Origin of the sequence: Serratia sp. 201 (genome assembly GCF_037027545.1) — a bacterium.
Taxonomy (GTDB): domain Bacteria; phylum Pseudomonadota; class Gammaproteobacteria; order Enterobacterales; family Enterobacteriaceae; genus Serratia; species Serratia bockelmannii.
In genome coordinates this window covers 1-57671 of the sequence record NZ_JAXCHC010000003.1, presented here as the reverse complement: position 1 = coordinate 57671, position 57671 = coordinate 1, and the positions used below count along the sequence as shown (strand labels likewise).

The 57671-nt window shown below is 61.8% G+C and carries 41 protein-coding genes, 1 tRNA gene, 2 rRNA genes and 1 riboswitch (1 of these 45 running past the window's edge); of the genes, 19 read left to right on the top strand and 25 right to left on the bottom strand.

Going from position 1 to position 57671, the window contains the following annotated elements:
* The 3 genes from dinF to WA302_RS15915 all read right to left on the bottom strand — a co-directional run.
* Positions 1-646 carry the 5' end (the start) of an MATE family efflux transporter DinF gene (dinF, locus tag WA302_RS15925; RefSeq protein ID WP_025304452.1) on the bottom strand. Its footprint begins 692 nt before the window's first position, so only the first 646 of its 1338 coding nucleotides appear in the window; the start codon lies at positions 644-646; its stop codon lies beyond the left edge, outside the window.
* Between the two features lie 103 nt (positions 647-749).
* Positions 750-1358 carry a transcriptional repressor LexA gene (gene lexA, locus WA302_RS15920; protein ID WP_025160136.1) on the bottom strand — a complete coding sequence of 203 codons (609 nt, stop codon included), beginning with the start codon at positions 1356-1358 and terminating at the stop codon, positions 750-752.
* A gap of 102 nt (positions 1359-1460) precedes the next feature.
* Positions 1461-1829 carry a diacylglycerol kinase gene (locus WA302_RS15915; protein ID WP_015379225.1) on the bottom strand — a complete coding sequence of 123 codons (369 nt, stop codon included), beginning with the start codon at positions 1827-1829 and terminating at the stop codon, positions 1461-1463.
* A 148-nt stretch (positions 1830-1977) separates the two neighbouring features.
* On the opposite strand from WA302_RS15915, the gene plsB reads away from it, so the two are divergent.
* Entirely contained in the window at positions 1978-4443 is a 2466-nt protein-coding gene (gene plsB / locus WA302_RS15910; protein WP_049204320.1) for a glycerol-3-phosphate 1-O-acyltransferase PlsB, read from the top strand.
* Positions 4444-4509: 66 nt separating this feature from the next.
* Here plsB and ubiA read toward each other — a convergent pair whose 3' ends face one another.
* Both ubiA and ubiC read right to left on the bottom strand, forming a co-directional pair.
* Positions 4510-5382 (bottom strand): 4-hydroxybenzoate octaprenyltransferase, encoded by an 873-nt coding sequence (gene ubiA / locus WA302_RS15905; protein WP_025304455.1) that lies wholly within the window; start codon positions 5380-5382, stop codon positions 4510-4512.
* An 18-nt stretch (positions 5383-5400) separates the two neighbouring features.
* Positions 5401-5916 (bottom strand): chorismate lyase, encoded by a 516-nt coding sequence (gene ubiC / locus WA302_RS15900; RefSeq protein WP_033651214.1) that lies wholly within the window; start codon positions 5914-5916, stop codon positions 5401-5403.
* 392 nt (positions 5917-6308) lie between these two features.
* Here ubiC and WA302_RS15895 point away from each other — a divergent pair, with 392 nt between their 5' ends.
* The 3 genes from WA302_RS15895 to WA302_RS15885 are packed head-to-tail and all read left to right on the top strand — an operon-like array spanning position 6309 to position 9722.
* On the top strand, positions 6309-7691 hold the full coding sequence (locus WA302_RS15895; protein WP_033651213.1) for an MFS transporter: 1383 nt from the start codon (positions 6309-6311) through the stop codon (positions 7689-7691).
* 24 nt (positions 7692-7715) lie between these two features.
* Positions 7716-8717: a LacI family DNA-binding transcriptional regulator gene (locus WA302_RS15890; protein WP_049204318.1), complete on the top strand. Its 1002-nt coding sequence runs from the start codon at positions 7716-7718 to the stop codon at positions 8715-8717.
* Between the two features lie 21 nt (positions 8718-8738).
* Complete coding sequence (locus WA302_RS15885) at positions 8739-9722, top strand: nucleoside hydrolase (protein WP_043139664.1); 984 nt, start codon at positions 8739-8741, stop codon at positions 9720-9722.
* 55 nt (positions 9723-9777) lie between these two features.
* On the opposite strand, the gene malM is transcribed toward WA302_RS15885, so the two are convergent.
* The 4 genes from malM to WA302_RS15865 all read right to left on the bottom strand — a co-directional run bounded on the left by malM (position 9778) and on the right by WA302_RS15865 (position 14179).
* Positions 9778-10683, bottom strand: coding sequence for a maltose operon protein MalM (gene malM / locus WA302_RS15880; RefSeq protein WP_025304460.1), 906 nt, complete (start codon positions 10681-10683; stop codon positions 9778-9780).
* Positions 10684-10783: 100 nt separating this feature from the next.
* Positions 10784-12073: a maltoporin gene (locus WA302_RS15875; protein WP_025304461.1), complete on the bottom strand. Its 1290-nt coding sequence runs from the start codon at positions 12071-12073 to the stop codon at positions 10784-10786.
* 32 nt (positions 12074-12105) lie between these two features.
* Complete coding sequence (malK, locus tag WA302_RS15870; protein WP_025304462.1) at positions 12106-13215, bottom strand: maltose/maltodextrin ABC transporter ATP-binding protein MalK; 1110 nt, start codon at positions 13213-13215, stop codon at positions 12106-12108.
* A complete protein-coding gene (locus tag WA302_RS15865; protein WP_025304463.1) occupies positions 13208-14179 on the bottom strand; it encodes an alpha-amylase family glycosyl hydrolase in 972 nt (323 codons plus the stop codon). Before WA302_RS15865 ends, malK begins: the two co-directional genes overlap by 8 nt.
* A gap of 358 nt (positions 14180-14537) precedes the next feature.
* On the opposite strand from WA302_RS15865, the gene malE reads away from it, so the two are divergent.
* Genes malE through malG form a run of 3 tightly spaced genes read left to right on the top strand, consistent with a single transcriptional unit; the run spans position 14538 to position 18268 of the window.
* Positions 14538-15731: a maltose/maltodextrin ABC transporter substrate-binding protein MalE gene (gene malE / locus WA302_RS15860; protein WP_025304464.1), complete on the top strand. Its 1194-nt coding sequence runs from the start codon at positions 14538-14540 to the stop codon at positions 15729-15731.
* 57 nt (positions 15732-15788) lie between these two features.
* A complete protein-coding gene (gene malF / locus WA302_RS15855; RefSeq protein ID WP_043139655.1) occupies positions 15789-17366 on the top strand; it encodes a maltose ABC transporter permease MalF in 1578 nt (525 codons plus the stop codon).
* A gap of 11 nt (positions 17367-17377) precedes the next feature.
* Positions 17378-18268 carry a maltose ABC transporter permease MalG gene (gene malG / locus WA302_RS15850; RefSeq protein ID WP_025304466.1) on the top strand — a complete coding sequence of 297 codons (891 nt, stop codon included), beginning with the start codon at positions 17378-17380 and terminating at the stop codon, positions 18266-18268.
* A gap of 208 nt (positions 18269-18476) precedes the next feature.
* On the opposite strand, the gene psiE is transcribed toward malG, so the two are convergent.
* Positions 18477-18884: a phosphate-starvation-inducible protein PsiE gene (gene psiE, locus WA302_RS15845; RefSeq protein ID WP_060434719.1), complete on the bottom strand. Its 408-nt coding sequence runs from the start codon at positions 18882-18884 to the stop codon at positions 18477-18479.
* Positions 18885-19109: 225 nt separating this feature from the next.
* Between psiE and WA302_RS15840 the strand changes: the two genes are divergently transcribed.
* On the top strand, positions 19110-20546 hold the full coding sequence (locus tag WA302_RS15840; RefSeq protein WP_336064500.1) for a capsule assembly Wzi family protein: 1437 nt from the start codon (positions 19110-19112) through the stop codon (positions 20544-20546).
* A gap of 61 nt (positions 20547-20607) precedes the next feature.
* On the opposite strand, the gene pgi is transcribed toward WA302_RS15840, so the two are convergent.
* Positions 20608-22254: a glucose-6-phosphate isomerase gene (gene pgi, locus WA302_RS15835; protein ID WP_004936690.1), complete on the bottom strand. Its 1647-nt coding sequence runs from the start codon at positions 22252-22254 to the stop codon at positions 20608-20610.
* 229 nt (positions 22255-22483) lie between these two features.
* Here pgi and WA302_RS15830 point away from each other — a divergent pair, with 229 nt between their 5' ends.
* The 5 genes from WA302_RS15830 to WA302_RS15810 all read left to right on the top strand — a co-directional run bounded on the left by WA302_RS15830 (position 22484) and on the right by WA302_RS15810 (position 34011).
* A complete protein-coding gene (locus WA302_RS15830) occupies positions 22484-24292 on the top strand; it encodes a cation:proton antiporter (RefSeq protein WP_004936687.1) in 1809 nt (602 codons plus the stop codon).
* A 52-nt stretch (positions 24293-24344) separates the two neighbouring features.
* Positions 24345-24539, top strand: a riboswitch (Lysine riboswitch).
* Between the two features lie 108 nt (positions 24540-24647).
* A complete protein-coding gene (gene lysC, locus WA302_RS15825; protein WP_049296294.1) occupies positions 24648-26015 on the top strand; it encodes a lysine-sensitive aspartokinase 3 in 1368 nt (455 codons plus the stop codon).
* A 142-nt stretch (positions 26016-26157) separates the two neighbouring features.
* Positions 26158-27075 carry a ketopantoate/pantoate/pantothenate transporter PanS gene (gene panS, locus WA302_RS15820; protein ID WP_043139645.1) on the top strand — a complete coding sequence of 306 codons (918 nt, stop codon included), beginning with the start codon at positions 26158-26160 and terminating at the stop codon, positions 27073-27075.
* A gap of 384 nt (positions 27076-27459) precedes the next feature.
* Positions 27460-29139: a ShlB/FhaC/HecB family hemolysin secretion/activation protein gene (locus WA302_RS15815; protein ID WP_043139641.1), complete on the top strand. Its 1680-nt coding sequence runs from the start codon at positions 27460-27462 to the stop codon at positions 29137-29139.
* Between the two features lie 45 nt (positions 29140-29184).
* Positions 29185-34011 carry a hemagglutinin repeat-containing protein gene (locus WA302_RS15810; protein WP_336064497.1) on the top strand — a complete coding sequence of 1609 codons (4827 nt, stop codon included), beginning with the start codon at positions 29185-29187 and terminating at the stop codon, positions 34009-34011.
* Positions 34012-34058: 47 nt separating this feature from the next.
* Here WA302_RS15810 and WA302_RS15805 read toward each other — a convergent pair whose 3' ends face one another.
* The 6 genes from WA302_RS15805 to WA302_RS15780 form a co-directional block, all read right to left on the bottom strand.
* Entirely contained in the window at positions 34059-35708 is a 1650-nt protein-coding gene (locus tag WA302_RS15805) for a Na/Pi cotransporter family protein (protein WP_016930295.1), read from the bottom strand.
* 207 nt (positions 35709-35915) lie between these two features.
* Complete coding sequence (locus tag WA302_RS15800) at positions 35916-36908, bottom strand: ABC transporter ATP-binding protein (protein WP_025304474.1); 993 nt, start codon at positions 36906-36908, stop codon at positions 35916-35918.
* 4 nt (positions 36909-36912) lie between these two features.
* Positions 36913-37698, bottom strand: a complete 786-nt coding sequence (locus WA302_RS15795) for an ABC transporter permease (RefSeq protein ID WP_025304475.1) — start codon at positions 37696-37698, stop codon at positions 36913-36915.
* Between the two features lie 17 nt (positions 37699-37715).
* Positions 37716-38561 carry an ABC transporter permease gene (locus tag WA302_RS15790; protein ID WP_016930298.1) on the bottom strand — a complete coding sequence of 282 codons (846 nt, stop codon included), beginning with the start codon at positions 38559-38561 and terminating at the stop codon, positions 37716-37718.
* Positions 38558-39367, bottom strand: a complete 810-nt coding sequence (locus tag WA302_RS15785) for an alkaline phosphatase family protein (RefSeq protein WP_043139627.1) — start codon at positions 39365-39367, stop codon at positions 38558-38560. Before WA302_RS15785 ends, WA302_RS15790 begins: the two co-directional genes overlap by 4 nt.
* 11 nt (positions 39368-39378) lie before the next feature.
* Entirely contained in the window at positions 39379-40440 is a 1062-nt protein-coding gene (locus WA302_RS15780; RefSeq protein WP_004936660.1) for an ABC transporter substrate-binding protein, read from the bottom strand.
* A gap of 193 nt (positions 40441-40633) precedes the next feature.
* On the opposite strand from WA302_RS15780, the gene WA302_RS15775 reads away from it, so the two are divergent.
* Complete coding sequence (locus tag WA302_RS15775; RefSeq protein WP_089196315.1) at positions 40634-41344, top strand: UTRA domain-containing protein; 711 nt, start codon at positions 40634-40636, stop codon at positions 41342-41344.
* 38 nt (positions 41345-41382) lie between these two features.
* Here the strand turns inward: WA302_RS15775 and metH are convergent, their stop codons facing one another.
* Positions 41383-45078 (bottom strand): methionine synthase, encoded by a 3696-nt coding sequence (gene metH / locus WA302_RS15770; protein WP_336064495.1) that lies wholly within the window; start codon positions 45076-45078, stop codon positions 41383-41385.
* A 196-nt stretch (positions 45079-45274) separates the two neighbouring features.
* Here metH and iclR point away from each other — a divergent pair, with 196 nt between their 5' ends.
* From iclR to WA302_RS15745, 5 genes are all read left to right on the top strand, one after another.
* A complete protein-coding gene (gene iclR, locus WA302_RS15765) occupies positions 45275-46105 on the top strand; it encodes a glyoxylate bypass operon transcriptional repressor IclR (protein WP_004936648.1) in 831 nt (276 codons plus the stop codon).
* A gap of 252 nt (positions 46106-46357) precedes the next feature.
* Entirely contained in the window at positions 46358-46897 is a 540-nt protein-coding gene (gene gntK / locus WA302_RS15760) for a gluconokinase (protein WP_004936645.1), read from the top strand.
* Positions 46894-48231, top strand: coding sequence for a gluconate transporter (gene gntU, locus WA302_RS15755; protein ID WP_089196559.1), 1338 nt, complete (start codon positions 46894-46896; stop codon positions 48229-48231). Before gntK ends, gntU begins: the two co-directional genes overlap by 4 nt.
* A gap of 98 nt (positions 48232-48329) precedes the next feature.
* A complete protein-coding gene (edd, locus tag WA302_RS15750) occupies positions 48330-50144 on the top strand; it encodes a phosphogluconate dehydratase (RefSeq protein WP_049204304.1) in 1815 nt (604 codons plus the stop codon).
* 54 nt (positions 50145-50198) lie between these two features.
* Positions 50199-50840 (top strand): bifunctional 4-hydroxy-2-oxoglutarate aldolase/2-dehydro-3-deoxy-phosphogluconate aldolase, encoded by a 642-nt coding sequence (locus WA302_RS15745; protein ID WP_049296301.1) that lies wholly within the window; start codon positions 50199-50201, stop codon positions 50838-50840.
* Position 50841: 1 nt separating this feature from the next.
* Here the strand turns inward: WA302_RS15745 and aceK are convergent, their stop codons facing one another.
* From aceK to rrf (WA302_RS15710), 7 genes are all read right to left on the bottom strand, one after another.
* A complete protein-coding gene (aceK, locus tag WA302_RS15740) occupies positions 50842-52596 on the bottom strand; it encodes a bifunctional isocitrate dehydrogenase kinase/phosphatase (protein ID WP_049296302.1) in 1755 nt (584 codons plus the stop codon).
* A gap of 69 nt (positions 52597-52665) precedes the next feature.
* A complete protein-coding gene (aceA, locus tag WA302_RS15735) occupies positions 52666-53973 on the bottom strand; it encodes an isocitrate lyase (RefSeq protein WP_261456593.1) in 1308 nt (435 codons plus the stop codon).
* 41 nt (positions 53974-54014) lie between these two features.
* The gene (gene aceB / locus WA302_RS15730; RefSeq protein ID WP_049296303.1) at positions 54015-55613 is read right to left on the bottom strand and encodes a malate synthase A; all 1599 of its coding nucleotides are present in this window, start codon (positions 55611-55613) and stop codon (positions 54015-54017) included.
* Positions 55614-55987: 374 nt separating this feature from the next.
* Positions 55988-56917: a homoserine O-acetyltransferase MetA gene (metA, locus tag WA302_RS15725; protein ID WP_142591249.1), complete on the bottom strand. Its 930-nt coding sequence runs from the start codon at positions 56915-56917 to the stop codon at positions 55988-55990.
* 382 nt (positions 56918-57299) lie between these two features.
* Positions 57300-57415 (bottom strand): 5S ribosomal RNA (gene rrf, locus WA302_RS15720).
* A gap of 46 nt (positions 57416-57461) precedes the next feature.
* A tRNA-Thr gene (locus WA302_RS15715) sits at positions 57462-57537 on the bottom strand.
* 14 nt (positions 57538-57551) lie between these two features.
* Positions 57552-57667, bottom strand: a 5S ribosomal RNA gene (gene rrf, locus WA302_RS15710).
* Positions 57668-57671 lie beyond the last annotated feature (4 nt).

The following is a 57671-nucleotide window of genomic DNA, read 5'->3' as shown; positions in this document are numbered from 1 at the left end:
CTCGCCACGCCAGCCACAGGCCGAGCAATAGCGTGGCATATTCGGCGATGGCGGTGGCCGCCGCCGCCCCTCGTACGTTCCAGCCCAGGCCCATCACCAGCCAGATATCCAGCACGATGTTCAGCAGGTTGCCGACGATCAGCAGGATCACCGGCGCACGCACGTACTGCACGCCGAGCAGCCAGCCCAGCAGCACCAGGTTGGCCAGCGCCGCCGGTGCGCTCAACCAGCGGATCTCAAGAAAACGCCGCGCCTGCTCCAGCACCTCGCCATCGCCGCCGACGATCCGCAGCGCCAGTTCGATCAGCGGGTAGCGCAACAGGACGATCGCCCCCCCGGCCAACAGCGCCAGCAGCAGCGGTTGCATAAAGGCGCGCGCCAGCGCCTGCGGGTTTTTCGCTCCCAGCGCCTGCGCCGCGAGGCCGGTGGTGCTCATGCGCAGGAACAGCAGCAGCATGAACAGGAAGCTGGTCGCCACCGCGCCGATCGCCACGCCTCCCAAATAGATCGGGCTGTCGAGGTGGCCGATCACCGCGGTGTCCACCAGCCCGAGCAGCGGCACGGTGATATTGGAGAAAATCATCGGCAGGGCGAGGCGCCACAGGGCTTTATCGGTGTCGCTGGTGAAGGCGGAAATCAGGCGCATGATGGGATGTTCCTGTGACAGAGTGACGAAGGGCGAGGTCAGAAACAAAAACGCCCCAAAACAGGGGCGATTGATACAGGGAGCGGCGGTGATGGCGCGGCGATTAAATCCAGTCGCCGTTGCGGATCACGCCGACCGCCAGCCCTTCGATCGTGAAATTCTGCTGGCGCAGATCGACCACGATCGGTTGGAATTCATTGTTCTCCGGCAGCAGCTCAACCACGTTACCGTGCTTTTTCAAGCGCTTGACCGTCACTTCGTCTTCGATGCGCGCGACCACGACCTGGCCGTTGCGCACGTCTTGCGTTTTGTGCACCGCCAGCAGATCGCCGTCCAGAATGCCGATGTCGCGCATCGACATGCCGTTCACCCGCAACAGGAAATCGGCGCTCGGTTTAAACAGGGAAGGATCCACCTGGTAGTGCCCTTCGATGTGCTGCTGCGCCAGCAGCGGCTCGCCGGCGGCGACGCGGCCGATCAGCGGCAGCCCTTCTTCTTCTTCCATCAGCAGGCGGATACCGCGCGACGCACCGGAGACGATTTCGATCACGCCTTTGCGTGCCAGCGCCTTCAGGTGCTCTTCGGCGGCGTTAGGCGAACGGAACCCCAGACGCATCGCGATCTCGGCACGCGTTGGCGGCATGCCCGTTTGCGAAATATGATCGCGAATCAGATCGTAGACCTCTTGCTGTCTGGTAGTTAGTGCTTTCATTCCGCCCCCTGTTTGTTTATACAGTCTTGCTGTGAGTATATACAGGTAAGCGCGGATTGGGAACCGAAGAATAAATAAAAATCAGTCAGTAGGCGACTTTCGTCAGCCAAAATGCTGCCACAAGACCGTACCCCAAACGAACAGCGCCAGCACGATCGCCAGCGACACCGCCGCCGATCCCATGTCCTTGGCCCGCCCGGACAGCTCATGGTGTTCGCTGCCGATGCGATCCACCACCGCCTCGATCGCGCTGTTCAGGATCTCGACGATCATCACCAGCGCCACCGATCCGATCAATAAAATGCGCGCTATCGCACCCACGTCCAGCCAGACAGCCAGTATGATAGCCAGGAGGGTCACCACCAGTTCCTGGCGGAACGCCGCCTCGTGTTGCCAGGCGGCGGAAAGCCCTTTATAAGAATAGCCGGCGGCCTTGATGATGCGGGTCAATCCGGTTGCTTGGTTTGCCATGTTTTCGTGCCTTTCTCAGAGGTCGGTCATAATAAAAAGAGTCTAGAACAGTCCGCGCTGACGGCTCTCGGTTTTCGAACACCACAGATCTGCTACCCGGTTTCTGGTATGCTTGCGGCGCATTGCTAACAAGAGGCTTCACGTTGTTATGTCAGGTTGGCGTAAAATTTATTATAAAATATTGAATTTACCACTTAAATTGTTGGTAAGAAGTAAGGTCATCCCTTCAGATCCGGTTACCGAGCTAGGGTTGGATCCCTCACGGCCGATTTTGTATGTTTTACCTTACAATTCCAAGGCGGATTTGCTGACGCTGCGCACCCAGTGCCTGGCGCAGGATCTGCCCGATCCGCTCAACGCGCTGGAGATCGACGGCACCGTGCTGCCGAGCTACGTGTTCATTCACGACGGCCCGCGCGTGTTCCGCTACTACACCCCGAAAGAAGAGTCGGTAAAGCTGTTCCACGACTATCTGGATCTGCATCGCAGCAATCCGGATCTCGACATTCAGATGCTGCCGGTTTCGGTCATGTTCGGCCGTTCGCCGGGCCGCGAAGGTCACGGCACGCCACACCTGCGTCTGTTGAACGGCGTGCAGAAATTCTTCGCCGTACTGTGGCTCGGCCGCGACAGCTTCGTGCGTTTCTCCAACACCGTTTCGCTGCGCCGCATGGCCACCGAGCACGGCACGGATAAAACCATCGCGCAGAAACTGGCGCGCGTGGCGCGCATGCACTTCTCGCGTCAGCGCCTGGCCGCGGTAGGCCCGAGCCTGCCGGCCCGTCAGGACCTGTTCAACAAGCTGTTGGCGTCCAAAGCGATCGAAAAAGCGGTCGAGGACGAAGCGCGCAGCAAGAAGATCTCGCACGAGAAGGCCCAGCAGAACGCCATCGCGCTGATGGAAGAGATCGCCGCCGATTTCTCCTACGAAACCGTGCGTCTGTCCGACCGCGTGCTGAGCTGGACCTGGAACCGGCTGTATCAGGGCATCAACGTCACCAACGCCGAGCGCGTGCGCCAGCTGGCGCAGGACGGCCACGAGATCGTCTACGTGCCCTGCCACCGCAGCCACATGGACTATCTGCTGCTGTCCTACGTGCTGTATCACCAGGGCCTGGTGCCGCCGCACATCGCTGCGGGCATCAACCTCAACTTCTGGCCGGCCGGCCCGATCTTCCGTCGCCTGGGCGCGTTCTTCATCCGCCGCACCTTTAAAGGCAACAAGCTGTACTCGACGGTGTTCCGCGAATACCTCGGCGAGCTGTTCACTCGCGGTTACTCGGTGGAATATTTCGTGGAAGGCGGCCGTTCCCGCACCGGGCGTCTGCTGGAACCGAAAACCGGCACCCTGTCGATGACCATCCAGGCGATGCTGCGCGGCGGCGCCCGTCCGATCACGCTGGTGCCGATCTACATCGGCTACGAGCATGTGATGGAAGTGGGCACCTACGCCAAAGAGCTGCGCGGCGCCACCAAGGAAAAAGAGAGCCTGCTGCAGATGCTGCGCGGCCTGCGCAAGCTGCGCAATCTGGGCCAGGGTTACGTCAACTTCGGCGAACCGCTGCCGTTGACCGCTTACCTCAACCAGCACGTGCCGCAGTGGCGCGAGTCGATCGATCCGATCGAAGCTCAACGCCCAAGCTGGCTGACGCCGACGGTAAACGATCTGGCCGGCCAGATCATGGTACGCATCAACAACGCCGCCGCGGCCAACGCCATGAACCTGTGTTCCACCGCGCTGCTGGCCTCGCGCCAGCGTTCGCTGACCCGCGAACAGCTGCTCGAGCAGCTCGAGTGTTACCTGCAGCTGATGCGCAACGCGCCTTACGCCCATGATGTTACCGTACCGACGCAGACGCCGGACGAGCTGCTGGATCACGCGCTGAACATGAACAAGTTCGAGGTGGAAAAGGACAACATCGGCGACATCATCATCCTGCCGCGCGAGCAGGCGGTGCTGATGACCTATTACCGCAACAACATCCACCACCTGCTGGTGTTGCCGTCGCTGATCGCCAGCATCGTCATGCATCATCGTCGGGTATCGCGCGCCGAACTGCTGCGCCAGATCGGCATGATCTACCCGATGCTGAAAGCCGAGCTGTTCCTGCATAACGACAAGGAACAGCTGCCGGACGTGCTGCGGCCGATGATCGACGAGCTGATCCGCCAACAGCTTATCTGCGACAAAGGCGACGAGCTGGTGCTGAACCCGGCGCGCATTCGCCCGCTGCAGCTGCTGGCCGCCGGGGTGCGCGAAACCCTGCAACGCTACGCCATCACTATGTCGATCCTCAGCGCTAACCCGAGCATCAACCGCGGTGCGCTGGAGAAAGAAAGCCGCATCATGGCGCAGCGTCTGTCGGTGCTGCACGGCATCAACGCGCCGGAGTTCTTCGACAAGGCGGTATTCTCCACCCTGGTGGCAACGCTGCGCGAAGAAGGCTATATCAACGACAGCGGCGATGCGATCCGCGAGCACACCCTCGAGGTGTACAACATGCTGAGCGATCTGATCACGCCGGAAATCAAGCTGACCATCGAAAGCGTCAACATGCCGGAAGAGACCACCATCCTGCCGCAAACCGATGCGGGAGAAGAGCAAGACGAGTGATTTCGCCCGGCGCAGAAACACAAAAGGCACCCCGAGAGGTGCCTTTTTTCTTGCTGCAGGAAACCGTTACGCCGGCAGATAGCTCAGCGCGATGCCGATAAATACCACCAGCCCGACATAATTGTTCTGCAGGAAGGCCTTGAAGCAGGCTTCGCGCTCACGCCCGGCAATCTGCTTCTGCTGGTGAATGAACAGCGCGCCCGCCAGCAACAGCGACCAGTAAAACGCGCCGCCGAGCTGCGCCAGATAACCGACCCACACCAGCAGCAACAGCGTCGCGAACTGCAACAGCCCGACGATCAGCTTGTCATAACGCCCGAACAGGATAGCGGTGGACTTGATGCCTATTTTCAGATCATCGTCGCGATCGACCATCGCATACAGCGTGTCATAGGCCACCGTCCAGCAGATGTTCGCCAGCAGCAGCAGCCAGCAGCTGAGCGGCAGCGATTCGCTGACCGCCGCATAGCCCATCGGAATGCCCCAGCCGAACGCGGCGCCCAGCACGAACTGCGGCAGGTTGGTCACCCGCTTCATAAACGGATACACCCAGGCTAGCGCCAGCGCCGCCAGCGACAGCCAGATGGTCATAGCGTTCAGCGTCAATACCAGGCAGAAGGAGATCAGCACCAGCACCACGAACAGCACCTTGGCCTCTTTCGCGCTCACCCGACCGCTCGGCATCGGCCGCCCGGCGGTGCGCTTTACGTAGCCGTCCACCGCGCGATCGGCGTAGTCATTCACCACGCAGCCGGCGGCGCGCATCAGGAACACGCCGAGCACGAACACCACCAGAATCGAGAGCGGCGGCACGCCTTTCCCGGCCAGCCACAGCGCCCACAGCGTCGGCCACAACAGCAACAGCGTGCCGATCGGTTTATCAATGCGCATCAAATGGCTGTAAGCCCGCCATTTACTTTGAGTCACGCTTCCCTCCAACGTCTTGCTCTCCTCTCTTTATGCGGGGACCGCTGAATACAGCGGCGAAGCCGGTAAAAATAGTTCGGTCAGCAACAGCGGCTTGCCCGCCAGCCGCAGCCGTGAACGACGCGCCCACAGCGCGTCCTGCCGGCCGATATGGATATAGTCGCGGGTCAGATCGCCGCTGCTGAACAGATAGCGCCCGAGCGGCAGCGTGCCCAGATCCACCAACGCCTGATCGGGGCCGGTCAGCGTATGTTCCGGGATCACCGTGCGCCCAAGCAGCCAGGGCTGGTCGTCGCCCAGCAGCACCACTTCGCGCAGCCAGTAGCGCGGGCTGTCGGGCAGGTGGTTCGCCTCGTCGCCCAGCGCCTCGCGCGTGACGAAGCATTCGCGCTGCGGTTCGACGCGCACCTGGGCGCAATGGCGTTCAAATCGGCGGGTCATGGAGCCTAACTCCATCAGCCAGTCGCTGACGGCGGCGGGCGCCGGAGGATCCTGTTCGGACAACCACTCCAGCGGCGGCAGGATGGAATCCCTGATGCCAGACATTGCTTTACTCCTCGCCTGAACCGCGGCCGGTGTGGCGCGCCAGGCGATACAAACTGTTAACAGGCCCCCATTGTAGCGCAGAAATGCGAAAGCGGCAGGCTGATTCGTGGCGAAAACGGCAGGCCTATCGGCCGGAAAAACCGGGGTTCTGTCATCTTTTTGCCATCCGCCTTCTCTATCTTCATTTCCCGGCGCGCTGACGATTCTGTGATCGCCCGCAAAGTTTCAGCTTCCTCGCGTTGTGTTATCTACGCGCGTAGACACCCTGATACAGCAGCGTTGAATCGCCATGCGTCCGACATGATTTGTCGGCACACCTTTGTTGCCGGCACCAGGGAAACCATCTTTAACCGCGCCCCTCCAGGCGCAGAACAAAAGAGGATAGCACTGCCATGAGCGAAACAACGCTTGCCCCTTCACAGACCGCCGACGCCGCGCTGGCGGCCGATGAACGCCTGGCGACCAAAGAGGGGCGCAGCCAATTTTGGCGCGCCACCTTCTCTTGCTGGCTCGGTACCGCCATGGAATACGTCGACTTCGCGCTGTACGGCCTGGCGGCCGGCATGGTGTTCGGCGACGTGTTCTTCCCGGAAGCCACGCCGCTGGTGGCGCTGCTGGCCAGTTTCGCCACCTACTCCGTCGGCTTCGTCGCGCGGCCGATCGGCGCGCTGGTGTTCGGCTGGATCGGCGACCGCAAAGGCCGCCGCGTGGTGCTGATCACCACCGTGGCGCTGATGGGCCTCTCCACCACGCTGATCGGCCTGATCCCGTCCTATGCGCAAATCGGCGTCTGGGCGCCCGCCTGCCTGGTGATCCTGCGCTTCGCGCAGGGGTTCGGCGCCGGTGCGGAACTGTCCGGCGGCGCGGTGATGCTGGCGGAATACGCGCCGGCCAAGCGGCGCGGGCTGGTAGCGTCGATCATCGCCATCGGCTCCAACAGCGGCACCCTGCTGGCGTCGCTGGTATGGCTGCTGGTACTACAGCTGGACAAGGAAGACCTGATGAGCTGGGGCTGGCGCATTCCGTTCCTCGCCAGCATTCTGATCGCCGGGGTGGCGCTGTACCTGCGCCGCCACGTGCGGGAAACGCCGGTGTTCGAACGCGAGCTGCAGCAAAACCACCAGCGCATGCTGGACGCCGCCCAGGCCGCGCCGGATACGCGCAGCTACCTGCAGCGCACCAAAGCGTTCTGGGTGATGCTCGGCCTGCGCATCGGCGAAAACGGCCCTTCCTACCTGTGCCAGGGCTTTATCGTCGGCTATGTCGCTAAGGTGCTGATGGTCGATAAATCGGTGCCGGCGCTGGCGGTGTTGATCGCCTCGCTGTGCGGTTTTCTGGTGATCCCGCTGGCCGGCTGGCTGTCCGATCGCTTCGGCCGCCGCATCACCTACCGCTGGTTCTGCCTGCTGCTGGTGCTGTACGCCTTCCCGGCGTTCTGGCTGCTCGACAGCCGTGAACCAGCGATCGTCATCTCGGTGATCGTGGTCGGCATGTGCATCGCATCGCTGGGGATCTTCGGCGTGCAGGCGGCCTACGGCGTCGAACTGTTCGGCGTGAAGAATCGCTACTCCAAGATGGCGTTCGCCAAAGAGCTCGGTTCGATCCTCTCCGGCGGCACCGCGCCGCTGATCGCCACCGCGCTGCTGTCCGGTTTCGGTCACTGGTGGCCTGTCGCCTGCTATTTTGTTGTAATGGCGGCCATCGGCTTAATCACCACCTTCTTTGCTCCCGAAACCCGCGGCCGCGATCTCAACCTGCCGCAGGATGCCGCGTAGCGAGAAGGCGAACAGGAACCCAATTTGGATAATCACTCCGCGCGACGCGTTACCCGCGCCGACGTGGCCCGCGTAGCGGGCACCTCCGTCGCCGTGGTCAGCTATGTGATCAACAACGGCCCACGCCCGGTGGCGGAAGCCACCCGGCTGCGCGTGCTGGCGGCGATCGAGCAGACCGGCTACCGGCCTAACGACATCGCGCGGGCATTGGCCTCCGGCAGCACGCAAACCTACGGGCTGGTGGTGCCGGATATTTCCAACCCTTTCTTCGCCACGCTGGCGCGGGCACTGCAGCAAGAGGCCTTCAGCCGCGGCCGCGTGCTGCTGCTGGGTGACGCCGGCGATGACCGGCAGCGTGAGTATGAGCTAATCAACAACCTGCTGCGCCGCCAGGTCGACGGCCTGCTGTACACCAGCGTCGATCGCCATCCGTGGTTCGAGCTGATCCGCGCCTCCGGCACGCCCTGCGTGATGATAGACACCATCGACAGCCAGGCCGGCGTCTGCGCCATCCGCGTCGACGAGCGCGACGCCGCCTGCCAGGCGACCCGCCATCTGCTGCAGCACGGCTATCGCGACATCGGCATTTTTATCGGCCCGCTGACCATGCTCAACGCGCAGGATCGCCTGAACGGCTGGCGCGATGCGCTGCTGGAGGCGGGCATTGTGCCGCGCGACGAGTGGATTTTCGAGGTGCCCTACACCCGCCAAGGCGGCTACCAGGCCACCCAGTGCCTGGTGCAAGGCCCACGCCCACGCGCCGTTTTCACCTCTAATGAACAGCAGGCGCTCGGCTGCCTGTCGGCGCTGGCAGAGCATGGGTTGCGCGCACCGGACGATCTGGCGCTGATTTGTTTTAACGGCACGCAGCAATCCGAATTCAGCGTGCCGCCGCTCAGCGCGGTCGAGCAGCCGATCGACGCCATGGCCAAGCGGGCCATCGCCATGCTGGCCGCCGGTGCCGCGCCCGCCGAGCTGCATGAATTCGCTTTTCAACTGCGCATCCGCCATTCATGCGGCTGTTAGCGGGTTTTCAGGACACCTTATATGCGTTTAATCATTGATTGCGATCCCGGCAATGGCGTCCCCGGCGCCAACGTCGACGACGGGCTGGCGCTGGCCCTGGCGCTGGCGGCCAAACCGCAGCTGCAGCTGGAGCTGATCAGCATCGTGGCCGGCAACACCCCGCGCGAAGTGGGCTTCGCCGTCGCCACCGATCTGCTGGCGCAGAGCGGCTATCAGGTTCCTGTCGCCCTCGGCGCGGCGCGCGCCCTGAGTGAGCCGCCGGAGCCGTGGCGCGCGCATCTGGACCGCCCGATCGCCGATCCCAAGCTGGCAGCGCTGTGGCGCGACTTGCCCGCGCCCTCACTCGCCAACGCGCCCGCACCGGACGCCGCCATCGCCATCGGCGAGCTGATCTGCCGCCATCCCGGCGAGATCACGCTGGCGGCGATCGGCCCGCTGACCAACGTTGCGCACGCCATGCAGCTTTACCCGCAGATGGCGCAGGCGGTGAAAGAGATCGTAATCATGGGTGGCGTATTCAACGTCGACGGGTACATCAAGGACACCAATTTCGGCCTGGATCCGGAAGCGGCACGGCTGGTGCTGAACAGCGGCGCCGCTATCACGCTGGCGCCGCTGGATGTCACCACCCAGACCATGCTGACCCAGGCGGATCTGGCCGCACTGACGCAGCCGGATACGCCGCTGTGCCGCTATTTGCGCGCCACCACGCAGCCGTGGATCGACTATTCGCGCCATACGCGGCGCCTGCCAGGCTGCTGGATCCATGATGCGCTGGTGATCGCCTGGCTGCTGGAACCGCAGCTGGTCACGACCGAAATGTTCCATGTGGATGTGGCGCTGGAAGGGGCGTTGACGCGCGGCAGCTCACGCCGTTGGCGGCCGGACAGCCTACGCCTGACGGTCGGCATGCCGCCGCCGCAGGGCAAGCCGGTGCGCATCATGCAGCAGGTGGACAACGCCCGTCTACTGGCGTTGATCGGCGCAACGCTGGCGCGCGGATGAAAAAAGGTGCGCCAAGGCGCACCAATCATCGAGCCAGCATCGGCAGCGCTGGGTGTTACCCCTTGCCTTTAACGCTGCTGATAAACGTTTTACGCGCAGTGGTCGAGCCCAACTTCTCGGCCTCATTCATCAGTTTCAGCGCCTTGTCGATATCGCCCGCCTTCACCGCCTGCTTGATGCCATTATTGAAGTAGCTTTCGGTATCGTTGAGCATCGGCTCCGCCGGTTTCTCTGGGGTCGGTGCCGGCGCCGCCACAGCGGCCGGTGCGGTTGATCCTACCACCACCGGCGCCACGGTCGGCGCAGGCTGCAGCATACCGATCATCACGTTGCCGGTGCCCTGTTCCGCGGTCACCTTGAGCTTCAGCGTGCCGCTCGTCGCGTGGCCGGCGATTGGATCCGGGATATCCGGCACCGCGTTGCCCACGCCCTGCGCATAGGCCTTGGCCGGATTGGTCAACTGCGTGGTTTTCGCCAAGTCCTGCCGAGTGGTGTACACCAGCAGGTAAATCTGTTTTTGACCAAGCGCCGGCGTCAGTTTCAACGTGCCTTCGAGGCGATCGGAGGACATTGCTCCCGGCGGCTGGTAAGGGAAATAGCTGCTCGGGTAATACGCCGCCGGGCGCAGATGCTCGTCCAGCACCAGCACGCTCGGCGCGTACAGCGAATTGTTTTTAGCGAGGCTGCTCAGCGTCACTTCCAGCGAGCCGCGATCGGCCGGCAGCGTATAGGCGGCGATCGCCCCCTGGATCTCGCCCTGATTGAGCTGCGGGCTGACGGCGTCGAGCTTCACTTCTTGCGACACCGGCGGCTGCAGCGGCTGCCACGGCAGGCTTTGCAGCGTGGCGGCGCTGATGGCCGGCGCGACGGAAACGTTAGCCGGCGTCTCGGCGTTGGCCGCCAGAGGCGCGCCGACGGTCAGCGCCAGCGACAGGCAGAGTGACAGCAGATTCTTTTTCATCGTTATATCCTCTTTCAGCGCCGCGGCGGATCAGGCAAGAGATCCGGCCGCGGCGAATGCGGTTGGGAGAGAGCCGGCGGCCCTCCCCGTCCTGTCGTCGTTACCACCAAATTTCCATCTGGGCGCCGAAGGTGACTTCGTCATCCTTGCCGCGGCTGAAGGTATGCATGCTGGTGTCGTTGTAAGCGGTGCCGGCGTTATACCCGGTGTCATCGCCGGTGGCGTAGCCCCACTTCTCATCCCACTTGGCGTAGGTGGCGAACAGGCGGATGGCCGGACGCGACCAGATGCTGTTGCCCGCCTGCCATTGCTGCGCCAGGGTCACTTTATACTGGCCGTTGCGATCGCCGGTGCGCTGGGATTTGACGTTGTCATAGCCCGCCTCCAGCAAGGTGCTCATGATCGGCGTCCATTTGTACATCGGGCGCACGCCCACGGTGTACCAGGTGGTGCCGTTGTTGTTGTCGCGGTCGATGTCCTGGAACATGGCGACGTACATCAGTGCCCACTGATCGTTGAAGTCGATGGCGCCGTGATCCAACACGCGGATCATCTTGCCGTTGTTATCAATGGTGGCGCCTTCGTTGCGGCCGTTGTTCTGCGAGGTCATCGAGTCGGTGGCGTACTGCAGCACGAACTTGTTGTAACCGTTCAGGATACTCTGCGTGTGTTCGGCGGTGAACATCCAGCCGTCTTTGCTGGCGCCGTCGGCCAGGCGGTAGTTATCCTGCGCATTGGCGCGGCCGTAGTCCACGCCCAGCTCCAGGGTGCCGCCCGGGTTCAGCTCCAGCCCGGCCAAGCGCACGTCGAAGGTGTCGTTGACGGTTGGACGCTGTTTCCATTCGTTATCCAGGTAGCCGTAAGAGCCGCCGGACTCCGAGTTGCGGGTCACGGCAGCGGACAGCTTGCCGAAGCCCAGATCGATGTTTTCCAGACCCGCGCCCGGGCCGGAGATATCCCAGTAGTAGAAGTCGATCATGTGAACGTCATGACGCTGATAGAAGCGCTTACCGGCCCACAGCGTGGAGCCCGGCAGCCACTCGATCAGGTTTTTACCCTGCACGTTGACTTCGCGGAAGCCCGGGGTCACATCTTCCCAGTCGGAACGCTGCGAGACCGAATAGGCCAGGTTAGTGTCGAAATAGAAGCTCTTGTCGCCTTCTTTCCACACTTCCTGCCCCAGTTTCAGTTCGGCGTAGGTTTCGCATTCGTTGCCGAGACGGTATTTACTCGCGGCGCCGGTGGCCTTGAAGCACTGTTGCTCACCGCCGCTGCCGGTCCAGCCGATGCCGGAACGGGCATAACCGTGGAAATCTACGGCCAGCGCCTGAGTAGAGAGAACACCGGCGGCGACAGCCAGTGCCAGAGGAAGTTTGCGCAGAGTAGTCATCATTATTCTCCTGTTATACCGACTTTGATGCTTTAAACGCCCGGCTCCTGGTGCAGCCGTTTACATGCCGTACCGTCTTCACGGAACAGGTGGCAGCGGTGAGGCGGCAGGCCGATGGCGAATGTGGCACCTTCTTCTACCAGCACCACGTCATTCTGGCGGTACACCAGGTTTTGACGGATGGCCGGGATTTGGATGTGGATTTGCGTCTCGTTGCCGAGCTGCTCCACCACCTGTACGTCGCCGGTAAGCCGCACTTCTGAGGCTTCGCCGGGCAGCAGATGTTCAGGGCGAATGCCCAGTGACAGGTTGGCGCCGGGTTGAACGCCCGCGCCTTCCACCGGCAGCCAGACCAGCTGGCGGTTGGGCAGTTCGACCTGCACCTGTTGCGGCTCCGCCGCGGTCACCTTGACCGGCAGGAAGTTCATCTTCGGCGAGCCGATAAACCCGGCGACGAAGCGGTTGGCCGGGTAGTGATACAGTTCCAGCGGCTTGCCGACCTGCGCCACGCGACCGGCATCGAGCACCACGATCTTGTCGGCCAGCGTCATCGCTTCGACCTGATCGTGGGTGACGTAAATCATGGTGCGCTGCAGGCGCTTGTGCAGACGGGAGATCTCGATGCGCATCTGCACCCGCAGCGCGGCGTCGAGGTTGGACAGCGGTTCGTCAAGCAGGAATACGTCCGGCTCGGCCACCAGCGTGCGGCCGATCGCCACGCGCTGACGCTGCCCGCCGGACAGCGCCTTCGGCCGCCGGTCGAGCAGGTGCGCCAGTTGCAGCACCTCGGAGACCTGGTTCACCCGTTGATTGATTTCCGCTTTCTTGGCGCCGGCCAGCTTCAGGCCGAACGACATGTTGTCCGCCACCGACAGGTGCGGATACAGCGCATAGGATTGGAACACCATGCCGATGCCGCGCTCGGAAGGCGGCACCTCATTCATACGTTTCTCGCCGATCAGCAGCTCGCCGGAGGTGATGTCCTCCAGCCCGGCGATCATGCGCAGCAGCGTCGATTTACCGCAGCCCGAAGGCCCGACAAACACCACAAACTCGCCGTCTTCGATGGTCAGATTGACGTCTTTGGAAATCACGGCCTCACCGAAGGCCTTATAAACGCTGCGCAGTGTCACGCTAGCCATGCGTTACTCCCCTGCTTTCGCAGTTAACATGTCGTGTGAAAATGGCGGAGGCAAAGCCCGCCAAAACCCATTGATGACCCTCTTGCTGCGCGCCGTGCTGCCATGCCAACGGCAAGGTCGCCTCAGACGGCGCGGCCGCCTGAGTATAAGGCTGCAGGTTTATCAGCGCTTCAAGGCATTGATCCTGATGGGTAATAAGTAAGCGCACCACGCCATCGCGCTGGCTGACTTCGTTCAGTTCGCCATGCTGGATGAGCGGCGAACGACGCAGGGCCAACAGCGCCTGGCAGTAACGTAAGGTGGAGTGGCTGTCGTGCTGTTGGCGGCTGATGGCCAATGCGCGGTGTTCGATCGCCACCTGTTGATACCAGCTGATTTCGCCGGCGGTGACCTGTTCGGGGGCTTCGTGCCACGGCATCGGCGTTTGCGCGCCGCGCGGATCTTGCAGGCCGGCGGCATGCGGCAGCCCCAGCTCCTCGCCCTGATACAGGCAGATTGGCGCCGGTAGCATCGCCAGCAGCGTCAGAAAGGCGGCGGCGGAACGCAGGTCGCCCTGCCCCCAGCGGCTGACCACCCGGGGCTGATCGGCGTCGCCGGTGCTCCACAGGCTGTCCGCCAATGTGGTACGACGGGCGTGCAGCACCGCCACCAGCTTCTCCGCGCTGAACGGCATCACGTCCAGCGCCAGCGCACCGTGGGCGAACCGCCGCGGCGCGACGGCATTGCGAACGCGGTTGGCTTCATCGCCGTACCACAGCGTCAGCCCTTCGCCCGTCACCGTCGCCTCGGCCCCCGGCGCCAGCGTCTGCGGCAGCAACAGGCCGTCGATCGACAGCGCTTTCAGATACGGCAGCGCCGCCAGCATGCCGTGCGCGTCGCCCACGCCGTCCCCGTTTCCGTCACGGAAACTGGCCGGATGGATCCGGTACAGGGTGGGCTGAGTAGCGATAGGCATTGACGACATAAATCCGGTATCCCTGCTGCGCGTGGCGTTGAAAATCAATGGGCCGATAGTGCGGGAGTCGCCGGAAAGGGTAATCATCCGTAACAAGATTTTTCATGGGGGAGGAGACGGGAGGATGAGAGAACGACCGCAGCGATGAGAAGTTCCGCGCTTAAGGCAAATCTGTGATCCGGCTGGCAAAAATTGCCCCCCTATTTTGTGCCTGACGCCACAGAATAGAGCGCAACGTTAACTGGATCACACTCCTCATCTCAGGGGCGTAGAGGGGGGGAGGATGAGAATATGTCGCGTTGTGACCCACTATTACCGCGAAACGTCTCTCCTTGATTTATGTGCCCACAAAAAGAAGGACTGGATTATGACTCGCAGCATTACCCTCGCCCGCACGCTGGCACTCTCGGCACTGGCCACCCTGGTGCTCTCTTCTTCCGCCTTCGCCAAGATCGAGGAAGGCAAACTGGTTATCTGGATCAACGGCGACAAGGGCTATAACGGCCTGGCCGAAGTCGGCAAGAAATTCGAAAAAGACACCGGCATCAAAGTCACCGTCGAGCACCCGGACAAGCTGGAAGAGAAATACCCGCAGGTGGCCGCCACCGGCGACGGCCCTGACATCATCTTCTGGGCCCACGACCGCTTCGGCGGCTATGCGCAGTCCGGCCTGCTGGCCGAAATCCACCCGTCCAAAGCCTTCCAGGACAAGCTGTTCCCGTTCACCTGGGACGCCGTGCGCTATGACGGCAAGCTGATCGGCTACCCGATCGCCGTCGAAGCGCTGTCGCTGATTTATAACAAAGACCTGGTCAAACAGCCGCCGAAGACCTGGGAAGAAATCCCGGCGCTGGACAAACAGCTGCGCGCCAACGGCAAGAGCGCCATCATGTGGAACCTGCAGGAACCCTACTTCACCTGGCCTATCATCGCCGCCGACGGCGGTTATGCCTTCAAGTATGAAAACGGCAAATACAACATCAAGGATGTCGGCGTCGCCAACGCCGGTTCGCAGGCCGGTCTGCAGTTCATCGTCGATCTGGTGAAAAACAAACACATCAACGCCGATACCGACTACTCGATCGCCGAAGCCGCGTTCAACAAAGGCCAGACCGCGATGACCATCAACGGGCCGTGGGCCTGGAACAACATCGAGCAGAGCAAAATCAACTACGGCGTGACGCTGCTGCCGACCTTCAAAGGCAAGCCGTCCAAGCCGTTCGTCGGCGTGCTGACCGCCGGCATCAACGCCGCCAGCCCGAATAAAGAGCTGGCGACCGAGTTCCTCGAGAACTACCTGCTGACCAACGAAGGGCTGGCGGACGTCAACAAAGACAAGCCGCTGGGCGCGGTGGCGCTGAAGTCCTATCAGGAAGCGCTGGCCAAAGATCCGAAGATCGCCGCCACCATGCAGAACTCGCAAAACGGGGAAATCATGCCGAACATCCCGCAGATGAGCGCCTTCTGGTACGCCGAACGCAGCGCGGTGATCAACGCCGTCAGCGGCCGTCAGACGGTGAAAGCCGCGCTGGACGACGTGCAGACCCGTATCACCAAGTAACGACGTCGTGCGGGGTGCCACGGTGCCCCGCCGTTGCTTCACAGAAAGGAACGCCCTATGCAATTCGCTCACGCCGGGACGCCCGCGCGTAAAAAATCGAAGTGGTGGCAAAGCGACGCGCTGAAATGGCTGGTGGTCGGCCTGTTCAGCCTGGTGACCTGCTACCTGATTGTGTTGATGTATGCACAGGGTGAATACCTGTTCGCCATCCTGACGCTGATCCTGGTCAGCGCCGGGCTTTACGTCTTCGCCAACCGCCGCGCCTACGCCTGGCGCTATGTGTATCCCGGCGTCGCCGGCATGGGGCTGTTCGTCCTGTTCCCGCTGATTTGCACCATCGCCATCGCTTTCACCAACTACAGCAGCACCAACCAGCTGACTTTTGAACGCGCGCAATCGGTGCTGATGCAGCGCCAGTTCCAGAGCGGCCAAACCTTTACCTTTGGCCTCTACCCGGCGGAAAACCAGCAGTGGCGCCTGCAGCTGACGCCACCGGACAGTGAACAGCCGCTGATCTCCGAGCCTTTCCGCCTCGACGCCGCCGCGCCGCAAACCCTGAAACTGACGGCGCAGAACGCCGCGCCGCAGGGCGAACGCGCCACGCTGCGGGTGATTACCCAGAACCGGCAGGCGCTGAGCCAGCTGGTGGCGCAACTGCCCGACGGCGGGGAATTGCGCATGAGCTCCCTGCGCCAGTTCTCCGGCACCCGCCCGCTGTATGCGCTGGACAAAGACGGCAGCACGCTGACCAACAATCAGACCCAGGTACGCTACCGGCCAAACGGCGACATCGGCTTCTATCAGGCGATCAACGCCGACGGCGGCTGGGCGCAGGAAACCCTGAGCCCGGGTTATACCGTCACCACCGGCTGGAAAAACTTCCTGCGGGTGCTACAGGACGAGGGCATCAAGAAACCGTTCGTGTCGATCTTCATCTGGACCATCGTGTTCTCGGTGATGACGGTGATCCTCACCGTGGCAGTCGGCATGGTGCTGGCCTGCGTGGTGCAGTGGGAGGCGCTGAAAGGCAAGGCGATCTACCGCGTGCTGCTGATCCTGCCCTATGCGGTGCCATCGTTCATCTCGATCCTGATCTTCAAAGGTTTGTTCAACCAGAGCTTCGGCGAGATCAACATGATGCTCAGCCATCTGTTCGGCATCAAACCGGCCTGGTTCAGCGATCCGCTCACCGCCAAGAGCATGATCCTGATCGTCAACACCTGGCTCGGCTACCCCTACATGATGATCCTGTGCATGGGGCTGCTGAAGGCGATCCCGGACGATCTGTACGAAGCCTCGGCGATGGACGGCGCTAACCCGTGGCAAAACTTCTTCCGCATCACCTTCCCGCTGCTGATCAAGCCGCTGACGCCGCTGATGATCGCCAGCTTCGCTTTCAACTTTAACAACTTCGTGCTGATCCAGCTGCTGACCAACGGCGGCCCGGACATGATCGGCACCACCACGCCGGCCGGCTATACCGATCTTCTGGTCAGCTACACCTACCGCATCGCCTTCGAAGGCGGCGGCGGGCAAGACTTCGGGCTGGCGGCCGCCATCGCCACGCTGATCTTCCTGTTGGTGGGCGCGCTGGCGATCCTGAATTTGAAAGCCAGCAAGATGAACTTCGATTAGGGAGAATAACGATGGCCATGGTTCAACCCAAGTCCCAGCGCCTGCGCCTGTGGATCACCCATATATTGATGCTGTGCTTTATCGCCCTGATCATGTTCCCGCTGCTGATGGTGGTCGCCATCTCGCTGCGCGCCGGCAACTTCGCCACCGGCAGCCTGATACCGGAAACCCTCTCCTGGGATCACTGGCGGCTGGCGCTCGGCTTCAGCGTCACCCACGCCGACGGCAGCGTGACGCCGCCGCCGTTCCCGGTGCTGCTGTGGCTGTGGAACTCCATCAAGATCGCGGCGATCACCGCCATCGGCATCGTGACGCTGTCCACCACCTGCGCCTACGCCTTCGCCCGTATGCGCTTTCGCGGCAAGAGCACGTTGTTGAAAAGCATGCTGATCTTCCAGATGTTCCCGGCAGTGTTGTCGCTGGTGGCGCTGTACGCCCTGTTCGATCGCCTGGGCCAGTACATTCCGTTTATCGGCCTGAACACCCACGGTGGCGTGATCTTCGCCTACATGGGCGGCATCGCGCTGCACGTCTGGACCATCAAGGGCTATTTCGAAACCATCGACAACTCGCTGGAAGAAGCGGCAGCGCTGGACGGCGCCACGCCGTGGCAGGCATTCCGTCTGGTGCTGCTGCCGCTGTCGGTACCGATTCTGGCGGTGGTGTTCATTCTGTCGTTTATCGCCGCCATCACCGAAGTGCCGGTCGCGTCGCTGCTGCTGCGCGATGTGAACAGCTACACGCTGGCGGTGGGGATGCAGCAATATCTCAACCCGCAGAACTATCTGTGGGGCGACTTCGCCGCCGCCGCGGTGCTGTCGGCGATACCGATTACCGCCGTGTTCCTGCTGGCGCAGCGTTGGCTGGTGGGCGGCCTGACGGCCGGCGGCGTGAAGGGGTAATTTGTGCCACTGCAGTGCGTTTGATGTTTTTCCTTATCTTTTACCCTATGGATTTCAAGTTACAGCTAGGCGACCAGCTCGCTAAGCCCAGGCGCTTACTTCAGTAAGTAACTGGGGTTAGCGAGTGCAGTCAACAACGCTGTCGCTTGAAAGACGACGGGTAATTATATCCTGTGTCTTTGGCGGCCTTTGGCCGCCATTTTTATCGCTACTCCCGTTTCAGCCGGTCGGTATTGGCCAGATAGAGCGTCACCACCAGCACCAATATCGCCGCGGCGTAGATCAGGGTATCGATGGGGTTGTTGTGGTCCACGATAATCAAACGAATAATCGCGGTAATGCCAATGTAAATAAAATAGCGCAACGGGAAATGATAACCCGACTCAAAATACTTGACGATCAAGGCGATAAATTCAAAGTACAGGAAATAAATCACGATACCTTCAATCAACAGGTAAGAAGACGACTCTTCGCTGTTGATAAATAACACCTTCGCCAGATGGATGGTTTCCTTGACCAGAAACACCACCAGAATTGCCGCCAGCAGCAACAAACCTACGTTCAGTACTCGCTGCAGTCCTTTCGCTATCATTATCGAACGCGACGTTTTTGCCATAAAACCTCTCTCTGAATACCGCTTATATGATTCAACCGTGCCAATATAGGCATTGTCTTAAAAATTATGCCCCGCGCGAAAGCACTTTAAACCCCATTTAATTCATAAAGTTATAATAAGATGTTTCTGGCTTATAGATTTGTAGCAAATCGAAATGTCAACTATCATGGGTCACAGAGATCTTTACATAAAACCAATAACCTCGAATTAACAAGGGAATTCTTTATGCGCGCTAAACTTAACGGACTGGTCGCTGCGGGCCTGTTTACCTGTGCATTGTCCGGCCACGCCGCCGGCCTGGTAGCCCCTGACAACGATCTGCGTAACGATCTCGCCTGGTTGTCTGACCGCGGCGTTATCAACGTCAGCCTGTCCACCTGGCCGCTGAGTCAAGAAGAGATCAGTTCCGTTATCGCGCAGGCCAAGCCGGTGACCAACACCGAGAAAAACGTCATTGACCGCGTACAACGTCGTGTCGATGCCCTGAAAGCCAACATCCGCGTCAGCGGTTACGCGTCGACCGATAAACCCGGCACCCCGCAGGGCTTCGGCCAAAACGAGTACGCCGACGATCGCCTGACCATCGGCGCCGGCGCCAACGGCGAGTTCTGGGACGTGCGTCTGCAGGGCTCGGTGGAAGGCGATCAGCGCGTCAGCGACGGTTCCAAATTCAATATGAACGGCTCCTACGGCGCGGTGAAAATCTGGAATCAGTGGCTCTCCTTCGGCGAGGTTTCCCAGTGGTGGGGCCCGGGTTACGACGGCAGCCTGATCCGCTCCGACGCCGCGCGCCCGGTGGCCGGCTTTATGCTGCAGCGCGCCGACCAATCACCGTTTGAAACCCCGTGGCTGTCGTGGATCGGCCGCTGGCAATATCAATTGTCCGCCGGCCAGCTGTCGCAGTACAGTTCTGTACCGCACACCAAACTGATCGGCGGCCGTTTCACCATGATGCCGACCGACTTCCTGGAATTGGGGGCGTCGCGTATCATGATGTGGGGTGGTGAAGGCCGTCCGCAGTCATGGAGCTCGTTCTGGGATGGATTTACCGGCAAAGATAACGATGATTCAGGTAAAGGCAACGATCCGGGCAACCAGCTCGCCGGTTTCGACTTCAAGCTGAAAATGCAGCCGCTGATCGGCCTGCCGGTTAGCCTGTACGGTCAGTTGGTGGGTGAAGATGAGGCGGGCTATCTGCCGTCGCAAAATACCTATCTGCTCGGTCTGGAAGGCCACCCGGAATGGGGCCCGACCACCATCAACTGGTATATCGAAGGGTCAGACACCCGTTCGGATATGAGCCGTAAAAACTATGTGTACACTCACTACACTTACAAAGGCGGCTACTACCAACAGGGTTACCCGCTGGGGCATGCGATGGGCGGCGACGGCCAGATGTTGTCCGGCCGCGTCGAGCTAGTGCTGGACGACAGCCAGCGTTGGAGCACCCGCGTAGTTTACGCCAAGGTGAACCCGCTGAGCCAAAGCATTAACCAGGCCTTCCCGAAATCCGATACGCTGAAAGGCATTCAGGTCGGCTGGGGTTACACCTTCCCGTCTCAGGTTAAGTTTGATACTAGCCTGTGGTACACCGACAACGATCACAGCACCACCGATGACGTGGGTGCAGGCGTCAGCTTCGAAGTGCCGATCAACCTGTAATTTTTTGCAGACGTAAAAAAACCCGCCGCGGCGGGTTTTTTATTGGCTTCAGCTCAGGCGCTTAGCGCCATTCCTTGAAGCGGTTGATCAGCGCATTGGTCGAGCTGTCGTGACTGCTGATTTTCTCGCTGCCCGCCAGCTCCGGCAGGATGCGGTTAGCCAGCTGTTTGCCCAGCTCCACGCCCCACTGATCGAAGGTGAAGATGTTCAGGATCGCGCCCTGGGTGAAGATTTTGTGCTCGTACAGCGCGATCAGGCTACCCAGGCTGAACGGGGTGATTTCACGCAGCAGGATCGAGTTGGTCGGACGGTTGCCTTCAAACACTTTGAACGGCGCCACGTGTTTAACCTGCTCAGGGGTTTTACCCTGCGCCGCGAACTCCGCCTCCACCACTTCCAGCGACTTGCCGAACGCCAGGGCTTCGGTCTGCGCGAAGAAGTTGGACAGCAGTTTGGCGTGGTGATCGCCCAGCGGGTTATGGCTGATGGCCGGCGCGATGAAATCGCACGGCACCAGCTTGGTGCCCTGGTGGATCAACTGGTAGAACGCATGCTGGCCGTTGGTGCCCGGCTCGCCCCAGATGATAGGGCCGGTCTGGTAATCCACCGGATTGCCGTTGCGGTCGACGTACTTGCCGTTGGATTCCATGTTGCCCTGCTGGAAGTAAGCGGCAAAACGGTGCATGTACTGATCGTACGGCAGAATGGCTTCGGTTTCGGCGCCGAAGAAGTTGTTGTACCAGATACCGATCAGCGCCAACAGCACCGGCAGGTTTTTCTCCGCCGGCGTTTCGGCGAAGTGCTTGTCCATGGCGTGCGCGCCGCTCAGCAGCTGCTCGAAGTTGTCGTAACCGATGGACAGCGCAATCGACAGACCGATCGCCGACCACAGGGAGTAACGGCCCCCTACCCAGTCCCAGAACTCGAACATGTTGTCGGTATCGATGCCGAACTCGGCCACCGCTTTGCCGTTGGTGGACAACGCAGCGAAGTGCTTGGCCACGTGCTGTTGATCGGCGGCGCTGCTCAGGAACCAGTCGCGCGCGCTGTGGGCGTTGGTCATGGTTTCCTGAGTAGTGAAGGTTTTGGAAGCCACCAGGAACAGCGTAGTTTCCGGATTCAGCGGCTGCAGCGTTTCGGCGATGTGGGTACCGTCAACGTTGGAGACGAAGTGCATGTTCAGGTGGTTTTTATACGGGCGCAGCGCTTCGGTCACCATGTAAGGGCCGAGATCCGAACCGCCGATGCCGATGTTCACCACGTCGGTAATCGGCTTGCCGGTGTAGCCTTTCCACTCGCCGCCGATGACGCGCGCGCAGAACTGTTTGATCTTGGCCAGCACCGCGTTCACTTCCGGCATCACGTCTTTGCCGTCGACCAGGATCGGGCTGTTGCTGCGATTGCGCAGGGCAATATGCAGCACCGCGCGATCTTCGGTGCGGTTGATCTTCTCACCGGCGAACATCGATTTGATGGCGCCTTGCAGATCGGTTTCTTTCGCCAGCGCCTGCAGCTTCTCCAGGGTTTCCTGCGTGATGCGATTCTTGGAATAGTCCACCAACATTTGATCGTTGAAGGTCGCGGAGAACCTGGAGAAACGATCGCTGTCCTCGGCGAACAGGTCGGCGATCCGTACGTCTTTCATCTGTGCATAATGTTGCTGCAGGGCTTGCCAAGCAGCGGTTTGACTAGGATTGATATTTTTCATAGCAACACTCTTAGGCTTGAGAATAAAAATGACGCGTTTGTCCGATTGTAGCCTGTTCGACTGTGATTATGATCGCTTTTCTTGCGATAGGCGCTAACTGTCAACGCATTGCCGCCTCGTTTCAGCTTTCACTCTATACTTTTGGCTAACGGCCTGTTATCGGGGTTGCCGAATTGTCATCAGGCTGTGTCATCGTTACTTATTTCGTCATTTGAAAGGGATCTCGCTTATGGAATTATCCGCCCCGCTTATGTTGGTGCTTATCGGCCTGGCGTCGCTGCTGGCGCAGTGGCTGGCCTGGCTGCTGCGTCTGCCGGCCATTTTGCCGTTGCTGCTGTTCGGCATCGTGCTCGGCCCGACGGTGCATCTGGTGCAGCCGGATCTGCTGTTCGGCGATCTGCTGTTTCCACTGGTGTCGCTGTCGGTGGCGATCATCCTGTTCGAGGGGGCGCTGACGCTGCGCTTCGAGGAGATACGCGGCCTCGGCGGCGTGGTGCGTAATCTGGTCACCGTCGGCATGCTGGTCACCTTTCTGGTCATCAGCCTCGCCAGCTGGTGGTTGCTGGATTTCCCGCCGGAGCTGGCGGCGCTGATCGGCGCGGTGACGGTGGTGACCGGGCCGACGGTGATCGCTCCGCTGATGCGCGTGGTGCGACCGAACGCCAACATTAACCAGGTGTTGCGTTGGGAAGGGATCGTCATCGATCCGGTTGGCGCCATCTTCACCCTGCTGGTGTTCGAGTTCATCGTACTGAAGCAGAATGCGGAGTCCTATACCCACCTGTTTTGGACGCTGGGCGTGACTGCCGCCGTCGGCCTTATCGCCGGCGCGCTGTTCGGCTACCTGCTCGGCCTGGCGCTGCGCCGCGTCTGGCTGCCACGCTACCTGCAGAACCTGGCGGTGCTGGCGATCATGCTGACCGCCTTCGGCGTTTCCAACGCCATCGCCGACGAATCCGGCCTGTTGACCGTCACGGTGATGGGCATCTGGCTGGCCAACATGCGCGACGTCGATACCAGCGATATTCTGGCGTTCAAAGAAGAACTGTCGGCGATCCTGATCTCGGCGCTGTTCATCATTCTGGCGGCGCGGCTCGACATCCAGGCGCTGTGGAACATGGGCTGGCCGCTGCTGCTGCTGCTGCTGGCGGTGCAGTTTATCGCCCGGCCGCTGTGCATCGCGGTCTCGACCTGGCGCTCTTCCCTGCATTGGCGCGATCGGCTGCTGCTGTGCTGGATCGCCCCGCGCGGCATCGTGGCCGCGGCGGTCAGCTCGCTGTTCGCGCTGACGCTGCAGCGCAGCGGCTATCAGGGCGCCGACCGGCTGGTGACCGTGGTGTTCGCCATCATCATCGGTACCGTGGTGTTGCAAAGCCTGACCAGCGGCATGATGGCGCGCTGGCTGCGGGTGCAGCAGCAAAAGCCGCGCGGCGTACTGATCGTCGGCGCCAACAGCGTGGCGCGCATGCTGGCGCAGGCGCTGATCAAGCTGAACGTGCCGGTGATCGTCACCGACAGCAGTTGGGAATACTACCGTCAGGCGCGTATGGACGGCATTCCGGCCTATTATGGCCACGCCTACTCCGAACACGCCGAGAACTACCTCGATCTGAGCAATATCGCCCAGGTGTTGGCGCTGTCGCCCAATCGCCACCAGAACGCGCTGGCGGTCTACCACTTCGGCCATCTCTTCGGCGAGGATCACGTGTTTGCCATCCGTTCGGGGGCGCCGCTGAAAGGGCGCGGCGCCAGCGCGGAAAGTTCGCGTTTCCGCCGGCATGAAATTTTATTTAATCAGGAAGCCACCTACGGCCGCCTGAGCAGCCTGCTCGCCAGGGGGGCCACCATCAAAGCGACCAAATTGAACGAAAATTTCGGTTGGCTGGAGTATTTGGAGAAACATCAGGGCGTTATCCCGCTATTCAGCCAAAAGGAAGACGGTTCTCTGCAACCGATTGGCGCCGGTTCCACGCCCGCGATGCCCTGTACGCTTATCGCGCTGGTACAAGATGAAAATCCCTCACCGTCCGTACGTTGACAGAATGGCAATAACCGGCTATTCCTAACAGCCTACTTGCGCACCCGGTGCGCAAGCCAGAAGAGGCGCGTCGCCCAGGTAGAGTGTCAGAGGAGCCGTTTCTCCGTTGACGGCACCCGAGGGGGAGCGACGCCGAGGTACGATAATGGCCGGCCATTATCGTATCGACTACAGGGGCTGAATCCCCTGGGTTGTCACCAGGGGATCGCCCACAGGGCGATCGACAAGGTGGGGCGCTTCTGGGTGTATCGTAGCCTGACCTCTACGCCTGCCCCCTGTTTACCGCTCTCCCCTTGTGCCAAGGCTATGGAATTACAGTGCCCCCAAACGGGCATCCCTGACACGAGGTTTCTACATGAACCAAGCAGTACCCCAGAATTCCACCGTGGTAGCCAAGTTCGGCGGCACCAGCGTCGCCGACTTTGAAGCCATGAACCGCAGCGCCGACGTCGTGCTGGCCAACCCGCAGGTCCGCCTGGTGGTGTTGTCCGCCTCGGCAGGCGTCACCAACCTGTTGGTCGCCCTGGCCGAAGGCTGCGAGGCCGACAAGCGCAACTACCAGCTTGATGAAATTCGTCGCATCCAGTACGCCATCCTCGATCGCCTCGCGGCGCCTGCGGTGATCCGCGACGAGATAGACCGCCTGCTGGAAAACATCGCCATGCTGTCGGAGGCCGCGTCGCTGGCCACCTCGACGGCGTTGACCGACGAGCTGGTCAGCCATGGGGAGCTGATGTCCACCCTGCTGTTCGTGGAAATCCTGCGCGCCCGCAACGTGCAGGCCGAATGGTTCGACGTGCGTAAAGTGATGCGCACCGACGATCACTTTGGCCGCGCCGTGCCGGACAGCGCCGCGCTCAGCGAACTGGCCCGGACGCAGTTGCAGCCGCGCCTGCAGGAAGCGCTGGTGGTCACCCAGGGCTTTATCGGCAGCGAGCCGAAAGGCCGTACTACCACGCTCGGCCGCGGCGGCAGCGACTATACCGCCGCGCTGCTCGGCGAGGCGCTCGGCGCTGGCCGGGTAGATATCTGGACCGACGTGCCGGGCATCTACACCACCGATCCGCGGGTGGTGCCGGCGGCCAAGCGCATCGACAAAATCGGTTTCGAAGAGGCGGCGGAAATGGCCACCTTCGGCGCCAAAGTGCTGCATCCGGCCACCCTGCTGCCGGCGGTGCGCAGCGACATTCCGGTGTTCGTCGGCTCCAGCAAGGATCCGGCGGCCGGCGGCACGCTGGTGTGCAACACCACCGAGAATCCGCCGCTGTTCCGCGCGCTGGCGCTGCGCCGCAAGCAAACGCTGCTGACGCTGCACAGCCTGAACATGCTGCACGCGCGCGGTTTCCTGGCCGAGGTGTTCAACATCCTGGCGCGCCACAACATCTCCGTCGATCTGATCACCACTTCGGAAGTCAGCATCGCGCTGACCATGGACACCACCGGCGCCACCTCCGTCGGCGGCAGCCTGCTGACCACCTCACTGCTGACCGAACTGTCGTCGCTGTGCCGGGTGGAAGTGGAAGAAAACCTGGCGCTGGTGGCGATCATCGGTAACCAGCTGTCGCGCGCCTGCGGCGTGGGCAAAGAGGTGTTCGGCGTGCTCGATCCGTTCAATATCCGCCTGATCTGCTACGGTGCCAGCAGCTATAACCTGTGCTTCCTGGTGCCGGGCGAAGAAGCCGAACAGGTGGTGCGTACCCTGCATCACAACCTGTTCGAATAAGTCATTATCCCTGATTGCGGGCGCAGCATGCTGCGCCCCTGCGTCTAAAAAATCCGTTCAAAACCTGCAGGGGTTCAGCCTGTTGAACCCGCAAAAAACACAACCACACCCATCGTTCTCAATCTGGCTAAGGAAAACCTGCATGTTGGCTCTACTCACGCGTCTCTTCCCCCTGTGGGCGATACTGCTGTCCGTCGCCGCCTATTACACGCCGACCACCTTTACCGGCATCGGCCCCTACGTCAGCCCGCTGCTGATGCTGATCATGTTCGCCATGGGCGTCACGCTGCGACTGGACGACTTCAAACGCGTGCTGGCGCGCCCCGGCCCGGTGGCGGCAGGCATCTTCCTGCACTATCTGATCATGCCGCTGGCGGCCTGGATCCTGGCGATGCTGTTCCGCATGCCGCCGGATCTGTCCGCCGGCATGGTGCTGGTGGGCAGCGTGGCCAGCGGCACCGCCTCCAACGTGATGATCTATCTGGCCAAGGGCGACGTGGCGCTGTCGGTAACCATCTCGGCGGTCTCAACGCTGGTGGGGGTGTTCGCCACGCCGCTGCTGACCCGTCTGTACGTCGACGCCAAAATCAGCGTCGATATCATGGGCATGCTGTTGAGCATTCTGCAGATCGTGGTGATACCGATCGGCCTGGGTCTGATCGTCCACCATACCCTGACCAAAACGGTGAAGCGCATCGAGCCGCTGCTGCCGGCGCTGTCGATGGTGTGCATTCTGGCCATCATCAGCGCGGTGGTGGCGGGCAGCCAAAGCCATATCGCCTCGGTCGGTCTGGTGGTGATCGTCGCGGTGATCCTGCACAACGGCATCGGTCTGCTGAGCGGCTACTGGGGCGGCAAACTGTTCGGCTTCGACGAGTCCACCTGCCGCACGCTGGCGATCGAAGTCGGGATGCAGAACTCCGGGCTGGCGGCCACGCTGGGCAAAATCTACTTCTCGCCGCTGGCCGCGCTGCCGGGCGCACTGTTCTCGGTCTGGCACAACCTCTCCGGTTCACTGCTGGCAGGGTATTGGTCCGGCCGCCCTATCAAGAAAAAATAAACCCCTGGAGGGACGCAAACAATTGCGTCCCGTTTCTTCCCTGCGAAATTTCGTATTTCCCACTGGTCGGATTGTCATAATTCCCCTCATCCCCTATCATCCGTGAAAAATAAAAATTCAGATTCTTCCTATCCATGCCGATAATGTTGGCAAGAGGAAGAGACGTTCTACTTTTTTTAATTAATTAAGTCACCAGGGTTGCCCGCCATAAAAGAAGCAGCCTAATTATTATTTAGATATATACCCACCGTCTTATTTGCTGCGGCAAATCAAGATACCTCGCAATGTGCATGTCGCTCATTATTTCGGGCCGGCCCTCGGCCGCCCGTGGTTAACCTCATGGATTGGGCTGGCTGCCCCGGCGGCCTCTCATAATGGATTACAATGATAAAAAAAATCACCGCCTTGACGCTGTTGGTCAGCACGGCCCTTTCCGCCGAAACCCTGCCGGATGCCCACATGATGCGGGATATGTCGATGGGCGAGTCGCGCCGCGCGCTGCAAGACAGCACGCGTGAAGTCAACCAGTTGATTGAGCAACGCCGTTACCAGCAGCTGAAGCAGCAACGCCTGCTGGCGGAGCCGGAGCCGGCCGCGCCCGCCCTGCCGCAGTCCGCGCAGTGCCTGCCGATCGCCGGCGTTTATCTGCAGGGCGTCACCCTGCTCTCGCCGAGCGATTTATCCGCCCTGAGCGCGTTGCCGGAACAGTGCATCAGCAGCAACGATATCAATCGCCTGACCCGTGAATTAACGCGTCTTTATGTGCAAAAGGGCTATATCACCGCGCGCGTGCAAATTGTTCGCCCTAATTCACAAGGAGAATTGGGGTTAAGCGTCACCGAAGGATTTATCGAGAAAATAGAAGGCGGCGATCGCTGGGTCAACAGTCGTTTATTATTTCCGGGGCTGGAAGGCAAGCCGTTGAAATTAACCGAACTCGACCAGGGATTGGATCAGGCCAACCGTTTGCAATCGAATACCACCAAGCTGGATATATTGCCCGGCCATCAGGTTGGCGGTTCGGTTATTCGTTTGCGCAACCAGCATGCCAAGCCCTGGCTGATTACCGCCGGCACGGATAATTACGGCCAAAAAAGCACCGGCCAGTGGCTGGCACGTGCCACCGCCACGCTGGACAGCCCGTTCGGCCTGTCGGACTTCGTCAGCCTGAACGCCAACAGCACGCTGGAAAACCCGGCCCACCGCTATAATCGCGCCTATACCCTGCTCTATTCGCTGCCGTACGGCGCGTTCACCTTCAGCGGGTTCGCCAGCTTCTCGTCCTATGAGAACCACCAGCAGCTGCCGCACAACGTGGTCAAACTGCACGGCCAGACCCAACAGTACGGTCTGCGCAGCGACTACGTGTTTTACCGCGATCACGATCAGATAGACAGCCTGAGCGGACAGCTGACCTACAAGCGCATCGATAACTACTTCGAAAGCGTGCGCCTCGAGGTCAGCAGCCCCACGCTGACCCTGGCCGAGCTGAGCGCCAGCCACCTGCAGATTCTGCCCAACGGGGTGTTCAGCGCCAACCTCAGCGTCGAACAGGGCCTGCCATGGCTGGGCGCCGATCGCCACCCGAGCTCGGTGCACCTCGACAGCCAGTTCACCAAAGGCAAGCTGTTCGCCAACCTCAGCCAGCGTCTCAAGCTGGGTGACGCCACCTATCAGCTCAACAACCTGTTCTATGGCCAGTACAGCCGCGACCCGCTGCCCGGCGTGGAGTGGCTGAGCCTCACCGATCGCAGCGCCGTACGCGGCTTCAGCCGCAGTACCCAGTCCGGCGACAACGGCTGGTATCTGCAGAATACGCTGTCGCGCAGCTTCAATTTAGGCGCCGCCACGCTGACGCCGCGCCTTGGCGCCGACGTCGGCCGCATTTTGCCGCGTCAGGATAACTCGGGCTGGCGCAGCAGCGCCGGGCTGAGCAGCGGCGCCACGTTACGCTACCGCCAGGCGCTGGTCGATCTGGAGGTCAGCCGCGGCTGGATTTTGTCGAACCACGCCACGCCCGAGGATCCGGTTCAGGTACTGGCGCGCTTTTCTTACACCTTTTAATCAGCAGTTTTGCAGGACCCCACGGCAATATACGGAGATACATGGATGAAAAATAATAACTTCAGACTTTCGGCGGCAGGCAAACTGGCCGCCGCGCTGGCGATAATTCTCGCCGCTTCCGCCGGCGCCTACGCCGGAGAGATCGTCGCGGCCAACGGCGCCAACGGCCCCGGCGTTTCCACCGCCGCCACCGGCGCCCAGGTGGTCGACATCGTCGCGCCGAACGGCAGCGGGCTGTCGCATAACCAATACCAGGACTTCAACGTCAACCAACCCGGCGCGGTGCTGAACAACTCCCGCGAGGCGGGGCTGTCGCAGCTGGCCGGGCAACTGGGTGCCAACCCGAATCTGGGCGGACGCGAAGCCAGTGTGATCCTTAATGAAGTGATCGGCCGCAACCCGTCGCTGCTGCACGGCCAGCAAGAGATCTTCGGCATGGCGGCCGACTACGTGCTGGCCAACCCGAACGGCATCAGCTGCCAGGGCTGCGGGTTCATCAACACCAGCCGCTCCTCGCTGGTGGTCGGCAACCCGCTGGTGGAAAACGGCCTGTTGCAGGGCTACAGCACCCTGGGCAACCGCAATACCCTGAGCCTCAGCGGCACCCTGAACGCCAGCGGCGTGCTGGATCTGATCGCACCGAAGATAGACAGCCGCGGCGACGTGATCGTACAAGACTTCACCCACCGCAACGGCAAAGTGACGCCGGCGGCGATCAACGCCATCAGCGGCCTTAACCGCGTGGCGCGCGACGGCAAGGTGCTGGCCAGCGAACAGCCGACGACCGCGCTGGACAGCTACTACCTCGGCAGCATGCAGGCCGGGCGCATCAACATCATCAACACCGCGCAAGGCAGCGGCGTGAAGCTGGCCGGCACGCTGGCTGCCGGCGACGAACTCAAGGTGAAAGCCTACGATATTCGCAGCGAAAGCCGCATTGAAGATGCCAGCAGCAACAAAAACGGCGGCGATAACTATCAAAATTACCGTGGCGGCATCTACGTCAACGATCGCAGCAGCAGCCAGAAGCTGACCCGCACCGAGCTGAAAGGCAAGAACATCAGCCTGGTGGCGGATAACCACGCGCACCTCACCGCCACCGATATTCGCGGCGAAGACATCACCCTGCAGGGCGGCAAGCTGACGCTCGACGGCCAGCAGTTGAAGCAAACTCAAGGTCACACCGACGACCGCTGGTTCTATTCCTGGCAATACGACGTCACCCGCGAACGCGAGCAACTGCAGCAGGCGGGCAGCACCGTCGCCGCCAGCGGCAACGCCAAACTCGTCAGTACTCGGGAAGACGTGAACCTGTTGGGCGCCAGCGTCAGCGCCGACCGGGCGTTGAGCGTCAAAGCGGCTCGCGATGTGCACCTCGCCGGGCTGGTGGAGAAAGATAAGTCCAGCGAACGCGGCTATCAGCGCAACCACACCTCCAGCCTGCGCACCGGCAGTTGGAGCAGCAGCGACGAAAGCGAAAGCCTGAAGGCCAGTGAACTGCGCAGCCAGGGCGAACTGACGGTGAAAGCTGGCCGCAATGTCTCGACTCAGGGTGCCAAGGTCCACGCCCAGCGCGATCTGACGATCGACGCAGATAACCAAATCCAGGTCGGGGTGCAGAAAACCGCCAACGCCAAAGCGGTGCGCGATGACAAAACCTCCTGGGGCGGCATCGGCGGCGGCGACAACAAGAACAACAGCAATCGCCGCGAAGTCAGCCACGCTTCCGAATTGACCAGCGGCGGCACCCTGCGCCTGAACGGTCAGCAAGGCGTCACCATTACCGGCAGCAAGGCGCGCGGCCAGAAAGGCGGCGAAGTCACCGCCACCCACGGCGGCCTGCGCATCGACAACGCGCTGAGCACCACCGTGGACAAAATCGACGCGCGTACCGGCACCGCCTTCAACATCACCAGCAGTTCGCACAAGGCCGATAACAGTTATCAGAGCAGCACCGCCAGCGAGCTGAAGTCCGACACCAACCTGAAGCTGGTCAGCCGTAAGGACACCGACGTGATCGGCAGCCAGGTCGCCAGCGGCGGCGAGCTGAGCGTCACGTCGCAGACCGGCAATATCAACGTCAAGGCCGCCGAGCAGCAGCAGAACATCGACGAGCAGAGAACCGCGCTCACCGTCAACGGCTACGCCAAAGAAGCCGGCGACAAGCAATACCGCGCCGGTTTACGCATCGAACACACCCGCGACAGCGAGAAAACCACCCGCACCGAGAACCGCGGCGCCACCCTCAGCGGCGGCAGCGTGAAACTCGACGCGGATAAGGACGTGACCTTCAGCGGATCCAAATTGGTCGCCGACAAAGGCGACGCCAGCGTCAGCGGCAATAAGGTTTCGTTCCTGGCGGCGGACGACAAAACCACCTCGAATACCGAGCAGACCAAGGTCGGCGGTGGTTTCTACTACACCGGCGGCATCGACAAGCTCGGCAGCGGTGTGGAGGCCGGCTACGAGAACAGCAAAACACAGGCGCAGAGCAGCAAGGCCGTCACCTCCGGCAGCGACGTCAAAGGCAACCTGACTGTCAACGCCCGTGACAAGCTGACCCAGCAAGGTGCGCAGCACAGCGTCGGCGGCACCTATCAAGAAAACGCCGCGGACGTCGATCACCTGGCCGCTGCCGACACCACCAGCAGCAACACCACCAAAACCGACGTCGGCGTGAACATCGGTGCCAACGTCGATTACAGCGCCGTGACCCGTCCGGTCGAGCGTGCGGTCGGCAAGGCGGCCAAGCTGGACGCCACCGGCGTCATCAACGACATCGGCGGCATCGGCGCGCCTAACGTCGGCCTGGATATCGGCGCACAGGGCGGCAGCAGCGAAAAACGCAGCAGCAGCTCGCAGGCGGTCGTCAGCTCGGTGAAAGCCGGCAGCATCGACATCAACGCCAAAGGCAAAGTGCGCGATCAGGGCACGCAATATCAAGCCAACAAAGGCGCGGTCACGCTGACGGCGGACAGCCACCGCAGCGAAGCTGCGACAAATCGTCAGGAAGAGCAGAGCCGCGATACCCGCGGCAGCGCCGGCGTGCGCGTCTACACCTCCACCGGCAGCGATCTGACCGTGGACGCCAAGGGCGAAGGCGGCACCCAGCGCAGCAACAGCAGCGCCAGCCAGGCGGTGACCGGCTCGATCGACGCGGCCAACGGCATCAACGTCAACGTGAAAAAAGACGCGGTCTATCAGGGCACCGCGCTGAACGGCGGCAGCGGTAAAACCGCCGTCAACGCCGGCGGCGATATCCGCCTTGATCAGGCCAGCGACAAGCAGAGCGAAAGCCACAGCGGCTTTAACGTCAAAGCCTCCGCCAAGGGCGGTTTCACCGCCGACAGTAAAAACTTCGGCGCCGGGTTCGGCGGCGGCACCCACAACGGCGAAAGCAGCAGCAGCACCGCGCAGGTCGGCAACGTCAGTGGCCAACAGGGCGTTGAGCTGAAGGCGGGCCGCGATCTGACGCTGCAGGGCACCAACGTCAAGAGCCAGGGCGACGTCAGCCTGAGCGCGGGTAACAAGGTCGCACTGCAGGCGGCGGAATCGACCCAAACGCGTAAGGAAAGCAAGCTGTCCGGCAATATCGATCTGGGCGCCGGCAGCAGCGACAGCAAGGAAAAAACCGGCGGCAACCTCTCCGCCGGCGGCGCCTTCGACATCGCCAAGGTGAATGAGTCCACAACCGAGCGTCAGGGCGCCACTATCGCCTCAGACGGCAAGGTCACCCTGTCCGCCAACGGCAAAGGCGATGACGCACTGCATCTGCAGGGGGCCAAAGTCAGCGGCGGCAGCGCCGCGCTCGAGGCGAAAAACGGCGGCATCCTGCTGGAGTCCGCCAAAAACGAGCAGCATAAGGACAACTGGAGCCTGGGCATCAAAGCCAACGCCAAAGGCGGCCAAACCTTCAACAAGGACGCCGGCGGCAAGGTCGACCCGAACACCGGCAAAGATACCCACACGCTGGGTGCCGGTCTGAAGGTCGGCGTGGAACAACAGGATAAAACCACCCACGCCAACACCGGCATCACCGCGGGCGACGTGGCGATCAACAGCGGCAAAGACACCCGTCTCGCCGGCGCGCGTGTCGATGCCGACAGCGTACAAGGCAAGGTGGGCGGCAATCTGCACGTTGAAAGCCGCAAAGACGTTGAGAACGGTGTGAAGGTCGATGTGGATGCCGGCCTGAGCCACAGCAACGATCCGGGCAGCAGCATCACCTCCAAGCTGTCGAAGGTCGGCACACCACGTTACGCCGGTAAGGTGAAAGAGAAACTGGAGGCCGGAGTGAACAAAGTGGCCGACGCCACCACCGACAAGTACAACAGCGTGGCGCGTCGCCTCGATCCGCAGCAGGACACCACCGGCGCGGTCAGCTTCAGCAAGGCCGAAGGCAAAGTCACGCTGCCGGCAACGCCGACCGGCGAAAAACCGCAAGGCCCGCTGTGGGATCGCGGCGCACGCACCGTCGGCGTCGCGGTGAAAGACAGCATCACCGGTCCGGCCGGTCGCCAGGGGCACCTCAAGGTCAATGCCGACGTGGTGAACAACAACGCGGTCGGCGAGCAATCGGCGATCACCGGTAAGAACGGCGTGGCGCTGCAGGTCGGCGGCCAAACCCAACTGACCGGCGGCGAGATCCGCAGCCAGCAAGGCAAGGTGGAACTGGGCGGTAGCCAGGTCAGCCAGCAGGACGTCAACGGCCAACGCTATCAGGGCGGCGGCCGCGTCGATGCGGCGGCCACGGTTGGCGGCCTGGCCGCCGGTGCGGCGAAACAGGGCGTTGACGGCAACGTGCCGTTCGTCAGCGGCCATGCCTCAACAAAACAGGCGGATGCCAAAGCCGGCGTGTTCAGCGGCAAATAACGCGCCTTTCCTGCACAACGCCCCCGGTTAAAACCGGGGGCGTTTTTTTACAGCGTGCTCGGGGTGTCTTCCCAGTCGCGATCGTCGTCCTTGGCATCCTGATCCAACACGTTGTAAGCCACCGCGCAGAACAGCGAGTTCAGGCGCTTCATGTCCCCCAACAATCCCAAATGCAACGAACTGGTCTCGATGCTCTGCACGTTTTGCTGGTGCAAACGATCGACGTGCGCGTGCGCGTAGCGGCGATCCAGAATGCGGAAGCGGTGCTTGGAACGGCGCAGGCGTTTGGCGCTGGTGACGTCGCCGGACAGGAACACCGACAGCCCCAGGCGCAGGTTGCCGATCAGCCGTTCGTGCAGCCCGTCCAGCTCCGCCAACCCTTCCGCCGAGAAGGCGCGGCGCGCGGCGTGCGACTTGGCGCCCACGTCGCCGGCCATGCGCTCGATGATGTCGCCCGCCTGTTCCAGGTTGAGCGCCATTTCGATGATCTCCGCCCAGCGGCGCGAGTCTTCCTCGCCCAGATCTTCCTTCTGGATCTGCGCCAGATACAGCTTGATGGCGGTGTACAGCACGTCGACGTCATCGTCGAGGCGCCGCACCTCTTTATCGACCCCCTGCTTACCGTGCAGCACTTCACGTTGCAGGATCATCATGTGTTCCACCACGTCGCCCATGCGCAGCGTTTCGCGCGCCGCATTGGCCAGCGCCAGCGTCGGCGTGTCCAGCGCGCTGGCGTCCAGATGGCGCGGCCGCATGCGCGGATCGTCGGCCGCTTCGTCGACGATCAGCCGCTCGCACAGCGTCGCCATCGGCCCGGCCAGTGGGATCATCACCAGGCAGCGGATCAGGTTGTAGAACACGTGGAAATAGATCACCAGCTCTTCGCTGCCGCCCGGCAGCTGAGCCATCAAATCCGCCAGATAGGAGACGAACGGCAGCACCAGTATGCAGCCCACCAGCTTGAACAGCAGGCTGCCGAGCGCTACGCGCCGCCCGGCGGCGTTCTGCCCGCTGGCGTTGATCATCGCCAGCAGGCCGCTGCCGAGGTTGGCGCCGATCACCAGACAGAGCGCCACCTTCAGAGAAATCACGCCGGTGGCGGTCAGGGTGGCGGTCAGCAGCACCGCCGCCAGGCTGGAATAGCTGACGATGGCGAACAGCGCGCCGGTCAGGGCGTCCAGCATCACGTCGCCGGTCAGCGACGAGAACAGCACTTTCACCCCGGCCGCCTGGGTGATCGGCGTGGCGGCGGCGACGATCAGCTCCAGCGCCAGCACGATCAGCCCAAGGCCGATCAGGACGCGTCCGATCTGGCCGATCCGCATTTGCTTGCGGCTGAGGAACAGGAAGACGCCGACCAGGATCAGCAGCGGCGACAGCCAGGAAAGATCGAAGGTCAGCACGCGCGCCATCAGCGCGGTGCCGACGTCGGCGCCCAGCATGATCACCAGCGCAGGCGCCAGCCCCACCAGCCCCTGCGCGACGAAAGAGGTCACCAGCAGCGCGGTGGCGTTGCTGCTTTGCACCAGCGCGGTCACGCCGATGCCGGAAACGAACGCCAGCGGCTTTTTCTCAACGCTGTCGCTCAACACGCGCCGCAGATTGGCGCCGTAAACCCGCATGATCCCGGTGCGCACGATGTGGGTACCCCACACCAACAGCGCCACGGACGAAAGCAGGTGAAGAAGGGTCAGCACGGAAGATACGCTCCATTAACGCCCGGCCAAAGGAGGCTGATACCCGATGCTTGTCACGCGACGCAGAGAGGCGAGCCAAAGGATGACGGGTACAGCGCGCGGTCCCGCCTGCCGGGCGTGGGTCTGGCAGGACAGCGGGCGGGCGGCAGACCGCAGAAGAGAAGGGTTAATGCGGCGGCGGGAAGGCCCCGGCGCCGCGCTGCGAAGTCATGCAACTTCCCGCAATACAACAGGTTCCAAGTGTAGCCCAATTTCCGCGCCGTCGGGCCGCAGGTCGGCCACCGAACGGTTGAGCACGTCAACCAGCAATTCTATCTCGCAAACCTGAATCCGATACCGTACCACATTCCCGAGCAAACTGTGACCCAGGATCACCCCACCGATCCCCTGCCCGGCCGGTAACAGGCCGATAGACTCGGGGCGGATCGCCACCTTGCCGACATAGCTGCGCCCGGTCAGTTGGGCGGCCTGTTCGGCGGTCAACAGGTTATAGTTGCCGATAAATCCGGCGGCGAAGGCGTCCGCCGGCTGGGTATACAGGGTTTCCGCGTCGCCGCTCTGCACGATCTGCCCCTTGTTCATCAGCACGATGCGATCCGACAGGGTCAGCGCCTCTTCCTGATCGTGGGTGACGAAGATCGCCGTCAGGTTCAGCTCGCGCTGAATGCGCCGGATCTGCTCGCGCAGGTGTTTGCGAATACGCGCATCCAGCGCCGACAGCGGTTCGTCGAGCAGCAGCAGACGCGGGCGAGTGACCAGCGATCGCGCCAGCGCCACGCGCTGACACTGGCCGCCCGACAGCTGATGCGGATAGCGCTTTGCCAGATCGCTCAGCTCCACCAGCGCCAGTACCTCCTGCACCCGCTGGCCGATCTGCCCGGCCGCCAGCTTCTGCATTTTCAGGCCGAATGCCACGTTGCCTTCCACCGTCATATTGGGGAACAGCGCATAACTTTGGAACACCATGCCGATGCCGCGCTTTTGCGGCGCCAGCGGTACCAGATCCTGGCCCTGCAATAAAATTTGCCCGCTGTCGACCGGTGTCAGGCCGGCCAGGCAGCGCAGCAGCGTCGATTTGCCGCAGCCGCTCGGCCCCAGCAGGGTGACGAACTCCCCCTCTTCGGCGGTGAAATCGATATCCTGAAACACCTGGGTCTGGCCATAGTGTTTGTTCAGGCGGGTGACGTTGAGATAAGCCATCGGGTTAGCCCTTGTTTTTATTCAGCAGGTTCGCCAGCCAGGTGACGAGCAGCACCACGGCGAAATAGGAGATGACCAGCGCGCTGGTGAAATGCCCGCTGCCGTTGCGCATATTAAACAGGTAGACCTGCAGCGTTTCATACTGGCTGCCTACCAGCAGGTTGGCGAACACGAACTCGCCGATCAGGAACGAGAACGACAGCAGCACGGCAATTGTTCCGCCCTTGCGCAGGTTCGGCAGCACCACCCACAGCGCCGCCTGCCAGGTGCTGGCGCCGAGCAGGTGCGCGGCGTCCATCAGATCGCGCAGGTTGATCGCCTGCATGTTGTTGCTGATGGCGCGGTAGATAAACGGCAGCGCGATGGTGAAATAGCAGCCCACCAAAATCCAGGGGGTGCCGAGCAGCGGCAGCGGATCGGCGGCGAACAGCTGCATCAGCCCCACCGCCGACACCACCGGCGGCACGGCGAACGGCAGCAGGATCAGCACGTTCATCACCGCGTCCAGTTTGGGAAAGTAGTAAGCGATCACAAACATCGCCGGCAGGATCACCACCACCGACAGCAGCAGCGTGCCGAAGCAGATCAGCAGCGAGTGCCACAGCGCCTGCAAAAAGCGCGGGTCGCTCCACAGCGCCGTCAGCCACTTCAGGGTAAAACCGTCCGGTAAAATGGTGGCGCCCCACTGGGTGGCCAGCGCATAAATCAGCGTCGCCGCCAGCGGCAGCAGCAGGATCAGCAGCAGCAGGCCGGTCACCGTGCGGTGATAGAGGCGTTCAGCACGCGACATGAGCATTCTCCATCCGATTATGAGCGCGCATTGAGGTAGCTCCTGCGCAGCATCCATTGGTGGATTACCGTGATAAACGCCATCATCACCACCAGCAGCATCGCCAGCGCGCTGGCCAGGTTCGGATCGAGGGAGATGTCCCCCGCCACCAACGCCGAGATGCGGATCGGGATCACGTTGAAGTTGCCGGTGGTCAGCGCGTACACCGTGGCGTAGGCGCCCAGCGCGTTGGCCAGCAGGATGACGAAGGTGCCCATCAGCGCCGGCGCCAGCACCGGCAGGCCGATATGCCGCCAGTAGCGCCAGGGGCCGGCGCCGAGCAGCGCCGCCGACTCACGCCAATCGGCGCGCAGCGCATCGAACGCCGGATACAGCAACAGCACGCCCAACGGGATCTGGAAGTAGGTATACAGCACGATCAGGCCGCTCTTCGAATAGAGGTTGAAGCTCTCCATCAAACCGTATTTGCGCAGCAGCAGCGTCAGGCAGCCGTTCAACCCCAACAGAATGACGAAGGCGAACGCCAGCGGCACCCCGGCGAAGTTGCTGGTCATGTTGGTGAACGACATCACGAAGTCATGAAAGCGGGTCTGGCCGAGCTGGCGAAGTGAGTAACTGCCCACTAATGCAATCAGCAAGCCGTAGACGCTCGACCACAGCGAGATCTCCAGCGAGAACTGAAAGGCCTGCAGGTAGAACGGCGACGTGAGGATATCGACATAGTTGCCCCATCCCCAGCCGCTGCTCTCGCTGAAAAAGCTGTGAACCGCGATCCACACCAGCGGGGCGATCTGAAACGCGCCGAACAGCACGATAAACGGCAGCAGGCACAGTGCGGCGATCCATTTGGTTTTGCTGTTCATCGCGCATCCTGCGCCAGCAGCGCCCGGCAGCGCGGCTTGTCATGCGCCGCCTGCAGCAGATCGCAGATCGTGCCGCACAGCTCGGTTTGCTGCGGATCGGCGTCGTCCAGGCTGAAGCCCGCGCCGAACACGAACAGCGGCACCTGGCGCTCTTCCGGCAACACCCCGCCGTGGCTGCGATCGTCGTTCATGCCGTGGTCGGCGGTGACCAGCACCTGATAACCGGCCGCCAGCCACTCGGGCAGGTAGCGCGACAGCGAGCCGTCGGCGCGCCGCGCCGCGTTGCGATACTGCGGCGAAGAGAGGCCGAAGCGGTGCCCGGCGTCGTCGATGTTCATCGGGTGGATCAGCAGGAAATCCGGCTGATGACGCTGGCGCAGGCTTTCGGCGTCGTCGAACAGATGGCTGTCGGGATAGCCGTCGTCGTAATAGAAATGGCCGTGCTGAATCGGCAGCTCGGGAGCGTCGGTGTGGCGGTCGCGCGCGGCGTCGAACGGCGTGCGGTTATACAACTCGCTGAACCAATGATACGCGGCAGCGGCGGTGGTCAGCCCGGCGGCGCGCGCGTAATGAAACACGCTTTGTTGATGAGAAAGGCGCGAGACGTGGTTGTGCACCACGCCGCTCTCCACCGGCGTGACGCCGGTGAGGATGCATTCATACAGCGGCCGGGAGAGCGAGGGCAACTCGCTCTCCAGCAGGTACAACCGCCCGCGTCCCGCCGCACATTCGGCCTGCAGATACCCCATGGCGTCATGCGCCACCCGGTAGTTGAGGCCGTCCAGCAGCACGAGGATCGTTTTCATGGTGCGTTAACTCACTGCTGCATAAACATAATGACGTTTTCCTGCCACAGGCGCGGCAGCGCTTTGGCGCTCTGTTCCCAGGCCGCCGGATCGGCGATCGGGTGCGCATTCTTGTACTGCTCGGCCGGCAGCAGCTTGGCCTTGACGTCGTCCGGCAGCGTCAGATGTTCGGCGCGGATCGGGCGGGCATAGCCGCGCGCCAGGTTGATCTGGCCGGCGTCGGAGAAGATGTATTCGCGCGCCAGCTTGGCGGCGTTCGGGTGCTTGGCGTATTTATTGATGATGGTGGTGTAGCCGGAGGTGATCGAGCCGTCCGACGGGATCAGCACTTCAAAACGGGTTTTGTCGATCTGATCGCGGTAGTTCAGGCCGTTGAAGTCCCACACCACGCCAACCTGCACTTCCCCTTTCTCCAGCGATGCGATCACCGGGTTACTCAGGCTCAGGCGGCCGGCCTTGGCCAGCTTGCCGAAGAATTCCAGGCCCGGCTTGAGGTTTTTCTCGTTGCCGCCCATGGCGTAGGTGGCGGCCAGCACGCCGCTGGCCGCCTGCGACGCGGTGCCGACGTCGCCGATGGTGACCTGATAGCTGCCCTTGAGCAGATCGGCCCAGCTGTGCGGGATGTCTTTCACCTGCTGTTTATTGATGATAAAGGCGATGGTGCCGGTGTAAGCCAGCGCCCAGTGCCCGTCTTTGTCTTTCGCCCAGTCCGGCACCTGATCCCAGGTAGAGGGTTTGTACGGCTGCGTTACGCCCTTCTGCACCGCCACCGGGCCAAAGGCCGCGCCGACGTCACCGATGTCCGCCGTAGCGTTGTTCTTTTCCGCATCGAATTTGGCGATCTCCTGCGCGGAGCTCATGTCGGTATCGACATGCTTCAGGCCGTACTTGCTCAACAGATCTTGCCAGGTGCCTTTCCAGTTGGCCCAGCTGTCCGGCATGCCGACGCTGTTGACTTCGCCTTCTTTCTTCGCGGCCTGCTCCAGCGCCGCCAGATCGGTATCCGCGGCCCAGCTCATCTGGCTGGATAACACGATGGCACTGGTTAACACAGAAGCGCACAAACGTTTCATAACTGATGCTCCAGGTGGTAGTGTGGGGATGGCTGGACTAGTCCAGCAAGGACCAAACCAATCTAACGGACGAATGTGATAATTATATGTCAGCTTAAAAAAGCGACAGTTTTATCACCCGTTGCAACGGCGAAAACGCGACGCTGGTCTACCTTAAGGAAGGCCAAACGCACTGAAACGGGACACCCGCTGTATGAGTGAAGCACCGACGACCGTCGCCACCATCTGCCAAACGCTGAGCGCCCGCATCACCGCCGGCGAGTTCGCCGCGGGCGGCAAGCTGCCCTCCGAACGCGCCCTGAGCGAACAGTTCGCCACCACCCGCATTACCTTGCAGGAGGCGCTCGGCCAGTTGGAGGCGCAGGGCGTCATCTACCGCCAAGTGCGGCGCGGCTGGTTCATCTCGCCTCCACGTCTTATCTACAACCCGCTGCAGCGCAGCCATTTTCACGCCATGGCGCAGCAGCAGGGGCGCGCCGCCCATACCGAAGCGATCGACAGCGCGGTCGTCACGCTCGACGCGCCGCTGGCCGGCCGCCTGGCGCTGCCCCCCGGCGCCGAGGCCTATCGCATTCGCCGGCTGCGCTACATCGACGGACGTGCGGTGCTGTACTGCGAGCACTACCTCAATCCGGCCTATTTCCCCGGCATTCTGGACGAAGATCTGACCCAGTCGCTGACCGCGCTGTACGCCGCGCGCTACGGCATTCACTACGGGCGGGTGCGTTTCGACATGCTGCCCACCCTGCTGCCGCAGCAGGCCGCCGCCATGCTGAAGGTGACCTACGGCAGCCCGGCGCTGTTCATTACGCGGGTGAATCGCGATCAGCACGACAGAGTGATCGATTGCGACCTGGAGTATTGGCGTTACGACGCGCTGCATATCGATGTGGAAGCGCTGTAAATGACAAGGGCGCATCGCTGCGCCCTTGAAGAGGAAAGTCAGTCGGCGTCGTAGCCGAGGTTTGGCGCCAGCCAGCGCTCGACCTCGCTCACGCTCATCCCTTTACGCGCCGCGTAGTCTTCCACCTGATCGCGCTGGATCTGCGCCACCGCGAAGTACTTGCTCTCAGGATGGCTGAAGTACCAGCCGGATACCGCCGCTCCCGGCCACATAGCGAAGGACTCCGTCAGTTCCATGCCGGTGTGGCGGTTGACGTCCAGCAGCTGCCAGATGGTCGCTTTTTCGGTGTGCTCCGGGCAGGCCGGGTAGCCCGGCGCCGGCCGGATGCCCTGATAGTTCTCGCGGATCAGTTCCTCGTTGCTCAGGCTCTCGTCGGCGGCATAGCCCCAGTGCAACTTGCGCACCTGCTCATGCAGGTATTCGGCGAAGGCCTCCGCCAAACGATCCGCCAACGCCTTGACCATGATTTTGTTATAATCGTCGTGCTGCGCGTCGTACGCCGCCGCCAGCGCGTCTTCCTCCAGCCCGCCGGTCACCGCGAAGGCGCCGAAGTAGTCGGCCTTGCCGCTGCTTTTCGGCGCCACGAAGTCCGCCAGGCAGTAGTTCGGGAAGTCGGTTTTTTCCGTCTGCTGACGCAGATGGCGGCTCACCGCCAGCACCTCGCCGCGCCGTTCGTCGCGGTACACTTCCACGTCGTCGCCGACGCGGTTGGCCGGGAACAGGCCGTAAACGCCACGCGGGTTGAGGCTGCGCTCGGCGGCCAGCCGATCCAGCATCTGATTGGCGTCGTGGAACAGGCGCTTGGCCTCTTCCCCCACCACCTCATCCTCCAGGATGCGCGGGTATTTGCCCGCCAGCGACCAGGTCATGAAGAACGGCGTCCAGTCGATGTAGTGGCGCAGCGTCTCGATGCCGGCCGCCACCGGAAACACGCCGAGCTGCCGCGGCGCCGGCGGCTGATAATCGGCCCAGTCCAGCGCCATGGCGTTGGCGCGCGCCTTCTGCAAATCGACCGGCGGCGTGCGCGGTTTTTTGCGCGCGTGCTGAATGCGCACCGTTTCATATTCTTTGCGGGTGCGCGCCACAAACTCGTCGCGCTGGGTGGCGGACAGCAGTGCCGACACCACGCCCACGGTGCGCGAGGCGTTCTGCACGTAGGTGGTTGGGCCGCTGTAGTTCTGCTCGATTTTCACCGCGGTGTGCGCCTTGGAGGTGGTGGCGCCGCCGATCAGCAGCGGCAGCGTAAAGCCCTGGCGCTCCATCTCTTTGGCCACGTTGACCATCTCGTCGAGCGACGGCGTGATCAGCCCCGACAGGCCGATGATGTCGACGTTCTCCTCGCGCGCGGTGCGCAGGATTTTCTCCGTCGGTACCATCACGCCAAGATCGACGATTTCATAATTGTTGCACTGCAGCACCACGCCGACGATATTCTTGCCGATGTCGTGCACGTCGCCTTTCACCGTCGCCAACAGGATTTTGCCCGCGGAGGTGCCTTGCTGCTTGCTGGCCTCGATGTACGGTTCCAGGTAGGCCACCGCCTGCTTCATCACGCGGGCGGATTTCACCACCTGCGGCAGGAACATCTTGCCCTCGCCGAACAGATCGCCGACCACGTTCATCCCGGCCATCAGCGGCCCTTCGATCACTTCGATCGGGCGTTCGGCCTGTTGCCGCGCTTCTTCGGTGTCCAGTTCGATAAACTCGGTGATGCCCTTCACCAGCGAGTATTCCAGCCGCTTCTCCACCGGCCAGCCGCGCCATTCCGCCTGCTGCACCGCCGCTTCGCCGTCTTTGCTGCCGCGGTACTTTTCCGCCAGTTCCAGCAGGCGTTCGGTGCCGTCCTCGCGACGGTTGAGGATCACGTCTTCTACCGCCTCGCGCAGCTCAGTAGGCAGATCGTCGTAAATCGCCAGCTGCCCGGCGTTGACGATGCCCATGTCCATGCCGTTGCGAATGGCGTGATACAGGAATACCGCGTGGATTGCTTCACGCACCGGATCGTTGCCGCGGAACGAGAACGACACGTTGGACACCCCGCCGGAGATCATCGCGTGCAGCAGGTGGGTTTTGATGTCGGCGCAGGCTTCGATAAAGTCGACGGCGTAGTTGTTGTGCTCTTCGATGCCGGTGGCGACGGCGAAGATGTTCGGGTCGAAAATGATGTCTTCCGGCGGGAAACCGACGCGTTCGGTCAAAATTTTATAGGCGCGGCGACAGATCTCGAACTTGCGCTCGCGGGTGTCCGCCTGGCCCACTTCGTCGAACGCCATCACCACCACCGCAGCGCCATAGCGGCGCACCAGCCTGGCGTGGTGGATAAAGGCCTCTTCGCCCTCCTTCATCGAGATCGAGTTGACGATACCCTTGCCCTGAATGCACTTCAGGCCTTTCTCGATAACGGACCACTTGGAGGAGTCGATCATGATCGGCACCCGGGCGATATCCGGCTCGCCGGCGATCAGGTTGAGGAAGCGCACCATCGCCGCTTCGGCGTCGAGCATCCCCTCATCCATGTTGATGTCGATGATCTGCGCGCCGCTCTCGACCTGCTGGCGCGCCACGTCGAGCGCCTCGTTGTATTTCTCTTCTTTGATCAAGCGTTTGAAACGCGCCGAGCCGGTGACGTTGGTGCGCTCGCCGACGTTGACGAACAGGGTGTTGGCGTCGATGGTCAGCGGTTCCAGACCGGCCAGGCGGCAGGCGACCGGGAGCTCCGGCAGCCGGCGCGGCGGCACGCCCTCGACCGCCTTGACCATCGCGGCGATATGTTCCGGCGTGGTGCCGCAGCAGCCGCCGATAATATTGAGGAAGCCGGCCTGCGCCCACTCCCCGACCTGGCGCGCCATCTCGGCCGCATCCAGATCGTACTCGCCGAAGGCGTTCGGCAAACCGGCGTTCGGGTGTGCGGTGACGTAGGTCTCCGAGATGCGCGCCAGCTCGGCGACGTACTGACGCAGCTCATCCGGCCCCAGGGCGCAGTTCAGGCCGAAGGTCAGCGGCTTGACGTGGCGCAGCGAATTGTAAAACGCTTCGGTGGTCTGGCCGGATAAGGTGCGGCCGGAGGCGTCGGTGATGGTGCCGGAAATCATGATCGGCAGTTCCACCCCCAGCGCTTCGAATTCGGTTTCCACCGCAAAAGCGGCGGCCTTGGCGTTCAGGGTGTCGAAGATGGTTTCGATCATGATCAGATCGACGCCGCCTTCCACCAGCGCGCGGGTCGATTCGCGGTAAGCCGCCACCAGTTCATCGAACGAGATGTTGCGGAACGCCGGATCGTTGACGTTCGGCGAGATGGACGCAGTGCGGTTGGTCGGCCCCAACACCCCGGCGACGTAGCGCGGTTTTTCCGGCGTGCGCGCCGTCCATTCGTCGGCGCAGGCGCGCGCCAGACAGGCGGCCTGATAGTTAATCTCGGCGGACAGCGACTCCATGTGGTAGTCGGCCATGGCGATGGAGGTGGAGTTGAAGGTATTGGTCTCAAGGATATCGGCGCCCGCCTCAAGATAGGCGTAATGAATGGCGGTGATCACTTCCGGCTTGGTCAGCACCAGCAGATCGTTATTGCCTTTCAGATCGCTGCGCCAGTCGGCGAAACGCTCACCGCGAAAATCGCGCTCGTCCAGGCGATAGCTCTGGATCATGGTGCCCATGCCGCCGTCCAACACTAAAATGCGCTGCGCTAACTGGCGGCGCAGTTGTTCTACTCGATTCGTCACTGTAACCCCTTCCATTGCCATCCAGCCCATTGCTCAACTGCCGCAAAAACCAACGAGTCATCCTAGCACAGCTTGTAAGGACAAAGGGCCAGGCGACAATTGAGAGTTTTTCAGGTTGTGCGTCAACACCTCCGATGAGCTGACGGCGGCTTGCAATTCATCGACAAAAAACGAAAATGAATTCCATCATACGGAAAAAGGAATCTCACCCATGGCCACCCCTGCTCCCGCCAAGCGCGGCAAGAAGCCCCGCGCAGCAGCCCCCGCCGCCAGTGCGGCGACCGGTCAGGTACAATCGTTGACCCGTGGCCTGAAACTGTTGGAATACATTTCGGAAGCCCAGGGCAACGTGGCGCTGACCGATCTGGCCCAGCAGGCCGGCCTGCCGAACTCCACCACTCACCGCCTGCTCACCACCATGCAGCAGCAGGGATTCGTGCGCCAGGTCGGCGATCTCGGCCTGTGGACCATCGGCTCGCACGCCTTTGTGGTCGGCAGCAGCTTCCTGCAAAGCCGCAACCTGCTGGCGATGGTGCATCCGACGCTGCGCCGCCTGATGGAGGAGTCCGGCGAAACCGTCAACCTGGCGGTGCTGGATACCAGCGAGTACCAGGCGATCATCATCGATCAGGTGCAGTGCACGGCGCTGATGCGCATGTCGGCGCCGATCGGCGGCAAACTGCCGATGCACGCCTCCGGTGCCGGCAAAGCGTTCCTCGCCACCCTGCCGGACGATCAGGTGACCAAACTGCTGCACAAGAAAGGCATGCACACCTACACGCCGCATACCCTGACGCCGCACAACCTGAAAGAGGGGCTGGCGCAGATCCGCAAACAGGGCTTCTCCTTTGACGACGAAGAGCACGCGCTCGGCCTGCGCTGCGTGGCGGCCTGCATCTTCGACGAGCACCGCGAAGCCTTCGCCGCCATTTCCATCTCCGGCCCGGTGTCGCGCATCACCGACGATCGCGTGATCGAGCTGGGCGCGCTGGTGATCCACGCGGCGAAAGAGATCAGCCTGGCCTACGGCGGCGTGCGCTAATCCCGCTCATCCGAGGGGCGCCCCAGCGCGCCCCTGCTCCCCTGCCATGCTCTGTTGTCAGCATGTAACAGGCTGTCGGCATCCTGTTTAGCGCACAGGCAAAAAGCTTGAAGCCGATCACAGTTAACGATCCTCACGGCGAAAGCCCATTGCAACCGCTCACACTTCCTTCGACAATGTTACCGATAACATGTTACCGGTAACAATCAGACTGAACGAAGGTAACGTCACCCGGTGTTTTGGAGCCAAACCATGACCAACAATCAAAATCGCATTTATGTCGTTATGGGCGTTTCCGGCAGCGGCAAGTCCGCCGTCGCCGCCGCCGCGGCCCGCCAACTCTCCGCCGGCTTCCTCGACGGCGACTTCCTGCACCCGCGCAGCAATATCCTGAAGATGGCCGCCGGCGAAGCGTTGAACGACGACGATCGCGCGCCGTGGCTGGCCGCGCTCAACGACGCCGCCTTCGCCATGCAGCGCACCAACAACGTGTCGATCATCGTCTGTTCGGCGTTGAAAAAGCAGTATCGCGACCGCCTGCGCGCCGGCAACGGCAACCTGTCATTCATCTATCTGCACGGCGAGTTCCCGGTGATCGAATCCCGCCTGGCGGCGCGCAACGGCCACTTCTTCAAGCCGCAGATGCTGGTCACCCAGTTCGCCGCGCTGGAGCAACCGGGCGCCGACGAGAACGACGTGATGGCGATCGACATCAATCAGCCGCTGGACGCGGTGATCGCCGATACCGTGCGCCATATCCAGAGCTTCCTGCCGCAGGACGTGTGCGCGTGAGTACCGTAACGCTGGTCGGTACCGCAGTCGGCTCGGTTTTACTGCTGTTATTCCTGGTGATGAAGGCACGCATGCACGCCTTCGTCGCGCTGATGCTGGTGTCCATCGCCGCCGGCATCTTCTCCGGCATGCCGCTGGAACACATCGCCGACACCATGCAAAAAGGCATGGGCGACACGCTGGGCTTCCTGGCGATCGTGGTGGCGCTCGGGGCGATGTTCGGCAAGATCCTGCATGAGGTCGGCGCGCTCGATCAAATTGCGGCGCAATTGCTGAAACGATTCGGACAAAGCAAGGCGCACTACGCGCTCGGCATCGCCGGCCTGATCTGCGCGCTGCCGCTGTTCTTCGACGTGGCGGTGGTGCTGCTGATCGGCATCGTGTTCGCCGTGGCGCGCCGCACCGACGGCAATATCGTCAAGCTGGCCATCCCGCTGTTCGCCGGTGTGGCCGCTGCCGCCTCCTTCCTGCTGCCGGGGCCGGTGCCGATGCTGCTGGCATCGCAGATGAAGGCCGATTTCGGCTGGATGATCGCCATCGGCCTGGTGGCGGCAGTGATCGGCATGCTGATCGCCGGCCCGCTGTACGGCAGCTTTATCAGCCGCTTCGTCAACTGGCCAATGCCGCCGGAAGAGAACGAGCCGACGCTGACCAAGGGCAATCTGCCGTCGTTCGGCTTCAGCCTGGCGCTGGTGCTGTGCCCGCTGGTACTGGTCGGCATGAAGACTATCGGCGCGCGGCTGGTCACCCCGGGTTCGCAGCTGCAGCAGTGGCTGGAGTTTATCGGCCACCCGTTCACCGCCATTCTGCTGGCCTGCCTGATCGTGATTTACGGTCTGGCGAAACCGCGCGGCATGAGCAACGAACAGACCCTGGCCATCTGCTCCGCCGCCGTGCAGCCGGCCGGAATCATCCTGCTGATGACCGGCGCCGGCGGGGTGTTCAAGCAGATCCTGGTGGATTCCGGTGTAGGGCCGGCGCTGGGTGACGCCATGATCGGCGCCGGCCTGCCGATCGCCGTGGCCGCCTTCGCGCTGTCCGCCATGGTGCGGGTGATCCAGGGCTCGGCCACCGTCGCCTGCCTGACCACCGTCGGCCTGGTGCTGCCGGTGACCAGCCAGCTCGGGCTGAACGGCGGGCAGTTGGCCGCGCTGGCCATCTGCATCGCCGGCGGCTCCATCGTGCTGAGCCACGTCAACGACGCCGGCTTCTGGCTGTTCGGCAAATTCACCGGTGCCAACGAGCTGCAAACGCTGAAAACCTGGACGGTGATGGAAACCCTTCTGGGCAGCGTCGGCGGCGCCATCGGCATGATTGCATTCACGATGTTTTAAATCCTAAATCGCCCCCGGCCTTGCACACCAGGGCTGCAAATCACCCCCGGGGGCACCGCCACAGGCGGCGACTATAACAACAGCAATGTGAGGAAGGCATGATTAATCCAACCTTGTCCCGTGTCACACAGCGCATCATCGACCGTTCCCAGGCCAGCCGCGCCGCCTATCTGGCGCGTATCGAGGCGGCCCGCGCCCAAACCGTCCACCGCGCGCAGCTCGCCTGCGGCAACCTGGCCCACGGCTTCGCCGCCTGTCAGCCTGATGACAAGGCGTCGCTGAAAAACATGGTGCGCAGCGATATCGCCATCATCACCGCCTATAACGACATGCTGTCGGCCCACCAGCCGTACGAACACTACCCGCAGCGGCTGAAGCAGGCGCTGAAAGCGGTCGGCGCCGTGGGCCAGGTGGCCGGCGGCGTGCCGGCGATGTGCGACGGCGTGACGCAGGGGCAGGACGGCATGGAGCTGTCGCTGATGAGCCGCGACGTGATCGCCATGTCGGCCGCCGTCGGCCTGTCGCACAATATGTTCGACGGCGCGCTGTTCCTCGGCATCTGCGACAAGATCGTGCCGGGGCTGGTGATGGCCGCCCTCTCCTTCGGCCACCTGCCCGCGCTGTTCGTGCCGGCCGGCCCGATGAGCAGCGGCCTGCCGAACAAGGAAAAAGTGCGCGTGCGCCAGCTGTACGCCGAGGGCAAGGCCGACCGTTTGGCGCTGTTGGAGGCCGAGGCGGCCTCTTATCACGGCATCGGCACCTGCACCTTCTACGGCACCGCCAACACCAACCAGATGGTGATGGAAGTGATGGGTCTGCATCTGCCGGGCGCCTCCTTCGTCCATCCGGACACGCCGCTGCGCGACGCGCTGAACGACGCCGCCGCGCGCCAGGTGACCCGACTGACCGATACCGCCGGCAACTACCTGCCGATCGGCCGCCTGGTGGACGAGAAAGTGGTGGTGAACGGCATCGTCTCGCTGCTGGCCACCGGCGGCTCCACCAACCTGACCATGCATCTGGTGGCGATGGCGCGGGCGGCGGGCATCATCATCACCTGGGACGATTTCTCGGAGCTGTCGGAGGCGGTGCCGCTGCTGTGCCGCATCTACCCGAACGGCCCGGCCGATATCAACCAATTCCAGGCCGCCGGCGGCGTGCCGCTGGTGGTGCGCGAGCTGCTGCAACATGGCCTGCTGCACGAAGACGTGCACACCGTGGCCGGTTTCGGCCTGCGCCGCTACACCCAGGAACCGTGGCTGGACAACGGCCAATTGGTATGGCGCGAAGGCGTGGCCGGCTCGCTCGACGCCAGCGTGATCGCCAGCGTCGCCCAGCCGTTCGAACATCATGGCGGCACCAAAGTGATGGCCGGCAATCTGGGCCGCGCGGTGATGAAAACCTCGGCGGTGCCCGCCGATAACCAGATCATCGAAGCGCCGGCGGTGGTGTTCGACAGCCAGCACGATATCGTGCCAGCGTTCGAAGCCGGCAAGCTGGATCGCGATTGCGTGGTGGTGGTGCGCTTCCAGGGGCCGCAGGCCAATGGCATGCCGGAGCTGCACAAGCTGATGCCGCCGCTGGGTGTGCTGATGGATCGCGGTTTCAAAGTGGCGCTGGTGACCGACGGCCGCCTGTCCGGCGCCTCCGGCAAGGTGCCTTCCGCCATCCACGTCACCCCGGAAGCCTATAGCGGCGGCCTGCTGGCGAAAGTGCGCGACGGCGATCCGATCCGCGTCAACGGCCGCAGCGGCGAGCTGCAGGTGCTGGTCGACGCCGACGAGCTGGCGCGGCGCACGCCATGCCAACCCGATCTGAGCGCGGAACACATCGGCTGCGGCCGCGAGCTGTTCGGCGCGCTGCGCAGCCAGCTGTCAGGCGCCGAGCAGGGCGCCTGCTGCATCAAATTTTAATCGATAGCCTGGCCGCATCGCCGCCTGGCGGCGGCCACAGAGGAGAACGTCAGCATGAACAAGTGGACAACAAGCGCCGAGCAGATCCTGACGGCGGGGCCGGTGGTGCCGGTCATCGTGATCAACAAGCTGGAACATGCGGTGCCGTTGGCGAAAGCGCTGGTCGCCGGCGGCGTGCGGGTGCTGGAGGTGACGCTGCGCACCGCCTGCGCCATGGACGCCATTCGCGCCATCGCCCAAGAGGTGCCGGAAGCGATCATCGGCGCCGGTACGGTGATCAATCCGCAGCAGCTGCGGGAAGTGACCGAGGCCGGCGCGCAGTTCGCCATCAGCCCAGGATTGACCGACGAGCTGCTCAAGGCGGCCACCGCCGGGTCCATTCCGCTGATTCCGGGCATCAGCACCGTTTCCGAACTGATGCAGGGCATGGATTACGGCCTGCGCGAATTTAAATTCTTCCCGGCGGAAGCCAACGGCGGCGTAAAAGCGCTGCAGGCGATCGGCGGCCCGTTCCCGCAGGTGCGTTTCTGCCCGACCGGCGGCATCTCGCCGGACAATTACCGCAGCTATCTGGCGCTGAAAAGCGTGCTGTGCATCGGCGGCTCCTGGCTGGTGCCGGCGGATGCGCTCGAAAGCGGCGACTACGCGCGCATTACCGAACTGGCGCGCACCGCCGTCGCGGGCGCCCAGGCCTGAGTTACATCGCAGCGGTGGCGGCCGGCAGCGCCGCCCCGCTGCGCTGGCTGAACCGCTGCTTCTTGCGATAAGCGAACACGTCTTCCACATGCCCCTCGCGGATGCGCTGCTGCAACCCGCGCCAATACTCCGCGGTAAACAGATCGCTGTGCAGCTCCTCAAACACCTGCCGAATGCGCCGATCGCCGCACAGGAAGTGGCGGAACTCTTCCGGGAACACGTCGTTGGGCGCGATGCTGTACCACGGCTCGCTGGCCAGCTCGTCCTCCGGATAACGCGGCGGCGGAATGTCGCGGAAGTTGACCTCGGTCATGTAGCAAATCTCGTCGTAGTCGTAGAACACCACCCGCCCGTGGCGCGTCACGCCGAAGTTCTTGAACAGCATATCGCCGGGGAAGATATTGGCGGCGGCCAACTGCTTGATCGCATTGCCGTACTCTTCAATCGCATCGCGCATCTGCTGGTCGTTGGCCTGCTCCAGATACAGGTTCAGCGGCGTCATGCGCCGTTCCATATACAAATGTTTGATCACGATGCGATCGCCGAGATCTTCCAGCTTGCCCGGCACTTCACGCCGCAGCTCCGCCAACAGCTCAGGGCTGAGACGCGCCTTGTCGACGACGAAATTTTCGTACTCCTGGGTATCCGCCATGCGCCCGACGCGATCGTGCTCTTTCACCAGCTGATAGCAAGCCATCACCTGCGCCTGCGTCACCTCTTTTTGCGGGGCGAACTCATCCTTGATCACTTTAAACACCCGATCGAAGGACGGCAGGGTGAACACCAGCATCACCATGCCTTTCACGCCCGGCGCGATGATGAACTGTTCCTGTGAGTGCGCCATAAAGGTCAGGTATTCGCGATAGCATTCGGTTTTACCGTGCTTCTGGCAGCCGATCGCCATGTACAGCTCGGCGGTGGTTTTGCCCGGCAGGATCTCGCGCAGCCACTCCACCATCGCCGCCGGCAGCGGCGCGTAGACCATGAAATAAGAGCGGGCGAAGCCGAAGACAATGCTGGCCTCGGCCTTTCCGGTCAGGCAGGCATCGATAAACAGCGCGCCCGACTCGCTGTGGTGGATCGGGAGCAAGAACGGATAAACACCGTCGGCCAGGCGCAGCTTGCCGACCAGCCAGGCGGCCTTGTTGCGATAGAACAGTTCGTTGGCTATCTGGAAGGTTGCGCCCGCCAGCTGCGGTGCGCTGAAGGCGCGTTGCAGCGCCTGAGTGATGTCGCGAATATCGCGCGCCAAGTCCTCCCACGGCAGCCGCAGCGGCAGATCGCTCAGCACGCTGCGCAGCATCGCCGGCAGATCGCCATTGGGGGTAAAATCGCGCGCCAGCGGACGCGGTATGTCGCGAAAGCGCCGTTCCGGCTGCGAACTGAAGACGAACAGCTTGTCCGGCGTCAGATCGCGGTGCTTGAACAGCCGGCAATAGACCGAGTTAAAGAAGCTTTCGGCGATCTCGAAACGCGGATAGTCCGGCAGCAGGTCGATATAAACCGCTTTAACCCGGCTGGGGAAGTCGGCGTCGAAATATTTCTGCCCGGTGATGCATTTAAGCTGCTCCACCACCAGGCCAACGTGATGGTCATACAGATGGATGCGCTTTTTCATCGCCTGCTGTACCGCCGGCCAGTCCGCCTGCTCGAAGCGCTGCTGCGCGCCAGCGGTCACTTCCAGAAAGCGGCCGTACTGCGCATCGAAGCCCTGCAGGATCGTCTGAGCGATCAACAACTCCAGTTTTGCCGCCATCCTTACCCCCGCCAGAAAAAGAAGCCTGCGCATGCAGGCTCCGGGTGAAACGTCTTCAAGCTTGCCGCATCAGAACTGCTGTTCTTCCGTCGAACCGGTCAGCGCGGTGACCGAAGAGGCGCCGCCCTGAATGACGGTGGTGACCTTGTCGAAGTAGCCGGTACCCACCTCCTGCTGGTGCGACGCGAAGGTGTAACCGCGATCCACCGCGGCGAACTCCGCCTGCTGCACCTTCTCGACGTAGTGTTTCATCCCCTCGCCCTGCGCATAGGCGTGCGCCAGGTCGAACATGTTGAACCACATGCTGTGGATGCCCGCCAGCGTGATGAACTGATACTTGTAGCCCATGTCCGACAGCGCCTGCTGGAAGCGGCCGATGGTCTGGTCGTCGAGGTTCTTCTTCCAGTTGAACGATGGCGAGCAGTTGTAGGCCAACAGCTTGCCTGGATATTTGGCGTGGATGGCGTCGGCGAAGCGCTGGGCGGCATCCAGATCCGGCGTTGAGGTTTCGCACCACACCATATCGGCGTAAGGGGCATAGGCCAGGCCGCGGCTGATCGCCTGTTCGACGCCGGCATGGGTGCGGAAGAAGCCTTCCGCCGTACGCTCGCCAGTGACGAAGGCGCTGTCATACGGATCGCAGTCAGAGGTCAGCAGGTCGGCCGCATCGGCGTCGGTACGGGCGATCACCAGCGTCGGCACGCCGAGCACGTCGGCCGCCAGGCGCGCGGCGACCAGTTTCTGGATCGCTTCTTGCGTCGGCACCAGCACTTTGCCGCCCATATGGCCGCATTTCTTCACCGCCGCCAGCTGATCTTCGAAGTGCACCCCGGCGGCGCCGGCGGTAATCATCGCTTTCATCAGCTCAAAGGCGTTCAACACGCCGCCGAAGCCGGCTTCCGCATCGGCGACGATCGGCAGGAAATAATCGGTGTACCCTTTGCTGCCCGGCTCAATCTGGTTCGCCCATTGGATCTGATCGGCACGGCGGAAGGTGTTGTTGATGCGCTCGACCACCTTCGGCACCGAGTCCACCGGATACAGCGATTGGTCAGGGTACATGGCCGCCGCGCTGTTGGCGTCGGCCGCCACCTGCCAACCGGACAAGTAGATGGCCTCGACGCCGGCTTTGGCCTGCTGCAGCGCCTGGCCGCCGGTCAGCGCGCCCAGGCAGTTCACGTAGCCTTTGCGCGCCTTGCCGTTCAACAATGCCCACAGTTTGGCGGCGCCGTTTTGCGCCAGGGTGCATTCCGGGTTGACCGAACCGCGCAGGTTGATCACGTCTTCGGCGCTATAGGGGCGGGTAATGCCTTCCCAACGGGCCGATTTCCATTCCTGTTCCAGCTGCTGGATCTGTTGAGAGCGAGAGGTAGACATAATTTTTATCCTTTCAGTCATGTAGGGTTGATTGGGAAAATTCAGGCCAGCAGCTCATAGCCGGGCAGCGTCAGGAAATCGATTAATTCATCTTGCGTGGTGATGCGCTCCATCAGGCTCGCCGCCTCTTCGAACCGGCCGGCGTTAAAGCGCGCTTCCCCTACTTCTTCACGCACCACCAACATCTCTTCTTGCAGCATCTGGCGGAACAGCGCCTTGGTGACCGGGCGCCCGTCGTTCAGGCTCTTCTCGTGGTGGATCCACTGCCAGATAGACGTGCGGGAGATCTCCGCCGTCGCCGCATCCTCCATCAAACCGTAAATCGGCACGCAGCCGTTGCCGGAGATCCAGGCTTCAATGTACTGCACCGCCACGCGGATATTGGCGCGCATCCCTGCTTCGGTGCGTTCGCCGTCGCACGGTTCCAGCAGCTGTGCGGCGCTGATCGGCGCATCCTGCTCACGCAGCACGTCCAGCTGGTTTTGACGATCGCCCAATGCGTTGCCGAACACCTCCATCACCGTGTCCGCCAAGCCCGGGTGCGCCACCCAGGTGCCGTCGTGGCCATTGTTGGCCTCCAGCTCTTTGTCCGCCCGTACCTTGTTCAGCACCCAGGCGTTTTTTTCGGCGTCTTTGCTCGGGATAAACGCCGCCATGCCGCCCATGGCGAACGCGCCGCGCTTATGACAGGTTTTGATCAACAGGCGCGAATAGGCGCTGAGGAAAGGTTTTTCCATGGTCACCGACTGACGATCCGGCAGCACGCGATCGCCGTGGTTCTTCAGCGTTTTGATGTAGCTGAAGATGTAATCCCAACGGCCGCAGTTCAGACCGACGATGTGATCGCGCAGGTGATACAGGATCTCGTCCATCTGGAACACCGCCGGCAAGGTTTCGATCAGCACGGTCGCCTTGATGGTGCCGCGCGGCAGATCGAAACGATCCTCGGTAAAGCTGAAGACATCGCTCCACCAGGCCGCTTCCTCCCAGGACTGGGTTTTCGGCAGGTAGAAATACGGGCCGCTGCCCTTGGCCAACAGCTGGCGATAGTTGTGGTAGAAGTACAGCGCGAAATCGAACAGGCCGCCGGGGATGGCTTCATCACGCCACAAGACGTGTTTCTCCGGCAGGTGCAAGCCGCGCACGCGAGCGATCAACACCGCCGGATTCGGTTTCAGCTGGTAGATCTTGCCGGCTTCATTGGTGTAGGAGATGGTGCCGTTAACCGCATCGTGCAGGTTGATTTGACCGTCGATGACTTTGTCCCAGCTTGGCGCCAGCGAGTCTTCGAAGTCCGCCATAAACACTTTTACGTTGGCGTTCAGCGCATTGATCACCATCTTGCGCTCGACCGGCCCGGTGATCTCGACCCTGCGGTCACGCAGGTCTTGCGGAATGCCGCGGATTTGCCAGTCACCTTCACGAATGGAAGCGGTTTCCGAAATAAATCCCGGCAGTTCACCGCGATCGATATTTTGTTGCCAGCGGACACGCGCCGCCAGCAGCTCGTTGCGCCGCGGCGTGAATTTCCCCACCAGGTCCGCCAGGAATTCAACCGCTTCGTCCGTTAACACCTGGCGCTCCGCAGCGGCGAAACCCTGCGTAAACCTTAACTCCGTGCCTGCTATCTGTTGCGTCATGACCTTGCTCCTTCCCATCGTTGCACCCGAGCGACCGGCGCATTTTCATCAGAAATCACTGTGGATCAGGGCGGATGAAACGATCCTCAACTGGTCAGATCTCATCCCGATAGCTCTAAGAATACTCAACAAAAAATAAAAATCAAAAACCATTTCCATTTTATTATTAAATATTTTATTAACACTTTATTATCAATTGGTTAGGGTAAATAACACGGTCAACAGGTAAGGAAATCGGTTCCAATAGAATTGCAAAGACGGGATAACGTGTTGTTAGGCAATGGTTTTTTGGGAAAATTGACGGGTAAAAAGAGGATCGGGCAGAGGATGAGCAATGCGGCGGCCTCGATTCAGCCGCCGGCAGGCAGAAAAGATCAGTCGAGCGTCGGATTCATATGGCGCAGATCGTAAGGCGTGATCTGGTAGACGTAATAGTTGAGCCAATTGGAAAACAGCAGGTGGCCATGGCTGCGCCAGGTGGCTTTCGGTGTCAGTGCGGGGTTGTCATCGGGGAAGTAGTTGAGCGGTACGGCAGGATCGAGGCCAGCTTCGTTGTCGCGACAATACTCTCCCGCCAGCGTCATTGTATCGTATTCCGGATGGCCGGTGACGAACGCCAGGCGCTTATCCCTGCTGGCGAACAGGTAGGCGCCGGCCTGCTCGGATTCGGCCAGGATGTCCAGGTCGGTATATTGGCGAATCACCTCGGTCGGGAAATCGGCATAGCGTGAATGCGGCGCCAGGAAGCTTTCGTCGAAGCCGCGCGTCAGCAACGCATGCTGCTGTAGCGTTTGGTGCGGATAAACCCCGGAGAGCTTCACCTCGCGCGTTATCTTGGGAATGCCGTACAGAATATTCAACGCCGCCTGTACCGCCCAGCACACGAACAGCGTGGAGGTAACGTGGTTCTTAGCCCAGTCGATCACCCGTTCGATCTGCGGCCAGTAGGCAACATCGCAGAAATCGACCAGCCCCAGCGGCGCGCCGGTGACAATCAGGCCATCGAAGTTCTCATTCTGGATATCCTCGAAGTCGCAGTAGAAGTTATTCAGATGCTCGGCCGGCGTATTCTTCGATTCGCGGCTGTCGATGCGCAGCAGCTGGATATCAATCTGCAGCGGCGAGTTGGAAAGCAGGCGCAGAAACTGGTTTTCCGTTTCGATCTTCTTTGGCATCAGGTTAAGGATCAGCACTTTCAGCGGCCTGATTTCCTGTGTTTTTGCCCGCGAGGATGTCATCACGAAGACATTCTCACCACGCAAGAAATTGACCGCAGGTAACTCATCAGGAACACGAATCGGCATTGCTTAACCCTCACACATCCATTTATACGTTTAGACTTCTAGATGCCCGAAGATAGCGTTTTTTTCCGTCGCTGTCGAGCATTCAGCGGAAAGGTGAAAATGTTTCATTGCGCGAACTGCGTCAGGATCTTTGGCAGGGAGGATGAGAGGTACTGAAAGCAAAAAGGCCATCCTTTCGGATGGCCTCTTGGCTTATTTGGTGCTTGGCAGTGTCCTACAGTATTCGTCTCATCCTGAGACTCTCCCCTGCGGGGCCGCCGCAAGCGGCGTTAAGGCCCGTTCCCGACGGGCCTTTCGCATGCCCATGCTCGAGCAGAACACCAAATAACAGACAAAACAAAAAGCCCCATGCTTTTGCATGAGGCTTGTTGTTTTATTTGATGCTTGGCAGTGTCCTACTCTCGCATGGGGAGACCCCACACTACCATCGGCGCTACGGCGTTTCACTTCTGAGTTCGGCATGGGGTCAGGTGGGACCACCGCGCTATTGCCGCCAAGCAAATTCTTTTTTTCTGCCGAACTTCTAAACCCACTTTAAATAAAGTGGTGCTGATACCCAGAGTCGAACTGGGGACCTCACCCTTACCAAGGGTGCGCTCTACCAACTGAGCCATATCAGCACGCTTAATTTGATGCCTGGCAGTGTCCTACTCTCGCATGGGGAGACCCCACACTACCATCGGCGCTACGGCGTTTCACTTCTGAGTTCGGCATGGGGTCAGGTGGGACCACCGCGCTATTGCCGCCAGGCAAA

Coding starts and splice junctions, on each gene's coding strand:
- metH (WP_336064495.1), bottom strand. CDS start 45,078: ATGGAAGGGGTTACAGTGACGAATCGAGTAGAACAACTGCGCCGCCAG.
- pgi (WP_004936690.1), bottom strand. CDS start 22,254: ATGAAAAATATCAATCCTAGTCAAACCGCTGCTTGGCAAGCCCTGCAG.
- malF (WP_043139655.1), top strand. CDS start 15,789: ATGCAATTCGCTCACGCCGGGACGCCCGCGCGTAAAAAATCGAAGTGG.
- ubiC (WP_033651214.1), bottom strand. CDS start 5,916: ATGTCTGGCATCAGGGATTCCATCCTGCCGCCGCTGGAGTGGTTGTCC.
- panS (WP_043139645.1), top strand. CDS start 26,158: ATGTTGGCTCTACTCACGCGTCTCTTCCCCCTGTGGGCGATACTGCTG.
- WA302_RS15780 (WP_004936660.1), bottom strand. CDS start 40,440: ATGAAACGTTTGTGCGCTTCTGTGTTAACCAGTGCCATCGTGTTATCC.
- WA302_RS15875 (WP_025304461.1), bottom strand. CDS start 12,073: ATGACTACTCTGCGCAAACTTCCTCTGGCACTGGCTGTCGCCGCCGGT.
- metA (WP_142591249.1), bottom strand. CDS start 56,917: ATGCCGATTCGTGTTCCTGATGAGTTACCTGCGGTCAATTTCTTGCGT.
- WA302_RS15745 (WP_049296301.1), top strand. CDS start 50,199: ATGAACAAGTGGACAACAAGCGCCGAGCAGATCCTGACGGCGGGGCCG.
- WA302_RS15830 (WP_004936687.1), top strand. CDS start 22,484: ATGGAATTATCCGCCCCGCTTATGTTGGTGCTTATCGGCCTGGCGTCG.
- WA302_RS15915 (WP_015379225.1), bottom strand. CDS start 1,829: ATGGCAAACCAAGCAACCGGATTGACCCGCATCATCAAGGCCGCCGGC.
- WA302_RS15785 (WP_043139627.1), bottom strand. CDS start 39,367: ATGAAAACGATCCTCGTGCTGCTGGACGGCCTCAACTACCGGGTGGCG.
- malK (WP_025304462.1), bottom strand. CDS start 13,215: ATGGCTAGCGTGACACTGCGCAGCGTTTATAAGGCCTTCGGTGAGGCC.
- aceK (WP_049296302.1), bottom strand. CDS start 52,596: ATGGCGGCAAAACTGGAGTTGTTGATCGCTCAGACGATCCTGCAGGGC.
- WA302_RS15790 (WP_016930298.1), bottom strand. CDS start 38,561: ATGAACAGCAAAACCAAATGGATCGCCGCACTGTGCCTGCTGCCGTTT.
- WA302_RS15865 (WP_025304463.1), bottom strand. CDS start 14,179: ATGTCGTCAATGCCTATCGCTACTCAGCCCACCCTGTACCGGATCCAT.
- gntK (WP_004936645.1), top strand. CDS start 46,358: ATGACCAACAATCAAAATCGCATTTATGTCGTTATGGGCGTTTCCGGC.
- lexA (WP_025160136.1), bottom strand. CDS start 1,358: ATGAAAGCACTAACTACCAGACAGCAAGAGGTCTACGATCTGATTCGC.
- edd (WP_049204304.1), top strand. CDS start 48,330: ATGATTAATCCAACCTTGTCCCGTGTCACACAGCGCATCATCGACCGT.
- WA302_RS15840 (WP_336064500.1), top strand. CDS start 19,110: ATGCGCGCTAAACTTAACGGACTGGTCGCTGCGGGCCTGTTTACCTGT.
- WA302_RS15775 (WP_089196315.1), top strand. CDS start 40,634: ATGAGTGAAGCACCGACGACCGTCGCCACCATCTGCCAAACGCTGAGC.
- WA302_RS15895 (WP_033651213.1), top strand. CDS start 6,309: ATGAGCGAAACAACGCTTGCCCCTTCACAGACCGCCGACGCCGCGCTG.
- aceA (WP_261456593.1), bottom strand. CDS start 53,973: ATGTCTACCTCTCGCTCTCAACAGATCCAGCAGCTGGAACAGGAATGG.
- plsB (WP_049204320.1), top strand. CDS start 1,978: ATGTCAGGTTGGCGTAAAATTTATTATAAAATATTGAATTTACCACTT.
- aceB (WP_049296303.1), bottom strand. CDS start 55,613: ATGACGCAACAGATAGCAGGCACGGAGTTAAGGTTTACGCAGGGTTTC.
- WA302_RS15810 (WP_336064497.1), top strand. CDS start 29,185: ATGAAAAATAATAACTTCAGACTTTCGGCGGCAGGCAAACTGGCCGCC.
- WA302_RS15815 (WP_043139641.1), top strand. CDS start 27,460: ATGATAAAAAAAATCACCGCCTTGACGCTGTTGGTCAGCACGGCCCTT.
- psiE (WP_060434719.1), bottom strand. CDS start 18,884: ATGGCAAAAACGTCGCGTTCGATAATGATAGCGAAAGGACTGCAGCGA.
- WA302_RS15795 (WP_025304475.1), bottom strand. CDS start 37,698: ATGTCGCGTGCTGAACGCCTCTATCACCGCACGGTGACCGGCCTGCTG.
- malG (WP_025304466.1), top strand. CDS start 17,378: ATGGCCATGGTTCAACCCAAGTCCCAGCGCCTGCGCCTGTGGATCACC.
- WA302_RS15885 (WP_043139664.1), top strand. CDS start 8,739: ATGCGTTTAATCATTGATTGCGATCCCGGCAATGGCGTCCCCGGCGCC.
- malE (WP_025304464.1), top strand. CDS start 14,538: ATGACTCGCAGCATTACCCTCGCCCGCACGCTGGCACTCTCGGCACTG.
- WA302_RS15800 (WP_025304474.1), bottom strand. CDS start 36,908: ATGGCTTATCTCAACGTCACCCGCCTGAACAAACACTATGGCCAGACC.
- lysC (WP_049296294.1), top strand. CDS start 24,648: ATGAACCAAGCAGTACCCCAGAATTCCACCGTGGTAGCCAAGTTCGGC.
- malM (WP_025304460.1), bottom strand. CDS start 10,683: ATGAAAAAGAATCTGCTGTCACTCTGCCTGTCGCTGGCGCTGACCGTC.
- iclR (WP_004936648.1), top strand. CDS start 45,275: ATGGCCACCCCTGCTCCCGCCAAGCGCGGCAAGAAGCCCCGCGCAGCA.